This is a genomic window from Succinivibrio dextrinosolvens (assembly GCF_900116345.1).
Taxonomy (GTDB): Bacteria; Pseudomonadota; Gammaproteobacteria; order Enterobacterales; family Succinivibrionaceae; genus Succinivibrio; species Succinivibrio dextrinosolvens_B.
Genome location: NZ_FPAH01000017.1, coordinates 1 through 51,794, shown reverse-complemented (window position 1 = coordinate 51,794; position 51,794 = coordinate 1). Strand labels below are relative to the sequence as shown.

The window sequence follows — 51,794 nt, the reverse complement described above, 5'->3', positions numbered from 1 at the left end:
CACTTCCTGTCCTGCAGTATTCTCTGCATGTTAAGACATCGTATTCATACAGCTGAAACTAAAGGCATCAAGCTTCCATTTGACTCTGTACCAAAGATGCTGGCATCGTTATCGAATATTACTCAGACAATATTCCCAGATGGTGGTTACTTCTCTGAGATAGTGGGAAAGAAGAAAGAACTACTCGAAGGACTGGAAATTCCTTTCCCTGAGGCAGAGATGGATATCGAGTATGAAGAAGATATTGCAGCGGAAGCAGAAGAAAATCTAGATTAGAAACATAACAAAATCCCCAGCATGTGCTGAGGATTTATTGCCTTTCCCATAGTTACACAAAAATGTGCAAAGAATGGGAATCAAAATACTGATTATTCTTTATAGCAGTCTGGCAGAGGGATCTGAGAAACTCCACTCTTTACTGCAGCACGTGCAACAGCACCTGAAACCTGAGTTCTAAGTCTTGGATCCATTGGCTTTGGAATCAGATAATCACGACCGTACTCTAGGTGATCAACCAATGCTGCCTTTACAACCTCTGGTGGAACAGGCTGTTTTGCCAGATCTCTTAAGGCATTCATGGCTGCCTTCATCATTTCCTCGTTAATGCAGGTTGCACGAACATCTAAAGCACCACGGAATAGATATGGGAAACATAGAACGTTGTTAATCTGATTTGGATAATCAGAACGACCAGTACCCATGATGATGTCTGGACGAACTTTTGCAACCAGAGCAGGATCAACTTCTGGATCAGGATTTGAGCATGCAAAGATAACAGCCTTTGGAGCCATACTCTTAACATCTTCTTCTGTTACAAGTCCAGGACCAGACACACCAAGAAGAACGTCTGCATCCTTGATGGCCTCAGATAGGGTCTTAGGACCAGCGTCATTGATAAATCTTGGCTTTTCTCCATTGTTGTACTGTGGTCTGTCAGAACGAATTACGCCATGACGGTCAATCATGAAGAAGTTTGCTTTATTAGCACCACAGGCCAGAATAAGATCGGAACAAGCTACACCGGCAGCACCTGCTCCAACGCAAACAATCTTACAGTCCTCAATCTTCTTTCCCTGTAATTCAACAGCATTCAGAATACCGGCGGTTGTTACAATTGCGGTACCGTGCTGGTCGTCATGGAAAATAGGGATCTGGCAGCGTTTCTGAAGCTCGCGCTCGATGATAAAGCACTCTGGAGCCTTGATATCCTCAAGATTAATACCACCAAAGGTATCAGCTATACACTCTACGGTAGTAATAAAATCCTCAACAGTCTTATGCTTTACTTCAATATCAATAGCATCAATACCAGCAAAACGATTAAATAATAAAGCCTTTCCTTCCATAACAGGCTTTGATGCAAGAGGGCCTAAATTGCCTAAACCTAGAATAGCGGTTCCATTTGAAATGATAGCAACAGAATTACCTTTTCCGGTATAGCGGTAAGCATCATTAGGATTATCAGCAATGGCACGAACTGGTTCAGCAACACCAGGGCTATATGCCAGGGTCAGATCATCTGCTGTTTCAGCTGGTTTTGTAATAACTACCTTGATTTTTCCTGGAACAGGATTCTCATGATAGGCTAAGGCTCTTTCGCGTAATAATTTAGCATCATGTGACACAATAACCACCTCTTATTGTTTGTTTTGCTGAATGTAAAAACAAAAAGTTAATACATTAAAAATAAAAATGGAGAAAGCTGTAATCTTCCTTATAGAACTCTAATCATAATCAGAGGAAAAGGAGAGTGTTTGAATATTTTAATTTCCCCGACCGTTTCATTGAGTAGTCTAGCATGTACGATTTTTTTTACTAAAAGAAAATTCACATTTTGAATATTTTTTTCGTTTATTTTTAATATATTGATTGCAAACAAAAAAAATATGATTTGAATTTAGTTTGGAAGAATAGGATAAATAAGAGGTCTTTTAGTAAAAAGATTGAGAAAGGATAAAAAAAATAGCCCGAAGGCTATTTTTTTTAAATTGCTTGAACGTTCACTACTAGTGCTTAATAGCAAGTGATGAAATACCACCGAAACGCTTCTTGAATGCCTCAACTCTTCCGCCGGTATCAACGATCTTCTGCTTACCAGTGAAGAATGGGTGGCACTTAGAGCAAACATCTAAGCTTAAATCATGTCCTGCAGTAGTACGGATCTTAAAAGTGTTACCACATGAGCAACGTACATTTACTTCCTTGTACTCTGGATGAATATTCTCTTTCATTTGAACCTCATTGCGTGTCGCGCTTTCAACCGCGGTTGCGTCGAATACCACACGCCTATTAATAGAAACGGTGGCTTATGATAGACAATTAATATTTTTAATGCAAGTGTTATTTTCATTAATTTTCAGTGAATTATAAGCTCAAATCCGATATATACAGGCTTTTTATAGACGATCATCTTGAAAGGTATGGATTTTATACCTCAGACGTTTGCGTGGTAAAATATCCTCGTTATTATCAATTGAGATGCTAAATCCATTTATGAAAGACTCCGACTTCACACTTGTTAATGTAGTGATCAACAGACCATTGCATCAGAAATTCGCGTATAAAGTGGAAGGAACTATTGGCAATGAGTGTATCGGCTCGAGAGTCCAGGTGAATTTTGCGGGGTCTAACAGTATCGGAATCATCACAGATATTAATCCGGAAATTAACCTTTCACCGACAAAAGTAAAAAAAGCAAAGCTCTTAGACAAACACTCTTTTATTACAGAAGATATCAGAAAAATTCTGGAATTCGGTAGCGCCTTTTACCAGTACCCACTTGGACAGTGTTACAACGTTGCCCTGCCAAAATTACTCAGAGACGGTAAACCATATTCCTATGAAAGCATACCTGGAGTCGAGCTTAACGGAGAACCAGACAGTGTCACCTTATCTAAAATACGCTCTGATGAACAGTTAAAGCTGATAGATATTCTTAGAAACGGCCCTGTAAAAAGAAAAGAACTGAGAGAAAGAGGAATTTCCAGTCAGACAGAAAATGCCCTAGTCAAAAAAGGAATTGCAAAACTAACTGATCTTCAGATAGAACAACAAAAATTTACCGATACAGACTTACCGGTATTAAAAGAAACTCCTCCTGTTCCTAATATTGAACAGCAGAACGCCATCCTATCCATATCTAGCACAAAAGAATTCGGAGTATTTCTTTTAAACGGAATTACCGGTTCAGGAAAGACAGAAGTCTACCTCAGAGTTATTGAAGAAGTTTTAAGACAAGGCAAGGCTGCTTTGATTCTGGTTCCTGAAATTGCATTAACGCCTCAGACTTTCAACAGATTTTACAGAAGATTCAATGTTCCTGTATCTTCTATGCATTCTGCATTATCTGACAGAGAAAGACTTGATGCCTATATTGATATGGCAAGTGGAAAATCAGGTATTCTGATAGGAACCAGAACTGCCTTATTTACACCTATTCCTAATCTTGGAGTCATTATTATAGATGAAGAACATGATTCATCTTTTAAGCAGAATGATTCATTCAGGTATCATGCACGTTCGCTTGGAATTATCAGGGCAAAACAAAATAACTGTCCAATTATCCTTGGGTCTGCGACACCTAGTCTTGAAACAATCTTTAATGTTAAAAAAGGCATATACAAAAAATTAGATTTAACAATCAGAGCTGGCGGGGCATCTCTACCGGATTTTCAGGTTATTGATCTTCGTCAGGAACCATTAACGGATGGACTTAGAACAGGTGTAAGCGAAACACTCGAAAAGGAAATAGGCGAAGAAACAGCAAAAGGAAATCAGGTTATGCTGTTTCTTAACCGTAGGGGATATGCTCATCATCTGGTTTGCCATAATTGCGGACATGTATTCATGTGTCCTCACTGTGACAATCTTTTAACCGTACATAAAGGATTGAACAGATTAAAATGTCATATGTGTGAAAACAGCATTCCTGTTCCTAAAAACTGTCCTCAGTGTCAGAGCGATGCCTTATTTGAACAGGGATTCGGAACAGAACAGGTCAGTGAATATCTCAAAACAAGATACCCCGATATAGGGATAGAAAGGATCGATCGAGATGTTATCACCAGTAAAACTCAGCTTGAAACAAGATTAAACAGGATAACCTCAGGAAAGTCTCAGGTTGTGGTGGGAACTCAGATGCTTGCCAAAGGACACGATTTTCCTAATGTTACACTGGTCGGAATTCTAGACATTGACTCTTCCCTCTTCTCAGATGACTACAGATCACTTGAAAATGCTGCTCAGCTACTAACACAGGTTTCAGGTCGTTCTGGCAGAGGAAACAAGAAGGGAAGAGTAATCATTCAGACTCACCATAAAGACAATCTGCTTATAAACCAGTTAATTACTCCAGATTGTTCATACCTTAATATTGCGGATGAACTGTTAAAGACTAGAAAAAACCTGATGTTGCCCCCATATACATATCAGGCGTTTTTATTAAGCAACAGTTCAGAGAGGTTTATTGCATATTCATTTCTGAATCAGTTGTATTCAGAACTTACAGGAATTACTTATAAATATTCGAATTTAGCTATAACTCCTGTTATGTCTGATAAAATGGAAAAGCAGCAGAATCGCTATCATTTCCATATGCTGGTTACCTGTGTAAGCAGAAAAACTTTAAATATGTTTTTAACAGAAGTTAGAAATATAGTTTCCGGGAAAAGCCTGTCTCAGGATTTACGATTCGCAATTGAAGTTGATCCAATAATTATGTGCTAGGCGCATTTTATGGTATTCTTCTCAAAAATTTTTTCTTTATTCCGGCAAAAATTTTGTCATTGTGAATAAAAATCGTGGGATAGCTGTTAGGTTAAACATAATAATTTCATTATGTTAAGACTATTCATCAGGTAGAAAAGTGAAAGACTCCGCGGTCAGAGTCTGAATCCACACTGAATGAATATGAATAACTGCTGTAGCAGGAATTAATTTAATTGAAAGAAAACTCGAGGTGCGAATATTCTCCAACCATTATTAACTAGTGGTTGGCTTCATTTCGCAGATATTTATGAAGCAAATTATTGAAAATTTAATTAAAGAAAGCATTTCATCAATAAATAAAGACAATTCAATTAGCCCAGAGTTATTGAATAATATCCGGGTTGACCGCACAAAAGACAGAGCTCACGGTGATTTTGCAACAAATATTGCAATGATGCTGGCAAAGCCTCTAAAGAAGAATCCAAGACAGATTGCTCAGGAGATTATTGATAATATCCCTAGTGATTCTCACATTTCAAAAATTGAAATTGCCGGACCTGGATTTATTAATTTCTTTGCCAACAAGGCCTCAATAGCTGATGCTCTAGAAGAGATGAGCAAGGACTCAAGACTAGGCGTAAAGAAGATCAGCAATCCAGATACTATTGTGGTTGATTATTCAGCACCTAACGTAGCAAAGGAAATGGCTGTTCACCACATTCGTTCAACCGTTATTGGTGATGCCGTTGTAAGAGTTCTTGAGTTTTTAGGAAATAATGTTATCCGTGCAAACCATATCGGAGACTGGGGTACCCAGTTCGGAATGCTCATTGCTTACCTTGAGAAAAAAGAGAATGAGTCTGGTGAAGGCATGGATTTATCAGATTTTGAGGCATTCTACAGAGAAGCAAAGGAATGCTACGATACTGACGAAGAATTTGCTGTAAAAGCAAGAAGTTACGTTGTACAGCTTCAGGGTGGTGACGAATACTGCCGCAAAATGTGGAAGAAGCTGGTAACAATGACCATGGTACAGAACCAGAAACTGTACGACAGACTGGATGTTACCCTGTCAGATAAGGACATTATGGGTGAGAGCTTGTATAACGATATGCTGCCAGGTGTCGTTGAAGATCTGATGAACAAGGGAATTGCTCAGGAAGATCAGGGTGCAATCGTCGTTTATCTTCCTCAGTTTAAAAACAAGGAAGGAAATCCTTTAGGAAATATCGTAAGAAAGAATGACGGTGGCTATCTGTATACAACAACCGATATCGCCTGCATCAAATACAGAGTTGAGAATCTGAAGGCAACAAGAATTCTTTACTTCACAGATTCACGTCAGCAGCAGCATCTGGAAACTGTATGGGCCATCTGTGAAAAAGCTGGATATACCAATAGCAAAGTGTCTCTGGAACACTGTCCTTTCGGTATGATGCTTGGAAAGGATGGTAAGCCATTCAAGACCAGATCTGGTGGAACTGTAAAATTAAGAGACGTTCTTGATGAGGCAGAGGCAAGAGTTAAGAACCTGCTTGCAGACAGAAACTCAACCTTATCAGAGGCAGATAAAGAGACTGTTATTCATAATATTGCAATGGGTGCTGTTAAATACGCAGATCTATGCAAAAACAGAACAACAGACTACATTTTTGACTGGGATCAGATGTTATCTTTTGAAGGTAACACTGCACCTTATCTTCAGTATGCATATAGCCGAATCAGAGCTATATTCCGCAAGGCCGAAGATATCAAACCAGGAAAGATTATCATCGGCTGTGAGGCTGAAGAAGATCTTGCAAACAAACTGCTTGCTTTCTCAGAGGCAGTATACAGCGTAGGAAACAAGGCATTACCAAACCTACTATGTAATTATCTGTTTGAACTTTCAAATTTATTTATGCATTTCTACGAAGCCTGTCCTGTATTAAAAGACACAGTAGACATGGAAACCAAGCAGAGTCGTCTTGCTCTTTGTGAAGTTACAGCAAAAGTACTGAAACAGGGTCTTGGTCTTCTAGGAATTAATGTTATGGAGCAGATGTAAGAGTGGACAAATATAAACAGGCATTACTGGATTACTATAATAAAGCGAAAGATTTTCTGCTGAAAAAAAATGAGAATTCAAAAATTAAATATAAGAACCTGACTGTATGCAGCGTTGGACTGCTGGTTTTTATTTTAATTTGTCTAATGCTTGTTCCGTCCAAACAGAACAATAACACAATGATGCTTCATCCTAACGACAACGCCTCTGCAAATGAAGAGGTGTCGTTTGCTGATAATAATGCTGTAGCTGTAACCCCAACTGCAGATGATGAAACATCATTACAGATTCAGAACAAACCTCAGGCAGAAGATTCTATTCATACAGAGAGTCAGACAGTTCCAGACGTGAATCTGGCCATTCAGGAAAATGAGTCTGCAGATAATGAGTTATCAGAAACTGAAGTAAACAGTGAAATAACTCAGAATCAGAGTAACCACGGAACATTCCTTTTCTGTGGAAAATACTCCTCAACAAAAGAGGCTTCAGAACATAAAGCAAATCTAGCCTTTTCAGCAGGAATGATTTCATCCGTTGTTGAAAAGAGCGGCACTTATACCCTTAAATTAGGACCATTCAACTCCAGAGACGATGCTGTTAAGGCATTTGAAAAAATGGATAAACTGTCTTTAGTTGATGAGTGCCAGTTAGAAACAGAATAAGGATTATAAATGACTACTATCGTATCTATCAGAAGAAATGGAATTGTTGCCGTTGGTGGAGATGGTCAGGTTACCATGGGCCAGAGCACCATATTAAAAGGCAATGCCAGAAAAGTAAGAAAGATTTTTCACGGAAAGGTAATTGCAGGATTTGCAGGTTCAACCGCAGATGCATTTACGCTGCTTGATCTTTTTGAAAAGAAGCTTGAAGAACATCAGGGCATTCTGGAAAAGGCAAGTATTGAACTGGCAAAGCTATGGCGTTCAGATAGAGCCTTAAGAAAACTTGAAGCAATCCTTATCGTTGCAGATAAAAAAGATTCATTAATGATCACAGGAACCGGAGATGTTGTAAAAATGGACGACGATGTTCTGGCAACTGGTTCCGGTGGAAATTATGCATTAGCAGCAGCAAGAGCTCTTGTAGATAATACAGACTTATCTGCAGTTGAAATTGTGAAGAAGTCTCTTGATATTGCCTGCAATATCTGTGTATTCACTAACGAAAACCACATTATCGAAACTCTTGAGAATTAATAAAGATGTCAGAATTAACACCTCGCGAAATTGTTAGCGAACTAGACAAATACATTATTGGACAGAAAGAAGCAAAAAAAGCGGTTGCAATTGCCTTAAGAAATCGCTGGAGAAGAATGCAGATCGGTAAGGATTTAAGAACCGAAATCGTTCCTAAGAATATTCTTATGATTGGACCAACCGGCGTTGGTAAAACTGAAATTGCAAGAAGACTGGCTAAGCTTGCCAAGGCTCCTTTTGTTAAGGTGGAAGCCACAAAATATACCGAAGTTGGATACGTTGGAAAAGATGTTGAGTCCATCATCAGAGAACTTGCAGATGTAGCCATGAAAATGGTTAAGGAAGAGGCATTTAAGCACAACAAGGCTAAGGCAGAAGATGCCGCTGAAGAAAGAATTCTTGATGCCCTTCTACCTAATCCAAGTGCAACAGAGGAAGAGAAAAACAATTCCTCTGCAAGACAGATGTTCAGAAAGAAACTGAGAGAACATGAAATTGACGATAAAGAGATCGAAATTGAAGTCTCAGACAAGAGCCCAACCGTTAATGTAATCGGCGGAGCTCCTGGCATGGATGAGATTAACGATCAGCTTCAGTCACTCTTTGACTCAATGCACTCCAGAAAGAAAACCACAAAAAAAATGAAAATTAGTGATGCCTTCAAAATCCTACTAGAGGAAGAAGCAGCTAAACTAACTCAGAATGACGATTTAAGAACAAGAGCCATCGAACTTGCAGAAAACAACGGTATCGTTTTCATCGACGAAATCGACAAAATCTGCCAGGAAGGAGGCGTTGACAGAGGTGTTGTCTCACGTCAAGGGGTACAGCGTGATTTACTGCCACTGATTGAAGGTTCATCAGTAAATACTAAATATGGAATGCTTAAGACTGACCATGTTCTTTTTATTGCTTCAGGTGCATTCCAGATGTCCAAGCCTTCAGATCTGATCCCGGAACTGCAGGGAAGACTGCCTATCAGAGTTGAGCTGTCAGCTCTAACTTCTGATGACTTTGAAAGAATCTTAAAAGAGCCACATAACAGCTTAACCAAGCAGTATGAAATGCTTTTAGGAACAGAGAACATAACCGTTAAGTTTGAGGAATCAGCTATCAAACGTATCGCTGAGGATGCATTCAAAGTTAACGAAAGAACAGAGAATATCGGAGCCAGAAGACTTCATACCCTAATGGAGAAAATTCTGGAGGAAGTTTCATTCTCTGCTCCGGATAAATCAGGAAGCACTGTGATTATTGACGATAAATATGTTGATGAACACTTAGGTGATCTTGTTGAAAATGAAGATGTAAGCAGGTACATACTGTAGTGATTGAAAAAAAACTCACTCCAAAGGAAAAGCTTCTGCTTGAACAGCTAGATGAACTGTGTGCTTTATGCACACAGTTTTCTGAAAGGCTTTTGGATACTGAAAAAACACTCAATCAGAAAAATAAAGAGCTAGAGACTATTCGTCGGGAAATGGCTCTTCTTCAGGAAGAGAATCAGCATCAGAAAGAGCTCCTTCAGACCTGGAGACAAAGACTCGAAACCGCTTTATCATCTCTTAAATAAAAGCCTCTATCCCTAGGGACGAGGCCTTTTCTCAATCAAAAATCAAAAACTGAAAATCTAACTGTTTTCAGTATTCACTGTAACCTTAACTGAGGAATCATCTCCTGTTTTTAAGTGAATAATTGAGAACGCAAAAATTCCCACAACAATTCCTACCAGCATAGACATTATGTACTCAAGGGGATGGTCACTTAGAGGGATAATAAATATTCCTCCGTGAGGTGCACATATTGAGCATTTGAAGTACATTGATAAACCGCCTGTCAGAGCAGAACACCCAACACAAGCAGTTCTCATTACCACAGGATTCTTCTGAAGATAAGGAATAATACCTTCGGTAATGAATACAAGACCTTTACCTAACGTAATAAATCTTAAAGAATTTATTTTAGCTGAAAACGCCTGAGGTACAAGTATGCTTGCAAGTGCAGCTGCGATAGGTGGAACCATACCTCCAGCCATAATTGATGCCATCACAAGGCCACCAGGACCCTGCTCTGGAAGGCTGTCGGCCAGGAAAAGTACGCCTATGGCATACGCCATTTTATTAATCGGTCCGCCCATATCATAGGACATCATGCCCGCAAGTAATGCGCCAATCAGTACAAGTGTAAAGACAGACGTTTCTGCAAAGAAGGAGTTAATATAGACATCAATAAACTGAGCAGGAATATTAGTGAAGAACACGGCAATTGCAGCGGTGCCCAATGCGCCCATCAGAGGATACAGCAGGAGCGCAACCGTCGCATCGTGTCCCTTTAAGAACCTTCCGGCAAATAATGTTGTAAGTAAAGCAACTGCTCCGCCCACAAAACCGTTAACAACAGCACCAATAACACCGCTTCCACCTAAATCGGCCATAACACCACCGGTGAAACCTGCAACCAGGGCAGTTCGACCTCTTATTGAATATGCAATAAACGCGCTCAGAATAGGGAAAAGCAGTGTTCCAATACTGTATCCTACTCTATCAAAGAAGAAGCCGACTTGAGTATCGTTAACAATATCCAGTCTGGCAAAAGCAGAAAGAATACCGGCAGTAGCAGCCAAAGGCATCAGATAGGCCATACCAGACATCAGATGACGATATAGTCGCATTGAAACTGAGGTAGAACCTAAAAAACCAGACTGATATTTTGGGCACTTAGGATCTAAAGCTGATTTTATGAGCTTCTTAGGTTGTCTGATTCCCTCAACTACACCAACACGAATTAAAGGCTTACCAAGGAATCTGTCCATGTCGACGATTCTATCAGCAGCAACAATAACGGCTTTAGCTTTTGAAATCTCCTCAGGTAGCAGCTTATTTCTGTTACCTGCAGCACCGTCAGTTTCCACCTTTATGGAAATGCCCATTTCCTTGGCCTGTTTTTCTAGGGCTTCAGCAGCCATATAGGTGTGGGATAATCCGGCAGGACAGGCGGTTACAGCAACAATATCGTAATAACCTTTAGTTGAAGAAGAAACTTCAGCATTAGACTCAGAAGAAACCTTTGTCTCTTCGGCGGCTTTCTGTTTCTGTTTACGCTCATTCTCTTTTGCTATTTCAGCCTCATCCGCCTTGTTGATAATTTTTAGGAATTCATCAACACTCTGCGCAGAATTAAGAGAATTTCTGAAATCCTCAGAAATAAGCATGGTAGATAATCTGGCCAGAACATCCAGATGAGCATCTGAGGCCTGATGAGGAGAGGCGATCATAAAAAACAGCTTGGCAGGCTTTCCATCAAGACTGTCAAATTCTACGCCCTGAGGAACAACCATCGCAGCAAGGCCAGGTTTAGTTACACCTGCACTTTTTGCATGAGGTATGGCAACGCCTTCACCCAAACCAGTAGAAACTTTTGCTTCTCTATCAAATACAGCGGTTCTGAATCGCTCAGCGTCATTAAGACAACCGCTTTGAGCCACTAAATCTACAAGATTATTGATTGCCTGTTCTTTTGTCGATACCTCAACATTTAATCGAACAGACTGAGGATTTAGTAAATCGCAAATTCGCATGAGTTTTCCTTTTAACTGCCATGTATTTTAAGTTTAATCGACAGTCCTATAACGGCAAGTATTTATTCTTCAAAAGAGTATAAAAAGAAAACAAAATTCCAATTATTAAATCTGTTTTATGTGGATCCCCGGACATAAAGGCTCACTGCTTTCTGATTTACAGCCCTTAAAGGTCTGATCCATATCAAGTGAAGGCATTTCCATCTGAGGATGACCTATTACTCTTGCAGGGACACCAACTACAGTGGTATGAGGAGGAACATCTGCAAGGACTACAGAACCGGCTCCAACAATTGCACCCTCACCTATTCTGATGTTACCAAGGATTTTGGCACCAGCACCAATCATTACTCCTCGGCAGACCTTTGGATGTCTGTCTCCGCACTCTTTACCGGTTCCACCCAAAGTTACATCGTGTAAAAGAGAAACAGTATCTTCAATCACAGCAGTTTCACCAATTACAATATTGGTTGCATGATCGAGCATTAATCCTTTTCCGATTTTTGCTGCAGGGTGAATATCAACAGAGAATACGTCAGAAATTCTGCTTTGAATATAGCAGGCCAGATCTTTTCTGTCATGCTCCCATAACCAGTGAGAAATTCTCCAGGACTCAATAACATGTGGGCCTTTGAGAAACATTAGAATTCTGACAATTGAACTTGATGCAGGATCACGGGTTAGAACAGCATAAACATCAGCAACTGCATTTTCCAGAAGACATCGATTTTCCGAATAGGCCTGCATACAGACCTGAAACAGCTGCTGCTTATCAACCTCTCTAGTTGCAAGCTTTGAAGAGATAATTCTTGCAAGACACTGGTCAAAATTTGCACAGGTAAAGACCAGTTTGTTGAATAAGTCGGCTAATACAGGCTCACTGGCCATAATTGACTGTGACTGCTGTTTAAAATCGGTCCAGAATCTGTCAATCACCTGATTTTCGTAAGTACTGTTTGTCTGTGTATCCAATTGTTATCTCTATTAAAATTTAGTTACGCTGTAATTTGGAATCATCAAAATTTACAGTATCGTAGGTTTCTTTTTCATCAGGCTCCATATGAAGAATGATCTCTGCATCCGGAAAATCCTTTCTGATATTGTTTTCTGCTTCATTAACAACATTATGAGCCTTCTCCAGACTCATCTTACCGTCCATAACAATATGGCCCTGAATAAAAATTATAGGACCTGCACTGTGGGTTTTTAAATCATGAATAGACAAAACACCTTCGGTTTTAACAATAGCCTGCATAATTTTATTCATGGATAACTGATCTAAGGAACGATCCAGTAATGTCTGAACAGCCTCTACTCCTATCTGATAAGCCCCTTTCAGAATAAAAAGACCGATACAGCAGGCAAAAAATCCATCAGCCCATTCATAACCGTAATTACTCAGGAATAAGGCAATAATAACACCAATATTCAGAGAAACATCAGATAAGTAATGCAGTCTGTCAGCAGCAATCGCCTCTGATTGAGTCTTTCTGAACACATAAGTCTGAAAAATTACCAGAAGAACAGTAAAAATTATACAGATAATACTTACATAAAGAGCAAGATCGATATGTTCAATATGAACAGGATTAAAGCATCTCTCAATACCATGACTGATAAGCAGAACCGCCGAACCGCCGATAAAGGCAGCCTGCGCTAATGAAGCCAGAGACTGAGATTTATGATGACCAAAACGGTGCTCATCATCTGGAGGAGATAATGAGAACTTAAGAGCCAAAAGGTTCACTAAAGATGCAAGCAAATCAAAAATAGAATCCGTAAGAGAGGCAAAAATTACGGTAGATGAAGAAATCATCCATACGCCGAATTTGATCAAAATGAACAGAACTGCAGTGACAACAGAGGCCCCACCAGCAAGCAATACCAGTTTTCTGTACTGTTCAAGTTGTGTTTTTTCCATTTTAGATTCCCAATTTCCTACGAGGATAGTATATTACATGTCATATCTTTTCTAATACATAGATTTTTATGATAAAAATAATCTTTTTTCTCCATAACAAATGTTGAAATACTAGAGATAGTTCTGAAAAATTTGATCAGATTAAGACTAATTAAAAAACAGACACTAAAAACGTAATTTTTTGCACCGATATAAACTACACTTTAAGATGTATAGTCTTCTTTTGAAAAGCAAAAAAGATCTGGGAGGCTGAGCAGACAGAGTTCTGTTTAGGTAAGTTATGACAATAAATAAAATTCTAAGATTTTTTTTATACTGGCCGTTCAGAATAACCACGAATTGCGCAACAATTCCATTCGAGCCATTAAAAAATCTTAAAATTGATAAAGAAAAAGAAATAGTCTATCTCACCGTTTCTTCATCTGTCGGAAACGTCATGAGTATAGAAAGAGCTGTTCAGAAGTTAGACCTGCCTTCTCCTTTTGAAGATCTGAACCTGCTCGGCGAAAAAATCCCAAGAATCTGCGCCCTTAGGTCACCAGGCATATTTACTAAAGCCGGTTCTAAAGATCATGAAATGGAGCCCCTCTTTAGAAAGTGGTATGAGTATTATCAGAGAACCGGCAAAGATGTTCAGGTAATTCCAATCACCGTACTATGGTCAAGAAACCCTGGATACGAAACTCTCGGTATTCACGGCATGAATGCCGCCACACCATCCTTTAAAAAGTTCTTTAACCTGATTTTTGCAGGTAGAGATAACTGCACCATTTTCTGTGGCTCATTCAACATAAGTGAATCAAAAGAACGTTTTGAAAATTCAAAATTCTCAAAGAATCTGAACAGAACCTTCAAGCTGATCTTTATTCAGAAGGCACGTTCAGTTGTAGGAAAACCACTGCCTAACAGAAAGCAGGTAATAGAGGAAATCCTTGAAAAACCTGCTGTGCTGGAGCAGATCTCAATTGAGAGTGAGAAAACCGGTAAATCAGAACCAGAACTTAAGAACAAGGCAAGAGAAATCCTTGAGGTCATGGTTGCGGATACCCGTTATCCTCTTCTCAGATTCTTTAATTCCATTGTCTCCACAATCTGGTCAAAGATTTATCAGGGACAGACGATTATAGGAGTGGACAGAGTCAGACAGCTTGTGCAGACAGGACACGAGATTATTTATATTCCATGTCACCGCTCCCACATGGACTACATTCTTTTGACATTTGTACTTTTCCACGAGGGACTGCCACTGCCACAGATTGCGTCTGGAGATAACCTTAACTTCTTCCCTGTGGGACAGATTATCAGAAGATGCGGCTCCTACTTTATCCGCAGAAAGATGAAGGGTGATGATTTCTATATTACCCTCTTCAGAGAATACCTAAGTCTGCTCTTTGAAAACGGATATGCCACCGAGTTCTTCATCGAAGGCGGTCGTTCTAGAACAGGAAGAACCCTTCCTCCAAGAACAGGCATGGTGGCAATGACGGTTCAGTCTCAGCTCAGAGGATCTGATAAACCAATCGCCTTCGTGCCAACCTATCTTGGCTATGAGCACGTTACTGAGGTAGGATCTTACATGAGAGAACTTGGAGGTGAGGCCAAGAAAAAAGAAAGTGCAATGCAGCTTCTGGGAATCTTCAAGCGCTTCAGAAATTACGGCCGAGGTTATGTAACCTTTGGTGAACCTGTAGTTGTACATAAATTCCTTAACGAAAATGTTCCTAGCTGGAAAAACGATATTGATCCAAAGGGAACTGCAAGACCAGTATGGCTTAACGACATAGTTAATCAGCTCGCTCACAGAATTATTATCAATCTGAATGATTCAGCAACCATCAACGGAATCAATCTGTGTGCCCTGGCAATTATGAATGTGCCGGACCATACAATGAGTACCAGTCAACTGGAAAAGTGCATTTCCATGTACCTAAAGATCCTCCATGTTGATCCAAGAAGACGTCACACGATTCCAACAGCCACACCTATGACCCTGATAAGACAGGCCATGGAGTTGAAGAAATTCAGAATATATGACGTCGGTGACGATATGAAGTTTGTAAGACCAAGCTATGGTCAGTCACTTCAGCTGACATATTTCCAGAACAATATCGTACATTTGTTTGCTCTGCCGGCTCTACTTGCCAATATTATCTTCAGAAACGGACATATTATGCATGAGGATGTACGTTCCCATGCGCGCTCACTGTTCTATTTCCTGAGACACGAACTGTTTGCACCTGTTGATGAAAAGGATCTTGATAATCTGATTGATAAGCATATTGAGAATTTCCTCAATGAAGGCTATATCACTCGTGACAATGATATGCTCTTTGTATCAGGAGACGGACTTCAGGAATTCTATATTCTGACCAGATGTATTTACCACAATCTGGTTCGTTATCTGGTGGCAGTGACAGCACTGAAAGATACAGAGGATGGTAAATCAGACGTTAATGAGTTTATTGAAAAATGTTTAGCATACTCAAAGCGTCTGCCTGTTGAGGTTACAAACAACTCACCAGAATTCGCAGATCCTATTCTGTTCAAGATCATGTGTGCAACCTTTATCAGACACTCGTATTTCTATGTAAAGGAAGACGGAAAAATTTACGTGAACGAGCCAAAGGTTCAGAAACTGAACAGAGCCGCAAGCCCTCTTTTAGGTGCTCGAGATGTTAAGATTTTAAATGGTCAGACATTATCCAGAAAGGTGGATGATGTTCTGTAATAAGGCAACACTGTAAGGGATGGAAAATGTTAAAAAAACTTTTATTGGGACTAGTTTCTCTAATCTTTATTGCTGTTTCCTCATCTGCTTATGCCGGTCATGGTAAGAAAGAGGAGCCTGCAGAACCAGAGAATGTTGCACCAGAAATTGGTTATTATCAGATCTCTCCTGATATCACAACCAATGTAGCCACATTGAACCCTAGAGATAAGATTCATTATGTAAGAATCAAAATCAGTCTGATGCTCGAAGACAGCAGAGATTCATCTATTATCGCTGATGTTGAACCTCTGATTAAGGATGCCATTGTTACAATTTTAGGATCAAAGGAATTTGGTCAGGTTGCAACCAATGAGGCCAGAGAAAAAATCAGAATTGAATGCAGAGAGAAGGTTACCAGCATTCTCCAGGAGAAATTCGGTAAACCTCTGATTGTAGATCTGCTGTTCCTAAGCTATATGTATCAGTAAGAAAAACATATAACAATCTGCTCTTCGAGGTCACCCTCGAAGAGACCTCTAATCTCCGGACACGGTCATATCAGGAATGAGGATTGAGCCGGTCTGGATTTTGTATCTCTCATCAAAATCATCGGCCATAGCTTCCATATTCAGGAACATATCCTTAAGATTTCCGGCTATGGTGATACCATCCACCGCATGGACGAATTTTCCATCCTTAAAGTAATAGCCCTCAGCACCTCTTGAATAGTTGCCACTGACCAGATCAATACCCTGCCCCATAAGTCCGGTGACAACTACGCCTTCACCGGCCTTTGCCAGAAGCTCATCAAAAGAGCAGGTACCCTCCCTGAAGGAAATGTACCAGTTATGAATACCGCTGGCATGTCCATTGCTCTTGATTCCAAGTTTTCTGCCTGAATAGGTTGCCAGAAGATACTGCTCCAGCATGCCGTCCTTTACAATGTCGGAGGCAGTAACTCTTACGCCGTCACTATCAAAATTACGTGAACCGAGGCCTTTTAAGACAAACGGATCTTCATAGATGGAGATTCTGTCGGATAGAACCTGTTTTCCAAGATAGTTGCACAGGAAGGAACGGTTTCTGTATAAGGCTCCGCCGGAAATAGCCGAAGAGAAATTGCCCCACAGGGACTGAACTGCAGATCTGGTGAAAATAACGTTATATTTTCCGGTACTTATTTTTCTGGAATTAAGCTTCAGTAGAGTCTTTTCAAAGGCTTCATCAAGAATTCTCTGTGAAGAGTAAATATCCTCAATTGATCTGGCTATACTTGAACCAGAAGCTCTCTGCATTTTTCCTTCTGATTCACCAAGCATTGTGATATCCGCAGACACCGAGCTTGAAGAACGGGCTTTGGTAAAACCGTTGGAATTGGAGATTACAGTTGTGTAAAGATAGCTTGAGAAGCTTGAACCGTCTGATTTCTTAATGCCTTCAACCTTCTGCTCCTCGGCCATCTTATCAAGCTCAAGAGCCTTAGCGGCTGCAAAATCAGCATCAACATTGTTTTCAAACACCAGATTGAGATCTTTGAAGGAATCACAGATAAGATCTTTATCGCACAGACCTGAGCAAGGATCAGGATCAGAATACTTTGCAAGATTGATTGCAGAAAGAACAGCTTCATGAATTGAGTCTAATGACAGATCGTTAGTTGAAACCGCACCTGAACGTTTATCCTTATAAACGGTAATACTCATGCCATTGTCACGGTTGAATTCTATATTTTCAATATCCTGATCACGACAGGAAACGGATAAACCTTTGACAGCACCGATATTCACCTCACACTCATCGGCTCCATTTGCAAGAGCAAACTTAACCACATCGGCGGATACGTTTTCAAGGCGAGACTCTTCTGCCGCTAAATCTTTCTTAAAAGAACTCATTTATCTTAATCCCAATAGCGTTTTCTTTTATAATGTCGATGATATGTTATACCACAATTTAGGCCAACATCATGCAATTAGAAACAATAAAAAATAAGCTGAAAACAAACAGCCTTTTTATATCTATATTGATAGGATTTGTTGGATTTCTTGCTTTCAGATACATTCCACAGACTAAACCTTTAAGACCTGTGGCTTCTTTTATGGTCGAGTCTCTTCCGGTATGTCTTTTCTTTATTCTGTTTTTCTCCTTCTGCAAGCTTGAAGTAAGGGAGATGAAACCTCGCAGATGGCATCTTTATCTGGGAGTGGTCCAGATTATTTCTACCGGCATATTCGTGGCCATGATTTATTTCTTCGGTAACAAGCTATCTGATAAAACAGTTTTTCTTTTAGAAGGAATCATCATATGCACTATCGCTCCCACGGCTGCCTCAGCAGCTGTTATGACAGCAAAGCTTGGCGGTAATGAATCATCACAGACATCATATACAATTATCAGCAATATCATTGCTGCAGTTTTTATTCCACTGTACTTTCCTCTGATATGTACTACCATATCCGGAGTATTTTTTGATGATTTCCTTTTTATCTTAAGAAAGGTTTTTCCTGTTCTGGTTCTGCCACTGATTTTTTCAGTAATAATCAGAGTATTTTTTCCAAGACTTTTAAAACTGATTAACAGTGCCAAAGAGATCGGTTTTTATTTATGGCTGTTTACCCTATCCATTCAGTCTGCGAGAATTTTCCAGAACGTGGCTAATTCAACTACAGGAAATTCCTTCCTCTGTACCCTTTTTATTGTAGGATTTGCGGTAACACTGCTGCAGTTTGCAATCGGAAAATACTTTGGTCATATAGATCAGCAGCGTATCAGTGCAGGTCAGGGCTTAGGTCAGAAAAATACAGTATTTGCCATCTGGATTGCCATTATGTTCCTTTCACCAGAAGCGGCTATCGTTCCAAGCAGCTATCTTCTGTGGCAGAATCTTGTCAACGCTGTACAGATGAGACTCAGAGACAAGGACTCACAAATACGAAAGGAAAAGGGACTGGAACCTTATCAGGAATAACATGCTAAAAGATTTATTAAAGAAACTTAAACCCTACACTCTGTTAATTGCGGTTACACTTGGTTTTCTTGTATTCTGCTTTTTCAATTTTGCGCAATTCTCAAAACCGCTAAGGCCAGTAGCTCACGTTGTCGGCGAATCTTTACCGGTAATACTTTTCTTTATTCTGTTTTTTGCTTTCAGCAAAATAACTCTGCATCAGATGAAACCAAGAGCATGGCATTTCATACTTGTTATCTATCAGGTTACAGGAACTGCTCTTTTAGCCCTTTACCTTAAGTACTTTCCGGATTCATCGGATATAGTCATTCTTGAGGGTATACTCATCTGCGTTATTACCCCAACCGCAGCTTCAGCCTCGGTAATTACAGGCAAACTAGGAGGCAATGAATCAGCCCTTACCACCTATATTATTTTCAGTAATCTTGCTGCAGCTGTTGCTATTCCGCTGATATTTCCTCTGTTCTGCGATATGGGAAATAACTCCTTCTTTCATGACTGCATCTTAATCTTAAATCACATCTCCCCAATTCTGGTACTCCCAATCATCCTAACTGTAGTCATCAGAACCGTAAGCCCAAAGCTACATCAGTTCATTCTCAGAAATACTAAGGATATCGGCTTCTATATGTGGGCATTTATCATTGTGGTGGTATCCGCAAAGACCTTTTCCAATATTGCAGCCTCAGATAAAAGCGGTCTTGAAATAACGATTATGGCAGCAGTCGGCTTTATTATGACAATTCTGCAGTTTGTTCTGGCAAAGGGAATTGGTCAGTTTGGAGGTCAGAGAATCAGTGCAGGTCAGGCCTTAGGACAGAAAAACATGGTTTTTGGCCTATGGGTTACCCTTACCTATCTGAATCCTACCGTTGCCATTATTCCTGGCACCTATATTCTGTGGCAGAACGTAGTAAACGCCTGGCAGATGTGGTACAGAGAGAGAAATCTTCGAAGATGGGAAACTACTGGAGAAAAACCTTATCAGGAATAATCTCAAAGCTTCTGTCAGAGAAGAATCCTCATATAAGGATGCCGGTTAGATTTAACCGGCATTTACTTTTAAAGGGGGAAAGATTAAAGATGATTATTTATTACGCTCAGCATCAATCAGCTTAACGAACTCATCACCATTCTTATCGGTGTAGATAGAACGAACTGATAAGGTTGCCTTCATGAATGCATCTGCATCAACATTGTCGTTAACCTGGATACCGGTCTTCTTCATCTCCTCAACCATGGTAACTTCCTGCTTAGCATTAACTTCACGCTGATACTTAGCAGCATCACGGGCACATTCAACAAGAAGCTTCTGCTGATCAGCTGGCAGCCTGTCGAACTTCTTCTTGTTCATCATTACGGTAACAGCAGTATATGCATGATTGGTCATAGACAGATACTTCTGAATCTCATAGAACTTTCCTGCATATAGAGTTGAGATTGGGTGGTCCTGAGCCTCAATAGCACCGGTTTCCATTGCGGTATATAGCTCACCGTATGCCATTGGAACAGGGTTTGCCTTTAAAGCCTCAAAAGTTGCTACCAGCATATTGCTCTGAGGAACTCTGATCTTAAGTCCGGCACAGTCCTCTGGCTTAACAATAGGCTTGCGGCTGTTGGTCATGTTACGGAAACCATTCTCAAAATAGGCAAGACCTTTTAAGCCTAATGGCTCTAGAGTCTGATACAGTCTGTCACCGATTTCACCGTCCAGAACACGATATGCATGAGCCTTATCCTTGAAGATGAAAGGAATATCAAGTACAGCCATTACAGGAGATAGACCTGAAGCAATACCGCCACCAACCATGGCAATATCGATTGTTCCTGAACGTGCACCAGAAACAATAGCCTGAGAGTTACCTAAGGTACTGTCAAAGAAGGTCTTGATTTCAATCTCGCCCTTTGACTTTTCCTTTACCTGCTCAGCAAAGTAAACTGCGCCCTGACCCTGAGTATTATCCTTTGATACGTCAGTTGCAAAACGAAGGGTTGTCTTTGCCTCTGCCTGCATTGCAAAGCTGGCACCAATGATAGTTGCCAGAATAACTGCTAAGGTTTTCTTCATATGTGTCTCCTTAAAAAGAAAATTACAGTAAGCTAAATAAATCTGTTTAAACCATATTAATCCTTTAAAAAAAGCTGTGTGCCGATTTACTTTCCTATCATGAAATTCAATGGTCCAATGATTATCTCAGGGAATATCAGGAACAGAATCAGTAACAGCAGAAGAGATCCTGCATAAGGCAGAATACCAATTACCGAACGTTCAAAAGGTACACGGGTTACACTTGATACCACATTCAGAACATTACCAACAGGTGGAGTAATCAGACCAATTGAACAGCAGATAATGAACATTACACAGAAATAGATCTCGTTGATTCCGGCCTCATGAATTAAAGGCATCAGAACAGGTACAAGAATCAGAACGATAGGGATCAGATCCAGAACCATACCCATTACGGTAAGAAGAATCAGAATCAGAGCCAGCAGGATCTTTGGACTGTCAATCATTGGTCTTAACAGTTCAATAACAGTTCCTGGGAGATCGGCTACAGTCATAAGCCATGCTGAAACCTGAGCTGCAGCAACCATCATCATAATGACACCGGAAGTTTTTACGGTATTCAGCAGAGCACCGTAAATAGCTTTTAAGGACAGCTCACGATATACACAGATTGAAATGAAAAGAGCGTAAACAGAGGCTACTGCACCAGCTTCAGTTGGAGTAAAGACACCTGTCTTGAAACCGCCGATGATAATTACAGGGAGCATCAGAGCCCAGATACCACTCTTAAAGGAATCCCAGATCTCTTTTCCTGAAGCCTTTGGTGCTGACTCATACTTACGGGCTCTTAAACTCCATACAAAACATAGAGTTACACCCATCAGAACACCTGGAACGATACCGGCTAAGAACAGCTGAGAAATGGAAACAGAAGCGGTTACACCAATTACGATAAATGGAATTGATGGAGGAATAATAGGAGCAATAATACCACCGGATGCAATCAGGCCAACTGAACCTTCCTTAGGATAGTTTGCCTTTGTCATCATAGGAAACATAATTGCGGCAATAGCGGCAGTATCAGCAGCAGGAGAACCTGACAGAGAGGCCATGATTACAGCTGCAATAATAACCACATAGCCAAGACCGCCGGCTTTGTGACCGACAAGTTTCATAGGCAGGTCAACAAGTCGTTTTGCCAGACCGCCAACATTCATAATATCTCCGGCAAAGACGAAGAAAGGAATTGCCAAAAGAGTGAAATTGTCAGCACCATTGATGAGACTCTGTGCCACAATCTGAGGGTCGAGCATATCCATATACCACATCAGACCGAAACCGCACATCAGAAGGGAGAAGGCAATAGGAATTCCGATTGCGACGGAGCCTAGAAGAATAGCCAGAAATATTGCAACAGTCATCTTTATTCAGCCTCCTTCTGAGTATCTCTGTCATTTTTACGGAACAACCTTAATAGTCTGATACAGAGCATGACAATCATGCCGAAGCTTCCGACTAAACCTGCGGAGTAAACATAACCTAAGGAAATGCCGGCTACAGGGGAATGATCAGTGATATTTACCTCGGTCAGATCAATACTGCCCAAAAAGAACAGAGCACAGCCGATTATCATGGCAATTTCACATACAATCTTGAGGGTGAACTGTACCCACATAGGAAATTTCTTACGGATGAAATCCACATAGATATGACTGTCATCTCTTACTGCGATGATGGCACCGATGTAAACAACCCATATAAAAAGAAATCTTGAGATCTCCTCGGAGAAGACAATACTGGAATTAAAAATAAAGCGAAGTGCAACGTTGACAATTACCAGTACTGACATAACCACCAGAAGGATCACTGAAAAGATGTCAAGTGACTTGGAAATTACTTGACTTATTTTCTCCATTTTAGACTCCTTTTTAAACATAAGTTTTAGTCATGAACAAAAGTCTACTTAATTTTTATTAAAAAAAATGTCTAGATGTTCACAGATAGAACTTATGTATAGTTTATTAACACATAACCCTATTCTCCAATAGAGAACATCAAAAATAAATAGCTTATAAATCAATTTATAATATCTTTTATAAGGAAAACTATTAGGATTTGTTTTTTGTCTAAGTTTTCTATTTACAGTTGTGACATATGCTTTAGAAAACGTTCAATGATTACTTTACTATTATTTAGATATTAAAAAGTCACATTTCAATTTATAGGAAAAAAGTAAGATTCCGGACAAAATTATGATCATTAAATGCGTGATTATGGGAGTAAGCGGAAGTGGTAAGTCCACAGTAGGAAAAGCTATTGCCAATCACTTCAAAGCCAGTTTTATAGATGGAGATGATCTTCATCCTCGTGCCAATATCATCAAAATGAAATCAGGAATTCCTCTTGATGATGAAGATAGAAAACCCTGGCTTGAAAGAATCAATGATGTCTTTTTCTCTTTTGAAAACAGACACCAGTCAGGTGTTGTCGTATGTTCCGCTCTAAAAAAGAAATATAGGGATATGCTCAGAGAAGGCAATGAGGGGCTTATCTTTGTCCATCTTTATGGCAGTAAAGATCTGATTAGAGAACGTATGTCCAGAAGACAGGGGCATTTCATGAAGGAAGAAATGCTTAATTCACAGTTTGCCGCTCTGGAATTTCCTGATTCAGAGGCAGATGTCATCAATGTAGATATAAGCGGCAGTCCAGAGGAAATTGTAAAAAAGGCAGTATCTCAGATAGAAAAGAAGGTTGCTCATGAATAAAGTTATTGAAGAAGTTACCAAACGAATTGAAAGACGCTCAGAACAGACAAGAAAAGCCTATCTTGAAATGATTGAAGCTCAGGCAAAGGTTCTGCGTGACAGAGATACCCTCACCTGTTCTAACATCGCTCATGCCGCAGCAGCTGCTGAAGATGAGACCAAAGAGAATCTCATTACCGGTAAAGGGCCTAATCTGGGAATTGTTAGTGCCTACAATGACATGGTCAGTGCCCACTGTCCTTATAGAGACTACCCATCAAAGATATCCGCAAGTGCACTTGCAGCAGGAGCATCTAGTCAGGTGGCAGGCATGGTTCCTGCGATGTGTGACGGTATTACACAGGGACAGCCTGGTATGGATATATCTCTATTCTCAAGAGATCTGATAGCCCAGGGAGTTGCAGTAGCTCTATCTCACAACATTTTTGACGGTATTCTGCTTTTAGGTATCTGCGATAAAATCGCTCCGGGACTTCTGATGGGAGCTGCTGCTTTTGCCCATCTGCCGACATCATTTATTCCTTCAGGACCAATGGGAACAGGAATCTCCAATAAGGAAAAATCAGAAGTAAGACAGGATTTCGCAGCAGGAAAAATAGATAAGATTGCTCTGCAGAGAATGGAATGCAAATGCTATCACTCCAAGGGAACCTGTACTTTCTACGGAACTGCCAATACCAATCAGCTGGTACTTGAGGCGATGGGAATGATGCTTCCTGGTTCTGCATTTGTTCCACCAGATACTCCTCTTAGAGAAAAACTGACTGATTATGCTGTAAAACAGATGGTTGGCAATACCCGACTGGGTGGGCACTTCAAGCCTTTATTAAAGACTCTGACAGCAAAGAATCTGGTTAACGGACTGGTTGCACTTCTAGCCTCAGGAGGCTCTACCAATCATACGCTGCATATGCCGGCCATCGCCCGCAGCGCTGGCTATATCTTAACCTGGCAGGACATAAGCGATCTCTCTGAGGTAGTTCCGCTATTAGTTCAGGTATATCCTAATGCCTCATATGATATCAACGCGCTGCAGAATGCGGGAGGTGTACCGGTTTTACTAAAATCCTTATCCAGAAGAGGTCTTCTGCATGAGGATGTTGAGACTGTTTTCGGCAAATTCGAAGATCAGCTGAAAACACCAGTAATAAATGGAGACAAACTTGAGTTTGTAGATTGCGGAGAATCAAAAGATCCTAATGTAATTATCTCCGATACGGGCTGTTTCAGAGAACAGGGAGGACTTAAGGTTCTACATGGAAACCTAGGAGACAGTGTCATCAAGATCTCAGCAGTTGCCAAAGAGCATCAGCATGTAACAGCTCCAGCAAGAGTGTTTAATTCACAGTATGATGTCCAGAAAGCATATAAGGAAGGCAAACTGAATCAGGATGCTGTAATCGTGGTTCGCTATGCTGGTCCTGCCGCCTCAGGCATGCCAGAGCTGCACACGCTTATGCCGGTTCTGGGAAATCTGCAGAAAGCCGGATACCATGTTGCCCTGCTTACTGACGGAAGATTATCCGGAGCATCAGGAGGTATTCCTTCTGCCCTTCACTTATCACCAGAGGCTGCAAATGGAGGACTTATTTCTCTTCTGAAAGACGGTGATCTCATTGATTTTGATGCAGAAAAAGGAGAAATCAACTGCCTGACCTCACTTGAGAACAGACAGGCGATAACACCAGATCTCGAATCAGAGGAACAGACCTACGGCAGAATGCTATTCAGAGTCTGCCGTGAAAATGTATCGCCTGCGGATCAAGGTGCAAGTTTTATCTTCAAGGCTGTCTATGTAAGAGATTAGAAAGCTTTTAGGCTCTAGAACAAGAAATCGTCGATTGGGGGGCTGTCTGATGACTGCCCTCCTTTTAAATACGATAGGCTATTTCCTTTACTTTATGTGAACAGAGATAGAGATATAGAATTATCCAAATCAGTTTTGAAAGAATAGGCTCTTTTCCTGCAAATGGATAACTTTAATCTCCTACGCTCTAGGCGTTATTCTTCTCAAAGTAGAACTTGTTTTCAATTCCCAAAGGATAACCTTTTTCATCCACACCTTTGGTCATATCAATAGTTGTTTCATACTTAAAGCCAAATAAATGTACCTCTTCAGTTGTTCCTCCCAGATCATGGAAGGTATCATGAAGCTTCAGCATAGGTTTAACATTGATACTGATAACTATTTTATTATCTTTAATATCTACCACAGTCCCATTACTTAAGCTTAAATCAATGCCTTTAGATAAACTAGCCATTCTACTGAAATTAGGTATCAGTTCAGGTAATCCCATCGGGCCGAATGTTATTGCAGTGTATCTGGCACCTCCACCCTGCATGAGATGTGTCGTCACATAAGGGATAAATTTCTTGTCTATAGATCCAAGCAGTTCATGAACTTTTTTCACTTTCTCCTCATCATCCTTTATTTCAGTAATATCTGTATCATTGATTCTGGTAATAAAATTTCGTGTCACGTCTGTATCGAGATCTTTATGCCAGCCGTTCTGTGTCTCATCAAATTTATTATTATTTTTATTATCTACCTGACTGTAGAAAATTGCTTTCAATCCAAAAACTGGATGATTAGAGAATAGATCGGCATGGTTTTTTAAAACCTCATCACTGATATTATTCAGGTTAATGATCGACATCAGATCTCTGTCTTTTTTCATTGTTTTAACTATATTGTTAGCTATTCGCTGCAGCGATATCGGCTCATCATAATCATCCTTTAATCCATTTTTCCGAATATAGCCAATCACGAGACCTTTAAGAAGAGTGGTTACGGCTTTTCTTTTCTCCTCAGGGAAATCTGCCACAGCATTGTTAATCTCCGGAAGATTTTCAGTCTGTTTCAGTTTCAGAATCAGGTTCAGATTATTCTTATACTCTTCCTGTGACAGTTTCTGCGTCTGCTCAGTAATCTTTGAAATCGTACTTCCAGCTCTGGAGATTATAAACTGAGTCTTAATTTCCTTAAGGGTAGAAAGTGCAGTTAATAGAGCTTCCTTCTGATCTGCTCTCTCCTTGAGAGAGACTCTCTCCTGTTCGTTGACAATAATATTCTGTCCATCCGCATCTAAACTATCAGAATGCTCCTTTAAAACATTCTCAAAAACAGGAAGCATGATTCTGGTGATATTACCGAATTGGACGTTACTAGTCTCCTTTTCATCATCCTCTGTGGAATTGAGCATTGTATAGTTGACCATTACCCTCATATATTCAGATATCTGCTCAGAAGTCAGTTTTTCATTTCCGGTCAGCTCTCTGCATTTATTCATAATCTTCTCAGCCGCCTCAAGGACTGCGAGATAATGGCCATCTCCTGCCTGCATCATCAGAGTACGGATGTGACCTTGAATCGAACGGTTAGCATTAAGAGTTTTCACAATTTTTATATAATTGTCGACTTTCTCAGGATCATTGTCGGTAAAACCAATGATCTTTGGAATTTTATCCACAGGAAAATTATTAGGCAGCCCAGTGACGAGTTTTTCGGTATTTTGTTTTAACACCTTATCACTGTCATTTTTTAAATAGCGATCCTGTGGCTTATCTGTCTTTTGCAGATTGGAAGTGTTGTCCGCATGGAGTTCCCCATCCCCTCCAGCTCTTAAAAGACCACCTATGAGACTTGAGCCTTCACCATCCTTGTCTTTGATAATACTGTCAATGCCATTAATTACTTTGGCAGCAATACTTTCAGGAGTAAAACCATTTTCAAAAGACTTCTGGATGTATTCATTGAGTTTGCTTTTAACTGTGTGTATCAGTCTTCCTGTAAGCTCATTAAGCTGATCTCTTTCAAATGCTTTTAACGAGGGCATCGAGAGCAAACTTTTAAGTTTACGGGCAATCCCCCAATCTTCATTACTAAGAATCTCAAGCTGTGCAGGATTATTGACTGCCCCCTGAATAATTGCTTCAACGAATTTGATTTCCGAGAATTCCTTACCTTTTGCATACTTTGATATAAAAGAGCTTAAAGACATGCCTTCGCCATTCAATACGATGGAGTTTGGGCCGTAACCGTCCTTAAAAATTGTATTGGCATACTCTTTTAATGTTTCATTTGCACTTTTGGCAGTCTGAATCAGATTCCTGAGCTTTTCCATCTTTAAACTTGTATTATTTGAAAAATGATCATCAATGGAATCACGGATCACCTTTGCAGAATGAACAATAGGAGATTTTCCAATCTGTGACTCAGCATATTTTTTAACATGATCCTTGAGCATGTCTGTAAAGTAGATGTTCTGCCGCAGGATCTCCATTTTATCCAGTTCCTTCTGCTGCTGAGCATACCCTCTGACAAATATTCTCTTAATAAAGCTTACGAACATATTATCTCGGTGAGCAGGCGGATTAATAACCTTAAAGTTGCCCTGCGAGTCAAGAGTAATCTCTCCTTCCTTTTTTATGAGCTCATTAAACTGCTGATCCGTCAGCCTCATATTCTGGTGCTCTTGGAAGTTAAACTCTCTTAATTCATTTCTATTAAGATTAGAAAGATTAATATTGTCAGTCATAAAGCACCTCTCAGTTAAACAGGAAGGTTTGATAGCATTTCAGTAATGTCATAATTTACTTGTTCTACATGCTCAGGAACTGCTGAAAATCCCTTATTAAACTCTTCTATAAGCTTTCTCTGACGTTCCAGCGCCAGACCGAAATGTTCCGGATCGGTATTCTTAAGATCAACAGACTGTTCTATAAACAGACTTCCATCCAGATAATTAAACTGCAGTCCGAATTTCTGACTGGAATTAAAACTTAAAAGATTCAGTATATTCTCCTCATTAAGAGGGCTTTCCAGAACATTGATAAGCTTCAGCACTGCGGCAGCCGGATGAAATTCAAGCAGACACCCGAAGCCATCCTTCAAATCAAGACGGTTGAAATTGTGTCTTAAATCCTCAACAGAGATATTCATCGCTCCTAGAAGACTATGAAATTTCTCAGAACTCTCCTTAATCGTTGAATCATCATAGGACAGAGCGGTTTCACCACTGCCTTCAACAAAGATTATGGTTCTTGCTAGAAGATTCAGAATCCGGTTGAATTCCTGATGTTCAAGCCCATCACAGTTAATTCTGTGCATAAGTGCAATCTGATGCTCCTCAGGAAGGATAAAAAGACAGGCTCTTCCGGAAAAGGCAGTCAGATTGAGTCGACTGCTGAAATAGTCATATTTTTCGAGAAGCTCGCTCCTGTCCATCTCTCCTGCAGTCAGTACCACAGAGAATACAAATTCTGTAATCTCGTCCTTATGCTGTTCCTCGATACTGCATACAATTCTGGTATCAAAGAGCAGCATATACGAACCGTCATCCTGAGGACTAAGTTCATCAACATACTGGTTCTTTAAGCCCAGATCTAAAAAATAATTGCGGATGTACTGTTCCAGCACGGTTTTCTCCTTATGCGTAAACGCCTTATACTACATAGTTATTTCTCTACTGAGCCTGGTCATGATTTACCTTTTCTACAGATATTTTGGCTTCTATACCCAAAGGATATCCGTCCTTATCTACACCCTTAGTCATATCAATCGTGGTTTCAATCTTGTATGTGTAGAACTTTGTGGACTCCTTACTTACATCAAGATCCAGCTCATTGTATTGAGGGTTTATATAAAAACTGTGGTCTGTTATCGTAGTAACAACTATCTTGTTGTCTTTTATATCAACAAAATTTTCGCTTTTGGTATTTGTGTTCAAGCCATGTTGCTGTCCGTCAAGAATATTGAAATCAGGGAAAATACCAACAATTCCCTCATTAGGGTGTTTCAGATCATTTGACTGTAAAGTATTAACCACGTATTTTCCTGAGCTGCCTTGCATGAGGAATGTAGATAAGAAGCCTCTAAAGCTAGGGTCAATTTTGTTAAGCTCTTCCTTAACCGCATTAACTTTTTCTTCCTCATTTTCAATCTGGGTTATATCAACGTTATTAACTCTTGCAACAAAATTTCGTTTTATATCCCTATCAAGGGTTACATTCCAGTTATCAACAATATGTTTTTTCCCTTTTCTGTATAAATAGTCAGACTTAATGCCTATTTCAGGATGATTCAAGAACTGCTGAACCTGAGCTTGTAAAAACTGTTCAGTTGGCATTTGCATATTCAAGGTTTTCATCAGATAGCTGTCCTTACTCAAGAGCTGGGCATATTGATTTGCAATTGTCTGCAGAGTTAGTCGATTGCCCTTTGAATCATTGAGGCCGTGCTTTGCTACATGCTCTCTTACAATACCCTTAAACAGCTTGGAAATTCCAGATCTAACTCCCTCAGGGAAAGAGTTCAGAGCCTGTTTTATCTCAGGAGGAGTTGTTGGGCGGTTCAGCATTAAAACCATCTTGATATTATCTGCAAACTCTTTTTTGTCATGGTCAATCTGTTGCTCAGTAAGTTTAGAAACAGAACTACCGACACGTCCTGGAATAATCTGTTCTTTTGCTTCGACGAGTACAGCACGAATAGTCTGAAGAATATTCTGATGTCTCTCTATTGCATCACTGTCAGGTGAAGCCTCACCATTCTGGAATTTGTGCTGCAGATCCAGCCTCATCTCTTCGGAATGCTCCTCTATAGCCTGTTCAATAGCAGGAAGCGTAATGTTTTCAATTCCATCAAATGCATTATTGAGGAGCCTATCATTATTTTTAGCCAGCATACTGTAGTTGACTAAAATTTTTATGGTCTCGGAGAGCTTATCTTCAGTGATTTCCCCTTCTCCCAGAGCATTGGAAACATAATTAAGAATATCCTCTCCCTTCTTAATTAGCTCTGATATGTCAAAACGATCTCCGCTGAAAACTAGAGCATTTACAGAGTCAGCACCAGAATTGTTCGTATTAACTTTCTTGATAGTATTGATGTAATTGTCAATCTTTTGCGGATCGTTATTGTTAAAGGCAATAATTTTTGAAATATTCTCCGCAGGCACGGAAGGAAATGCTTTCACCAGTTTTTCTGTATTTTCCTTGAGGGTCTTATCTCCATTCTCCTGTACCAGAGGCCCAACAGGGGAGGTTGATTTTTCAAGGCCGGTGATATTAGCAGGAGCAAGACTGCCACCTTCGCCGAAGATACCAGATATTGATGAGGAGTTGGCGCCATTGTTATCATTGATAAGGCCGTTAATGCTGCTCATAACTTTTGCAGCGATACTCTCTGGAGAATAACCTCCAGAAATAGCTTTCTGAATATAATCATTAATTTTGTTTCTGATGGAGCCTGTCAGATTTCCAATTAAATTATTAACCTGTTTCTGATCAAATGACTTAGGAGATGGCTTTGAAAGAAGTGTTTTTAGTTTCTTGGCATTATCCTTCTGTGAAAGATCTTCAAACTGTTCAGGATTATTGACTGCATTCTGAATAATAGCTTCAATGAATTTTGTTTCAGAGAATCCTGACCCTTTTGCATATTTTTCCATAAAAGAGCTTAAAGACAAGCTCTCTCCATTTAGTCCGATAGATGAAAGTCCACAGTTGTCCTTCAAAACTGAATTGGTATACTGTTTTACAGTTTCATTTGCGGTTTTCGCAGTCTGAATCAGACCATTGAGCTGTTCCATCTTAAAGCTTGTATTTCTTTCAAAGTGAGCATCAATGGAGTTGCTGATGTTCTGTGCAGTCTGTACAACGGGAGCATTTCCTATCTGAGAGGCAGCATAGTTTTTGACATGCTCTCTGATCATTGCATTAAACTGGACATTCTGACGCAGCGCTTCCATTCTGTCCAGCTGCTTTTCTTTCTCTACATAACCTCTGACAAAAATCCTCTTGATGAAGCTTACAAGGAAATTATCTCGGCTTGCAGGTGGATTGACGACCTTGAAATTACCTTGGGAATCAAGAGTAATCTCTCCTTCTTTTTTTATGAGCTGAACAAACTGCTGCTCTGATAACAGATTCTTATGAGACTCAAAATCAAAGGTTCTTAATTGAGCATTATTAAGATTGGATAGATTAATGTTGTCACTCATAATTATCTCCTTTTCAGAGCGGAAGCCCCTATAACCAGCGTTTAGTTTCCCTATAGATAAAAACTGCAGAGAATCTTTTTAGAGTTAAGCCGCAGATACAGGCTAGAATCTAACAGCAATGACAGGATAATCATTTAGACATAATCACATTGACATAGCATTATCTGTCTGTTGTTAAACCGAGACTTTTTTAAACATCTAATAAACATAGTATGGGTCAAGTTCTCAAAAAAAATTGAGAATAAATTCACGTTTATATATTTTTGTAGCTACAAAATATATTTTTATTTAAAAAAGAAGGAGTTCTTTTTGAAAAAGAAATTGGGAAAATAAAACAGGAATCAAGAGAAGAACTGCAGAAAGCTGAAGGATTACATGGCAACCAAGAAGCAGAATTTAAAGTAAATATTACAAAAAACTAAATTCCGAAAATCTTCTTAGTCGCCTCCTGAGTTATAACTATTTGGTACCGCCAACGGTAATTGAGTCAATCTTAACAGTAGGCTGTCCAATTCCTACTGCAGCGCCCTGACCTGCCTTACCGCACATACCAATACCGCAGTCAAACTCAAGATTGTTACCAACCATTGAAACCTGCTGCATGGTCTTTGGACCATTACCAATCAGAGTAGCTCCCTTGATAGGAGAGGTTACCTTGCCATCTTCGATGAGATAGGCTTCTGAGGCAGAGAAAACAAATTCTCCTGAGGTGATATCCACCTGTCCTCCCCGGAAGTTGACCGCATAAATACCTTTCTTAACAGAGGAAATGATTTCATCTTTATCAAACTCACCATTCTGCAGGAAGGTATTGGTCATTCTTGGAATAGGCATGCAGTTATAGCTCTGACGTCTTCCGTTACCGGTTGGCTTCATCTTCATAAGCATAGCATTCTGCTTATCCTGCATATAGCCTTTGAGAATTCCCTTTTCTATCAGAACGTTACATGCAGTATCAGTACCTTCATCATCAAATGACAGGGAGCCACGGCGATTTGGAATAGTACCGTCATCAATAATAGTACAGGCGCTTGAGGCAACCTTCTGCCCGATTTTCCCTGAATAGGCTGAGGAGCCAGTTCTGTTGAAATCACCTTCAAGGCCATGACCTACAGCCTCATGAACCAACACACCTGGCCAGCCTGCACCTAATACCACAGGCATAGTTCCCGCAGGAGCAGGAATGGCTTCCATATTTACAGAGGCAATTCTTACAGCTTCTTTAGCAAGATTGTCTAAAGTATCATCCTTAAGCAGGGTATTGAACAGAACCGCTCCGCCGGTAGCAGCAAAGCCTTCTTCCTTACGGCCGTTATGTTCCATAACTACACTGATGGTGATATTGCAGATTGGTTTAATATCCGCTCTGGCAGGACCATCAGTTGGCATTACCATGGTGGTGGAATATGAGCAGTTCAGACTGCCCATAACCTGAACCACTCTAGGATCCAGAGCTCTGGCCTTCTTATCGAGAATCTCAAGAATTTCAGCTTTTCTAGCCTTATCCATAGCTGCAATCGGATCATCAGCAACATAAAGAGGTTTTGTTTCCTTAGTGCTTACAACAATCTTTTCGCGATTACAGCTGTGACCGTGACTGATGCAGTGAGCAGCGGTACAGGCCTCCATCAGAGACTTTTCATCGAGCACATCTGAATAGGCAAAACCTGATTTTGCACCTAATACAGCTCTGACACCTACACCCTGAGAGATACTGAAGGAACCGCCTTTGACGATACCTTCCTCCAGGAAAAATCCCTCGGCCACGCTTCTTTCAAAAAACAGATCACCGAAATCTATTTCTCTTGAATTCAGAAGATTAAGAGCCTTCTGAGCAACCTCAAGATTTATATCTGTGTTATTCCACAGGATTTTAGAGGCCTTTTCGTATGTATTCATGCACAAACCTTTGAGACTGGGATATTAAGACCAAATTCTCTTAAAAACTTAACAACTTCATTAATAGGTAAACCGACAACAGAACTGACCGAGCCCTTAACTTCGGAGATAAAAATGGAAGCTATTCCCTGAATAGCATAAGCACCGGCCTTGTCATCGCATTCGCCGGATGAGGAATAGTTCCTGATGAAATCATCATCCAGGGGATCAAAGCTTACTTCTGTTGAGACTACCTTGCTTCTCACAAGACTGCCCTTTTGTACCGTCACTCCAGTGTAAACAGTATGAGTCTGTCCCTGAAGCATTTTTATCATCCTAAAGGCATCATCTCGAGAGGAAGGTTTTCCAAGGATCATACCATTAAAACAGACTACTGTATCAGCTGCAACCACAACAGTATCGTCATGTTTCTTCGATATATAGTCAGCTTTTAATCTGGATAAACGTAATACAAGTTCGCTGGGAGTTTCTCCCTGTAGAGGAGATTCATCAATGTTGGGGATCTCCACCTCAAAAGGAATTCCAAGATAACTCATGAATTCTTTACGACGAGGAGAACCAGAGGCAAGAATAAGTTTAGTCATTTATCTAGTCTAATTTTTCTTTTTCGTCAGAAGCGACTGAGAAAGTCGAACAGAGAATCAGACAGATCCAGTAAACAATCGGCCAGAAAACTGCTGTAGATATTGAAGGGATCAGGAAATTGATCTCATAATAGCTTCTACCGATAATATGCTCAATCCAGTAACACAGAATGGTTACCAGAAAGTTGATGATTCCTACAATAATAATCTGCTGCCACAATTTATATTTATAGAAATTCTTAAACTGGGTTGTTATCAGATATATCTGAGCTGAAATAATCAGAGCATTAATTCCCAGCGGTGCACCTGTTGCCAGATCAAGAAAAATTCCCACAAGCCAGCTGGTTTCAATTTTCAGACTGAAATTACTGTATACAGAGAAAAACAGTATGATTAAAGTCAGAAAATCAGGTCTATTGAGAGAAACAACTTCAGGCAGATGAATGATCTGAAGAATCAGACCAACAAAAAGCATTGGTACCAAAAGCAACAGAAATGAGTTTCTATTTTCTTTTCCGCTAATCATTTGTACCACCTACATTGGTTTTCTTTTCATCAGTTTTTGCTGAATTTGTATTCTTATCGCCTTTCTTTACAGATAAGGTATCTATAAGCTCTTTAACCTTTTTCTGATGAAGAATAGTCTTGTCATCAGTCATCTGTTTTGCCTGAAGAGCGTATTCTTCGGCATCAGCCTTATCACTACTAGTTCCAAACATCAGAACATAACGCATCTTATCGGTTTCAACCAGAGGTCTGGCCTTAATTGCAGCAAATGGCTGAGAATCAGAAATACCGACTGAAGTTACAATAGCTACAGGATAACCTTTTGGATAGACTCCACCGATTCCAGAGGTAAGAAGCATATCCCCCTCTTTAATATCAGCAGTTCTAGGCACGTTATTGATAATAATCTCGGCATGAGAACCAGAGCCGACACATATAGCTCTTACAGATGATCTTGAATCAATAACAGGAATCTGACAGTTTGGATCAGTTAAAAGCAGTACTCTTGAGAAGGAGTAATTTGCTTCCATAACCTGTCCGACCAGACCACGGTCTGTAATAACAGGCATTCCCTCATAAACATCTGAACTTGTTCCACGATTTACGGTAACACGACTCAGATAAGGATCAGGATCGACATCCACAACCTCAGCAAAAAGTCTTTTGATATTCTGTCTTACAGGAGAATTTAACAGCTTGCGTAAAGCCTGATTCTCATCCTCAAGATCTTTTAGTCTCAGAGTATTGGCTCTTTGCATGAAGTTTTCTGTAGAAAGCTGTTCGTTCTCTTTAATAAGTTCAGAATGACTCTTGAACTGAGTAGACATCATCTTGCCAACAGAATGGGGAGAATCAGCAAAAACAAGTACAGGATATAAGGCAGATTCAACGTAATATCTGAAATCTGACAATAATTTGGAGCGGACATCCAGAGCCATAACTACGAGAGTTAACAGCAGGACAAATCCGAATCGGAAGTGAACTAGAGAATTCTGCTGATCTGAGCTTTTCAAATCAAATCCTTCATCAAAACAAAACGCCCATCAAGGATGATGGGAGTTCATTAAAACCTCTACTGCAGGACGACCTGAAAACTTAAAAGCTTATCTGCGTCATCCCGCATCAGTATTAATAATTATGTACTAATTAGTCAAAAATCTCGTTGTCCTGAGCATCGTACATCTCAAGAGCCTTACCGCCACCACGAGCAACGCAGGTTAGAGGATCCTCTGCAATAGTTACAGGAATACCAGTTTCCTCACGTAGCAGCTTATCAAGGTTGTGAAGTAATGCACCACCACCTGACAGCATCATACCGTGCTGAGCGATATCAGCAGCAAGCTCTGGAGGTGATTTCTCTAAAGCAGTACGAACTGCAGCAACGATACCCTTGATAGGATCAGATAGAGCCTCAAGGATTTCATTTGAGTTCAGAGTGAATGAACGAGGAACACCTTCAACAACAGATCTTCCGCGAACTTCCATCTCGTGCATTTCCTGCTCAGCATAAGCAGAACCGATTTCAATCTTAACCTGTTCAGCAGTTGCCTCACCGATTTCATAACGCTTGGTATTTCTTACGTAATCAATAATTGACTGATCGAAACGGTTACCGCCGATACGAACAGAACTTGAGTAAACAATACCGTTTAAGGAGATGATAGCAACCTCAGTGGTACCGCCACCGATGTCAACAATCATAGAACCTTTTGCCTCAGAAACAGGAAGACCTGCACCGATAGCAGCAGCCATAGGCTCAGTGATCAGGAATACCTCTGATGCACCTGCACCTTCAACAGACTCACGAATTGCCCTGCGCTCAACCTGAGTAGCACCGCAAGGTACACAAACCAGCACACGTGGGCTTGGCTTGAATGGCATAAAATGAGAGCCCTGCAGAACCTTTGAAATGAAGTACTGCAACATCTTTTCTGTGTACTGGAAGTCTGCAATCACGCCGTCCTTCATTGGGCGAATAACTTCCAGATTGTCAGGGCTACGACCTAACATTGTCTTTGCGGCCTTACCTACAGCATCAACTTTGCGCTGAGCTCCACCATTTCTATCCAGACGAACAGCCACAACAGAAGGCTCGTTTAATACGATACCTTTATTCTTGATATAAACTAGAGTATTTGCAGTTCCCAAATCGATTGATAAATCGTTAGAGAACATGCTACGTAATTTCTTAAACATTTATTAGGGTCCAAATGCCAGGATTATTAAGGCTATATTTCTTTTTTACTGTCCAACACAACAGTTTGGTAAAAAGTATATCACACGAACATAAATCTTTTGCTTAGATTTATCTGATATGTATTAAATTTTTCCTTTATGAATGCGTATTTTGTGATTAATGTGGAATTGAAAGTTGGAGTGATTATTCTTTTGTTTAGAATGTGGTTATTAATTTTTAAACGGTGATCACAAAGAAAGGATTCCGCAGAGGATCATATCCTCTGCAGAACTTAAAAATTTATGCAGAAACTCTCTTTGCAAAGATTCTTCGGAGTGCATCCTTGTATAAAGGAGATAACAGACCGATCAGAGCCAGAATCAGGAAGATAAAGCAGATCGGACTGGTTGCAAAAATTGATAGGGAGCCATCACTCATCATCAGCGAACCTGTAAAGTTCTGCTCTGCAAGCTTACCCAGAATAATACCGATAATTACTCCAGGAACTCCCATATCAAACTTATACATGAAGTAGCCGATTAAACCTGCTGCAAACATGATATAGACATCCTGCATGGAATTTGCGTATGAGTAGGTTCCGATTACAGCCATTACTGCAATGATAGGCAGCAGGAATACCATTGGAATCATGGTTACCTTGGAGAACAGTCTGATTAGAGAGAATCCGAAAAAGCCCATTACGAAATTGGCAATCATTAGTCCCAGAAAAACGGTATATACATCCACTGCATGATTTATAAAAAGCAGAGGACCAGGCTGAATACCGTGAACCATCAGCGCACCAAGGATAATGGCTGTGGCTCCATCACCAGGAATGCCCAGAGTTAAAACAGGAATAAAGGCTCCGCCTACAATGGAGTTGTTTCCTGACTCAGATGCGGCAATGCCACGAGGGTCTCCCTTGCCGAATTTTGATTTATCCTTGGCCCAGGTCTTGGCCTGGTTGTAGCAGATCCAGGAGCTGATATCTCCACCTGTTCCTGGTACACATCCTATGAAGGTTCCTATGGCAGATGATCTGACAAGGGTAGGAGAGATAAGTTTCATATCCTCACATTTTGGATAGACACTATCAATTGTAATTTTCTGTGCAGTCGTAGATTTATGGTACATTTCCTCTGCATTGATAAACACCTGTGTCAGAGCAAAGAGACCAATCAGAATAGGCATAAAGGAAATACCACCGGAAAGATACAGAGTTCCAAAGGTAAAACGCTCCATACCGCTCATCGGATCAAGACCTATAGTTGCAATCCACAGACCGACAAGACAGCCGATAATACCCTTCAGGATTGATCCCGGTGCAACCGAGGTAATCATGCTGATACCAAAAATTGCCAGTGCAAAATACTCCGGTTTTGAAAACTGAAGAGCAACCTTGGCAAGCATTGGAGCAAAAAGGACCAGACATACAGTTGAAAAAATACCGCCAAAGGTTGAGGCAGTTGTAGAGATAGCCAGAGCTCTTCCTGGCTGACCTCCCCTTGCCATAGGATAGCCATCTAGAGTCGTTGCAGCTGAGGCTGGAGTTCCTGGAGTCTTTAAAAGAATTGCTGTAATTGAACCACCGTAGATAGCGCCGCAGTAAATGCCTAAAAGCATTATAATACCGTGCCAGCCACCCACAGAAAATGTAATAGGAAACAGTAGAGCCAGGCCCATGTTTACAGATAAACCGGGCATTGCGCCCACAAAAATACCGACTGCTGTACCTACTGCCAGAAGACCAAGGTTTTCAAAGGTAACAAGAATACCTAAAGCTTGAATAATCGAATCCATCGTCTAGCTCCAGAAAATCGGTAAAGGTAAATTTATATGCAGCGATAAGGAAAAGATCACATAGATAAAAGCCAGAAATGCCAGAGCCACACTAATGATTGTAGAAGATCTGCGCATTCCCAGAAGATACATACAGGCACACATGAAGAGAAAAGCATCAAGATAAAAGCCCAGTATCTGTAAAAGAAGAACAAAGGCACCAAAGAGGACCATTAGCTTATAGGCCTGAAGATTAGCTTTTTCTCCGAGACGAACCTGAATTGCAGTGAATTCGTGTGAATGGTATAGGGTATCGGCAACAATCAGCACTGCTACAACAACCAATCCCACACCTAGAATAAAGGACCAGAAGCCGGCTCCTGGACCAAACATTGTCATACTGATTCCGTAACCATAGGATGTATACGCAATCATCGATCCTATAACAAGTGTAACTGCGGCTACAATCAGATTGCAGCTTTTCATGGTGATCATGAATTAAACCTCCTTATGTACGAAATCAGTATGTATCTTATTGTATTTAATTATTTTTTCTGAATCTGAGCTAAGAACTCAGCATACATTGCATCGTCATCCTTCATCATCTTGTTGGCTTCTTCGCCCACAATATTGGTTGGGTCGATACCCTGCTTTAAGAAGTACTCAACAAATTCAGGTGAGTTTGCAACCTTGGTTGCTGAAGCACGCAGAACATCCAGAACATCCTTAGGGGTATTCTTAGGTGCTACCAGTGTTGCCCATGCACGGATGGTCATGTCATGTCCAAGCTCACGGAAGGTTGGAACATTAGGGAACATCTTGGTACGCTCTGCAGACATCACAGCTAGAATCTTCAGTTTACCAGCTTCAATCTGGCTCTTGAAGGATGAAGGATCAGCCAGGGTACCCTGAATGTGATTTCCTGCCATTGCAGCTGCAATATCAGCAGTACCGTTTGGATAAGGAATATGCTTTACCTTAACACCGAACTCCTTTTCAAAAGCTAAGGTAGCAATATGCCAGATAGCTCCGACACCTGAATTACCCATCATAACCTCACCAGGGTGCTTCTTCAGATAATCCACAAAATCATCCAGTGAGTTATATGGAGAATCCTGAGCTACGATTAGAGCTGCAGGAGCTGCGATAGGAGCAATGATAGACTCGTAATCATTGTATGACAGCTTAGTCTTGCCCTGATGAGGGAAGATATCCAGCTCAACGGTAACCATACCTAAGGTGTATCCGTCAGGTTTTGCAGCAGCAACATCTGCCATACCGACAATACCGTTTCCATCAGGCTTGTTTACAGGTAAGAACTTTACACTGAAATCCTTCTGCATCATGTTGATAACACCACGTGCAGTGGTATCGGTACCGCCACCAGGATTCTTAGGGATCACAACTGTAATATCCTTTTCAGGATATGCAGCATAGGCTGCAGAAGATACAGATAACAGGCCTAAAGATACTGCGGCAGCAGCAATCAGAGTCTTAGTCTTTAGCATATATGCTCCTTATGTAGTTAAACAAAATTGTATTTGTGAATACGTATGTTCGTTCTCTTGCTGGTATAGCTTATATAAAGAGAATTATTAAAAACTGACAGACATGGGTAGGAAAACTCAGCTTTCAAAGTTTCCAGAACCACAGCTTCATTAAAATCGACACCATTTTCAGAGGTGAACAGAGTCATTGGACTTCGCTCACCCCAGTTGCCTTCAACCGGATTACAGGCCAGAAATAATGTACCTTTGTAATAGGCTGTGGCAATACCGCTATTATTGTTTGGCATGTTAACAGCATAGGGTTTAGACCAGGTCTGACCTTCATCCATAGAATCAGATCGCAGCACCCTGCCGAAAGTTGAACGCAGAAGCATATGAACACCACTTTCATCTTCCCATAAGGCAGGCTGAATAATACCCTGTCCCCCATAAGACTGTTCACTTACTGCAATCTTTTTCTCACGCTCTCTGTCCCTAAACGCGCTCAGAGCATGATCTGCATAGATATCATCGCTCTTTTTAAGAGTCTTAAGATTATCATCACTGATATCAACAAATGAATGCCATTCTCCCTGTTCACTTGATGCAGGACAGAGGATTCTTCCTGATTTCAATCTTAATGGAGGATTTCTGACCGGACCTCTTCCTCCCCTGTCACCTTCTATCAGAAGTACAGGTTCAGTCCAGCTCTCTCCGCCATCAGAGGAATAGCATATATAGGTAGACCACTGGGCAATGACATTTCCTGCTTTAAAGAACATAGCTATCCTGTCATCACTGATTCTGAACAGTACAGGATTCCAGTGAGCCTCATCATTTACCTTTATAAAGCTATGCTTTCTGTATACACCGTTCTCCAGGATACACAGGTATATTCCCACATCGGCCTCACCTTCATAGGAACCTCCGAAAAAAGCGCATAAAAGACGAGCCTCGGTAACAGGCAGCACAGCAGAGGCATGACACATTCTGCATGGAAGTGTATCTATTGCGTATGTACTGTACTGATGGTCTAATCTCATAGCATACTCTGTCCTATCTGAACTGCCACATTCTGAAGCTTTGAAGCATATTTCCTGTACGAGGATGATGGAAAACGAAGACTTGGTCCGGTGATACTTACTGCACCAAGCACCTGTCCCTGATGATTAAGTACAGGTACAGCCACACACTTTACACCATACTCGTGCTCCATGTTATCAACACTGTATCCATTGTTTCTGATTTTGTTAAGTTCATCTCTAAGCTTATGAGGATCTGTAATCGTATTGTCTGTGTATTTTTCTATAGGCTTAGATAACAGAACATCTATGTGGTCTTCAGGCATATAGGCCAGGATAGCCTTGCCTATTCCTGTACATACCAGCGGTGCAGTCATTCCCAGTACAGACTGATTTGCAACCGATGATTTAGGGAAAGCTCCGGAAAAATACATAACCTTAGAGCCATCAGGAACTCCATAGTAGGTTATTTCTCCAAGTTCATCAGTCAGATTCTGAAGTCTCTCTCTTATAAATTCCTGATTGGTAATTCTTGAACTGATCCTGTGAGCTATTTCCAGGAAATGAACTGATAGAGAATAACGATGACTGGATGGATCCTTCCTTACATAATTAAACTGTTCAAATGTATTTAAGATCTGATGAACATTACTCTTATATAAATCAAGGCTGTCTGCAATTTCTGAAATACCGTAGTCCTTCTGACCACTGGATAGTAATTCTAAAATCTGTAAAGCTTTAACTAGAGATTTCTGCATAATAGCCTCAGTTTAAAACACCCTTGTACAACATTAGATTAGCGTAAGGGGCACACTCTCCTGTAAGAATAATCAGCTGAGCCTTTGTGGATTCTTCATAGAAAGATGCTCTTGAATAACTGCCTAATAATTGACTGCGGTTATTATTATCTGCGCCCAATATCTCTGAATACTCCTGCCAGATAGGAGTTTTTACTCCCCGCCTTTCATCTTCGCTGTCAACTTCCATTACATATCCTGCATGCTCATGCAGATGATCAAGAGGAAAAACAGTCAGTAAAGCCTTAAGCATTTCACATATCGAGGTATCAGGTAAATGAATCAGGGTATGTCCAGAGGCAATTCTGTATGCAGGAAAATTTGCATCTGCCAGAACCAGACTGTCTCCATGTCCCATGGCACTAAGTGTATAGAGCATCTTTGGAGTGATAATCTTTGGAATACCCTTTAACATACTAAATTCCTTGTTGTTTCAGTAAGTTATATCTTATAAAGTACAGGCAGATCGTAAAGATCCACCTGTCAAAAGAGTCACATAACTACTTATACATTGGACCGTAGCACTGACATGCACGGTAATCCTGTCCTTCCTTGTCCATTCCGAATGAATTCCAGACTGTTGGTCTGAAAATCTTGTCATCAGGAACGTTGTGCATACATACAGGAATTCTCAGGATTGAACATAGGGTGATCAGATCAGCACCGATGTGACCGAAACTGATAGCACCATGGTTTGCGCCCCAGTTGTTCATAACATCATAGGCATTCTTGAATGGTCCTTTTTCACAGACTCTTGGAGTAAACCAGGTGCATGGCCAGGTATAATCGGTACGTTTCCAGATCTTGTCGGTTACGTCATCAGGAAGCTTTACTGTCCATCCTTCAACCAGCTGCAGTACAGGGCCTAAACCTTTGACAATATTAAGTCTTGCCATGGTTGCAGGCATTTCTGCCTTGGTCAGGAATCTTGAAGAATAACCGCCTCCACGGAAGTAGCCGTTATCAGCAGGACACCACTGGGTAGCTTTCAGACAGGCATCGATATCTTCCTGTGTCATTTCCCAGAAAGGCTTTACTGTAGGATTACCCTTTTCATCCTTAACCTCTCCGCAGTAATCAATAGCGCAGGCACCTGAGTTAATCAGATGGATAAAGCCACCAGCTTCCTTGGCATGACCTTCAACATCATAACCGGTGCAGCGTTTTACAGCCTCTGATGACCACATGGTTCTGACGTCAGCAAACATCTGAGCTCTGTTGGTCAGAAGCTTCTCCAAAAGCATAGTGGCACCGTTTAAGGTATCATTCTCTGTGGCAGTGATGAAAGTTTCACGGGCGCCTTCCCAGTCAAAGGATGTATTCAGCATAGCCTCTGCAAAGTCTGTATTTGGCCAGTGATCAGTCCACTGTCTCTGTCCCTGGAAACCACAGGCAATGGCATTAAAGCCCAGAGCCTCTTCACCAAACTTTTCAGGCAGGTTTGGATTGCCGCGCAGCAGATCCTTGATAATTACCATGGATTTAACCACGAACTCGAAGGATTTCTCGGCTTCTTCCTTTGACTTTCTTACAAACTCAGGATTCTTGTCAAAACCGATAGGACACTTTTCTTTTGCCCAGGCCAGAGCCTTCTGGTATTCCTTCTCATCATAGATACCCTCTTCCATGCGACGAAGCAGTTCCACCTCATCCACGGACTCGACTCTCATTCCCAGGTATTCCTCGAAGAAATCGATATTGACCATGGAGCCTGCAATACCCATGCAGGATGAACCAATCTGCAGATAGGCCTTGCCTCTCATGGTTGCAGCTGCAACTGCAGCACGGGCAAATCTTAAAATCTTTTCCTGTACATCTTCAGGAATATTCTTATCATCAGCTTCCTGAACGTGCTTTCCGTAAATACCGAATGCAGGTAAACCTTTCTGGGCATAGCCGGCTAAAACTGATGCCAGATAAACTGCACCAGGACGTTCGGTGGCATTAAGACCCCAGACACCTTTAATCGTCATAGGATCCATATCCATGGTTTCAGCGCCGTAACACCAGCAAGGGGTAACACTCAGAGTAATATCCACGCCTTCTTTCTTGAACTGGGCAGCACATTTTGCAGCTTCTGCGCCTCTACCGATACTTACCTCAGAAATAATGACCTTAACAGGCTCACCATTGGTATATCTTAAGTTGTCGCTAATCAGTTTCGCAGCAGCCTGAGCCATATTCATGGTCTGTTCTTCTAAAGACTGTCTTACGCCCAGAGGTCCTAAACGCGCATCGATAATGCGTCGGATACCTATGACAGGATATTTACCGATATAACGGTTTGTACTCATTGTTAACACTCCTTATAAAGCAACTCTATCTAAATAGATTTTGCATCGTTACAAAAGTAAACGTTAGTTAAAAATGCACAATGAATATAAGAATATTCACCATTTTTAAAAATATGATTAATTTTGTGAGGAAGTTCAGATTCTATAACACGGTTCAGTAATAAAGAATTTTTTGTGTTATGTTCAGTATTGAAAAACAGTTTTCTAAAAACTCAAGAATGATTATAAGGCAGTATTTACAGATACAGTCTTATTTAGTTATTTGAAATGTAAAGATAATTTTATTTTTACATTTTAAATCTTACTTAAAAATGCATTAAATTACCGGATAAAGAGTAAACAGTGAATAATGTTGGCGATTATCGGTAAAAACAGATATAAAAAAGACAATAAAAATTAAGAGATTGTCATATATTCACCATTTTTACGAGAATCTTTCATATGAATTCATGTAGCAATGCAATACAGGAAACCATTCTAAGAGGCTCTCCTGACTGTCCGTTTGAGTTCTATCATATTGATAAAACCCATCCTAAGTTTGCCATGACTTTTCATTATCATCTGGATTTTGAAATCATTCGTGTTTTAGCAGGAACATTCTCTCTATATATAAATGAGCGTCATTACGATTTAAAACCAGGTCAGTACATATTTATTGAAGGCGGAAAGGTTCACGGAGGAAAACCTGAGAACGAAGACTGTATTTATGAATGTGTGGTCTTTGATTTAAACCTGCTGTTTGATGACAGAACTCCAGGACACAGTTTCCTTAAGAAACTCTCTGAGCACAGTGTAGTTTTAAACGAAATATATTCAGAGCAGACCGACGAAGAAATTACCCGAGTCTTCGACAATGTGTTCGATTTCACCAATCCAAAACACAACAACGCAACCATAGCCTACGGCGCTCTGCTTTTAGCCTTTGGAAAAATCTACGACAAAGGACTTTACACCTCATATATAAGCCAGATCACCGGCAACTATACAAAACAGTTTGGAAGACTGCCAGTACTGTTCAGGTATCTTTATGACAACTTCCAGAGAGATATCTCATTAGATGAAATGGCTAACACTCTGGATCTCAGTCCCAAGTATTTCTGCAGATTCTTTAAACAGATAACAGGACTTCGACCTATTGAGTATCTGAACAATTTCAGACTGGAATGCGCCTCCATGAGACTGGCCACAGAAAATGAAAGCATCAATGAGATTGCCTACTCCTGCGGCTTTAAAGATCCTTGCTATTTTGCAAAGATCTTCAAGAACTTTAAGAAAATGAGTCCAAGTGAATACAGACGACTTTACTTCAGTCAGAATAAGATAGCAAATTAAGTTATATCAGTTTCAGATCCTGTGTCCAATCAAAAGCTTTGAACCTCTCCCAACGGAACAGGAGGTATCCAGTAAAACTTATTAAAAATTTCTTTTAGATCACAAATGTTTAATCAGCCTGCTCATAGGTGAATTTTAAACAATGTTTTGTGCAACAAATTCCTATCACCTGTTTCTCATTTCCGATTAGAGTTGATTCTGGATAGATAAAAAATGTTCTTTCCAGAAGAATCAGCTTTTATTCACAAGCCTTCTTCTTAACCATAAAAAAGAACAAAAACAACGAATTAAACAGACATACAATGGAGATTATTATCATGAAAAAAATCTTAACCCAAACAGTCCTTGCAGTCGCAGTCTGCGCCTTCTGTTCATCAGCAGCCTACAGTGCTGAATTCAAGGAAATGACCTTAAGACTAGCTCACACCGCAGCAACCTCTCATGCTCATCATAAAGCAGCAGAACAGTTTGCCAAGAATGTTAAGGAGAGAACCGGAGGAAAGGTTACTATTGAGGTTTATCCTGCAGGTGAACTTGGCGATCAGCCAGCTCTTGCAGAACAGATTACAATGAGTTCACTGGATATGGCCATCGTTTCTTTAGGAAATCTTGCCACCTACTCAAAGAAGCTGAATGCCATGACTGCTCCATTCCTGTTTGAAAACTATGATCATGCCCATAAGGTTATCGACAATTATGTAATGGACTGGATGAATGAAGGTCTATCCCAGCATGATGCTTATGGTTTATCCATGTTCGACTATGGTTTCAGACAGACTACCACCAAGGGTATCGTTGTTAACAGTGCAGAGGATCTTAAGGGTGTAAAGATCCGTGTTCCACCTTCAGCAGGTCTTCTGGCTGCCTTTGATGCAATCGGAGCCAATACCCAGAAGATTGCCTACTCAGAGCTTTATTCATCATTAAAGCAGGGTGTTGTTGACGGACAGGAGAATCCTGTTTTCACCATCTATGCCGATTCACTGTTTGAAACTCAGGACAATCTGGCTTTAACCAACCACTACTTTGACTGTCAGGCTCTGATTATCAACAAGGATGCCTATGATGCCCAGTCTGATGAGCTAAAACAGATCTTAAAGGAAGAAGCCATCAAGGCTCAGAATCTTACCCGTGAAGAAATCTCCGGAGGCGAAGCCAAGGTTATTGAAGAACTTAAGGGTAAGGGCATGAACGTTACTACTCCAAACAGACAGTCATTCATTGACAAGATGGCTCCTGCCTACAAGAAAATCGGCGAACTTGCCGGACAGGATGAAATGGACAAGCTGTTAAAGGCTGTTGCAGACAACAAATAAGATTATCTTTGTCTGTACAAACTGTTCGTAAATCTGTCATCACAGGGAAGGATGCTTTGTGATTACTTCACAGCTGACCTTCCCTGATTAAAAAGTCGGAACGTAATATGATCATGTTCTTTATCTTTGCAGGCGTACTGCTGCTTATGCTCATTGGTGTAAGTACAGCTGTTACCATGGGTTTTACCTCGCTTGCAACCTTTCTTCTGGCTGGAGGCGGAGTAGAAAAATTATTCCTCATTCCCCAGCGTATGTACGATCAGGTGTCCGGTATTACCCTGATGTCCATTCCTTTTTTCCTTTTAATGGGAAACTTCATGAATGTGGGCGGAGTATCCGGCAGTCTTTTTGGATTCGGAAGAGCCTGTCTTGGTCATAGATGGGGAGGCCTGTCCAATGCTGCGATTGCAGCCTGTATGGTAATGGCCGCAATGTCAGGTTCAGCCGCAGCCTGTGCCGCAGGCATCGGTATGATAGCCATAGGTGAGATGTCAAAGTGCGGTTATGGAAAACCATTCTGCTGTGCAACCATTGCCGCAGGTGGAGCTCTAGGTCCGATTATTCCGCCAAGCATCACCCTGATTCTGTATGCAGGACTGACTCAGACCTCTGTTAATTCCCTGTTTGCAGCAGGAATCATTCCTGGTCTGCTGCTGGGTATCGGCTTTATGTCCTGGTCATCATATGTAAGCTACAAAAACGGTTATGCCAAAGAAGATCCTGTACCATGGATTGAACGCTATGATGCCTTCAAGAAAGCCTTTCTGGCACTTATGACTCCGGTTATTGTAATAGGCGGTATGTTTGCAGGCCTGTTCACAGCAACAGAAGCTGCAGCCGTTGCCAGCTTCTATGTAATGGTTTTAGGCTTCTTTGTTTACCACACACTGCATATCAGAGATTTACCAAAGATATTCTGGGAAACAGTAGAACAGACCTCAAAGGTTATGTATATTATCGCAACTGCGGGCTTTTTCCAGTACGTACTGCTCTATACACGTATTCCTCAGCAGGCAATTGCCTTTATTTCCGAGAGCTTCACCTCCATTATTCCAGTGCTGCTGATTATCATTCTGGTACTTGTTCTAATGGGCTGCTTCATGGAAGGAACCGCAATTCTGCTGATTACCGTACCAATCTTTGTTCCTCTGGCAAAAGCATTCCATTATGACGTGGTTCAGATGGGTATCGTAATGTGCATTTCTCTTGCGGTAGGTGTTCTGACGCCTCCGGTGGGACTGAATCTGTATGTTATGGCTTCTATTACCGGAGAGAAGGTTATGGCGATTGCCAAGCAGGCGGTTGGCTATGTTCTGATCATGATTGCAGTGGCAATACTGGTAGCTTTCTGCGGACCTGTAACACTAGGTCTTGGACATCTAATCAACTGAGGATGAGATATGAACACAGTATTAAATCTGCTTAAGAGCATAGATGCTATAGTCAGCAAGGTAACACGCCTTATCTGCATAGTATCTATGATGATCATCTTTGTGATGTTCCTTCTGAACGTATTCGTTAGATTTGTGCCTATATACAACTTCACACAGACAGATGAATGGACACAGCTGTTCCTTGTATGGGTGATTTTCTTCGGAGCACAGGAACTGGTAAGAACCAGAGGTCATTTTATTGTGGATGTGATAACTGACAGGATAGTCGGCACCCCTGCCGGCAAGATCTGCAGAATCATCTCCACAATTATTGAATGCATAATGTACGCAACCATATGCTACTACGGCTTTGTTCTGGTCATGAGAGCTCAGTCATACATGCTCACCATCACCTGGCTGCAGAAGAAGTACTTTTACATGGTAATTCCTGTAAGTGCCTTCTTCATGACCTGTTATTCTCTAAGAGATATAGTACAGGCCTTTAAACTGCCTTGGAGAGCAGAGAAAAAGCCTGTTTTATAGATATTGATCTTCAATGTATATTGGTATTAACACAGCAAACGAGCTGGTTTGCTGTGTTTTTTTACCTTTTAGAATGGCAGATCGTCTGAGTCATCACCATCCACAACAATGGATGGTCCTGGATTTGATGAAACCGGATTCTGATTTATAAAGGCGGAATCATTCAGAAATGATGGCTGTGCAGAAGGATTTCCGTATGGAGAATTATCATTCTGAACAGGATTATTTCTAAAACTGTTATTCTGAGATGAGAAGGAATCACTCTCAGAGTGAGACTTTGATGGACCAAGCATCTGCAGTTCATCTGCAACAATCTCGGTAACACTCTTCTTTACATTCTGCTTATCGGTAAATGATCTGGTGCGAAGTTTACCTTCCACATACACCAGTGAACCTTTATGCAGCCATTTCTGTGCAATTTCGGCCAGTCTTCCCCATAAAACCACACGATGCCACTCGGCAATCTCTGTCATCTGGCCAGATTCAGCATTGCGACGAACTTCGTTTGTAACCATTGATACATTGGCAACTGCAGTACCTGAACCTGTTGTTCTAAATACAGGTTCATCTCCAAGATTACCAATCAGAATTACTTTATTAACTCCACGAGTCATATTAAATCCTTAACAAAAACACCGACCTTTGAGATGCAATCTTTCTGGTACGGATAAATGAAAATTATTAGCCTGTACATTATTGCATTGAAATTTTTTACCCTGCATTTAAGCGTATCCAAAAATACCATCTTACAGAGCACTGCGTTTAGCTTAAAACTTTTTTCTTTTTTATTTCAATAAGATTAGTGCAGATTTGTGCGGTAAATTTTTTTTATCTTTGCCACCTGAATTCACCTTTTTTAGCGAGAGCAAGTCAATAAACAATTCTGAGACTAGAAAATATTAGTCAGAAAATATTCTGATGGGGTGAATCGGTAAAAATCTACTATAATTATATTGAATCATATTTCATTGAAGTATAATTCAATGAAATGTAATTCAATGAAAGATAATTCAATAAATTGTAGTTTACAGAGAATCAGGTAGTTAATCATGAGTGAATTTATTGGCCGTAAACGCGAACTTGAAACCATGAACAATTTGTATAACCGATCTGGTTTTCAAATGACTGTTATGTATGGAAGGAGACGAGTCGGTAAGTCCACCCTTCTTCAACATTTTATTGAAGGTAAAAAAGCAATATTTTACACAGCAGTAAGAACTAGCCCGCAACGTAATCTTGAACTTCTTGGTGCTCGAGTTATTGAAGCGTTGGCTCCTGATTTAAAAGAGTTCTCTTTCAAATCCTATGACCAGTTATTTTCTTTCCTCGGAGAAAAGTGTAAGGACGAGCGTATCGTTTTTATTTTAGATGAATTCCCATATATGGCAGAGTCATATAAATCTCTTTTATCTGTTTTGCAAAAATATATTGATACCTCGTGGCTGAACGGAAATATGTATCTGTTTATCTGTGGTTCATCTGTCAGTTTTATGGAAGATGAAGTCCTCAGTGAAAAAAGTCCTCTTTTTGGACGACGTACTTCCCAGATAGCCCTTAAGCCTTTTGACTACAGAGAGTCTGCCTTATTTGTTCCAGATTATTCTTCAGAAGAAAAAGCCATTGTCTATGGAGTAACAGGAGGTATAGCCAAATATTTATCTTTGTTTGATAAAAAGCTTTCACTTGATGAAAATCTCATTGAGTTATTTTTCTCAAATCATGGATATATGTATGAAGAACCGGTTAATCTCCTAAGTCAGGAATTTAGAAATATCAGTTCATATTCGGCTGTAATTGAGGCAATTGCATCTGGAAGGACAAGATTAAATGAGATTGCAGATCTGACAAAGATTGATGCCTCTACAGTCTCACATGCTATTAAAAATCTGGTAGAAACTGGAATTTTAAAAAAGGAATTTGCTATTACTGAAGAAAATAATAAGAAAAAGATCAGATACAGTTTATCAGATCATATGTTTAGGTTCTGGTTTCAGTTCATAGCTCCATACATGGATGTTATATCCTTAGGCGAAGGTCGATTACATTATGAGAATATTGTAAAGCCTCGTATATCACAGTATATGGGAGAGGTGTTTGAAGACATGTGTCGCTATTATACTTTGCTTTTAGGGGTAAAAAATAAACTCCCTTGTCTTATAACCAAAACAGGTAAATGGTGGGGAACGAATCCAAATAAAAAGGAAGAAACTGATATCGATGTAGTTGGATTAGATCTTATAAACAAGAATGCGGTTTTAGGAGAATGTAAATTCAAAAACGAACTGCTTGATAAAAAGGTTTTTGAAAGCTTAAAAGAGCGACTTGGATTGATTGATTCCAGATACAAAACAGTCAAGTTTTTATTATTTTCTAAAAGCGGTTTTTCAGACTGGATTATAGAGAATAAAGATAAAGAGGATATTATTACTATAGATTTGAACAAAATGTATTCTAATGACCTTTCCTTATAACAAAACAAAATAGTAGAGAAAGGAAACCGTCAACCCTAACCTCCGTACACCCTAGTTTTAAACTAGGGTGATTATTCTCACAAATCTCCTAAATATTCTTTTTATTCCACTGTTTTTTAAGATTTTTTCTTTATCTATTTCTATTTTTGTTATATCATAGTCCATAATATATTTTAATGGACTATTTGTATGACAGACACTCCTGATATCAAATGGAATTACTCCAGCTATACCGACAAAATGGGTAGAACCTACATCATCTCTTATTACAATAAATGGGACCCTGTTAAGAAACAGTCTCGAGTT

43 protein-coding genes are annotated in these 51,794 nt (G+C 40.3%); 18 read left to right on the top strand and 25 right to left on the bottom strand.

Translation table 11 applies throughout. The features are described from left to right. Positions 1-276, top strand: a 276-nt coding sequence (locus BM308_RS07080; protein WP_218152540.1) for a hypothetical protein, incomplete at its 5' end; no start/stop codon positions are given. Positions 277-368: 92 nt separating this feature from the next. On the opposite strand, the gene BM308_RS07075 is transcribed toward BM308_RS07080, so the two are convergent. Together BM308_RS07075 and rpmE are read right to left on the bottom strand one after the other, a co-directional pair. Further along, positions 369-1,625 (bottom strand): malic enzyme-like NAD(P)-binding protein, encoded by a 1,257-nt coding sequence (locus tag BM308_RS07075; RefSeq protein WP_074944047.1) that lies wholly within the window; start codon positions 1,623-1,625, stop codon positions 369-371. Positions 1,626-2,006: 381 nt separating this feature from the next. Next, entirely contained in the window at positions 2,007-2,231 is a 225-nt protein-coding gene (gene rpmE / locus BM308_RS07070; RefSeq protein ID WP_031490912.1) for a 50S ribosomal protein L31, read from the bottom strand. Positions 2,232-2,493: 262 nt separating this feature from the next. Here rpmE and priA point away from each other — a divergent pair, with 262 nt between their 5' ends. The 6 genes from priA to BM308_RS07040 all read left to right on the top strand — a co-directional run bounded on the left by priA (position 2,494) and on the right by BM308_RS07040 (position 9,526). After that, entirely contained in the window at positions 2,494-4,725 is a 2,232-nt protein-coding gene (priA, locus tag BM308_RS07065; RefSeq protein ID WP_074944050.1) for a replication restart helicase PriA, read from the top strand. 289 nt (positions 4,726-5,014) lie between these two features. Continuing rightward, entirely contained in the window at positions 5,015-6,754 is a 1,740-nt protein-coding gene (gene argS, locus BM308_RS07060; protein WP_074944045.1) for an arginine--tRNA ligase, read from the top strand. Positions 6,755-6,756: 2 nt separating this feature from the next. Beyond that, positions 6,757-7,416 (top strand): SPOR domain-containing protein, encoded by a 660-nt coding sequence (locus BM308_RS07055; RefSeq protein WP_074944043.1) that lies wholly within the window; start codon positions 6,757-6,759, stop codon positions 7,414-7,416. A 9-nt stretch (positions 7,417-7,425) separates the two neighbouring features. Further along, the gene (gene hslV / locus BM308_RS07050) at positions 7,426-7,953 is read left to right on the top strand and encodes an ATP-dependent protease subunit HslV (protein WP_074944040.1); all 528 of its coding nucleotides are present in this window, start codon (positions 7,426-7,428) and stop codon (positions 7,951-7,953) included. A 5-nt stretch (positions 7,954-7,958) separates the two neighbouring features. After that, positions 7,959-9,281 carry an ATP-dependent protease ATPase subunit HslU gene (gene hslU, locus BM308_RS07045; protein WP_074944039.1) on the top strand — a complete coding sequence of 441 codons (1,323 nt, stop codon included), beginning with the start codon at positions 7,959-7,961 and terminating at the stop codon, positions 9,279-9,281. Further along, the gene (locus BM308_RS07040) at positions 9,281-9,526 is read left to right on the top strand and encodes a hypothetical protein (RefSeq protein ID WP_074944037.1); all 246 of its coding nucleotides are present in this window, start codon (positions 9,281-9,283) and stop codon (positions 9,524-9,526) included. The genes hslU and BM308_RS07040 overlap by 1 nt, the downstream gene beginning before the upstream one ends. 57 nt (positions 9,527-9,583) lie before the next feature. On the opposite strand, the gene BM308_RS07035 is transcribed toward BM308_RS07040, so the two are convergent. From BM308_RS07035 to BM308_RS07025, 3 genes are all read right to left on the bottom strand, one after another. After that, complete coding sequence (locus BM308_RS07035) at positions 9,584-11,530, bottom strand: fructose-specific PTS transporter subunit EIIC (RefSeq protein ID WP_074944035.1); 1,947 nt, start codon at positions 11,528-11,530, stop codon at positions 9,584-9,586. Positions 11,531-11,635: 105 nt separating this feature from the next. After that, positions 11,636-12,502 (bottom strand): serine O-acetyltransferase, encoded by an 867-nt coding sequence (cysE, locus tag BM308_RS07030; RefSeq protein WP_074944033.1) that lies wholly within the window; start codon positions 12,500-12,502, stop codon positions 11,636-11,638. A 19-nt stretch (positions 12,503-12,521) separates the two neighbouring features. After that, positions 12,522-13,451 carry a cation diffusion facilitator family transporter gene (locus BM308_RS07025; RefSeq protein ID WP_074944031.1) on the bottom strand — a complete coding sequence of 310 codons (930 nt, stop codon included), beginning with the start codon at positions 13,449-13,451 and terminating at the stop codon, positions 12,522-12,524. Between the two features lie 280 nt (positions 13,452-13,731). Between BM308_RS07025 and plsB the strand changes: the two genes are divergently transcribed. After that, the gene (plsB, locus tag BM308_RS07020; protein ID WP_074944029.1) at positions 13,732-16,179 is read left to right on the top strand and encodes a glycerol-3-phosphate 1-O-acyltransferase PlsB; all 2,448 of its coding nucleotides are present in this window, start codon (positions 13,732-13,734) and stop codon (positions 16,177-16,179) included. A 26-nt stretch (positions 16,180-16,205) separates the two neighbouring features. After that, entirely contained in the window at positions 16,206-16,649 is a 444-nt protein-coding gene (locus BM308_RS07015) for a flagellar basal body-associated FliL family protein (protein WP_074944028.1), read from the top strand. Between the two features lie 48 nt (positions 16,650-16,697). Here BM308_RS07015 and BM308_RS07010 read toward each other — a convergent pair whose 3' ends face one another. Beyond that, the gene (locus tag BM308_RS07010) at positions 16,698-18,053 is read right to left on the bottom strand and encodes a metallopeptidase TldD-related protein (protein ID WP_074944026.1); all 1,356 of its coding nucleotides are present in this window, start codon (positions 18,051-18,053) and stop codon (positions 16,698-16,700) included. 203 nt (positions 18,054-18,256) lie between these two features. On the opposite strand from BM308_RS07010, the gene BM308_RS07005 reads away from it, so the two are divergent. After that, entirely contained in the window at positions 18,257-19,126 is an 870-nt protein-coding gene (locus tag BM308_RS07005) for a bile acid:sodium symporter (protein WP_177214428.1), read from the top strand. Between the two features lies 1 nt (position 19,127). Next, the gene (locus BM308_RS07000) at positions 19,128-20,120 is read left to right on the top strand and encodes a bile acid:sodium symporter family protein (protein ID WP_074944023.1); all 993 of its coding nucleotides are present in this window, start codon (positions 19,128-19,130) and stop codon (positions 20,118-20,120) included. Positions 20,121-20,213: 93 nt separating this feature from the next. Here the strand turns inward: BM308_RS07000 and BM308_RS06995 are convergent, their stop codons facing one another. The 3 genes from BM308_RS06995 to BM308_RS06985 form a co-directional block, all read right to left on the bottom strand. Continuing rightward, positions 20,214-21,194: a DctP family TRAP transporter solute-binding subunit gene (locus tag BM308_RS06995; RefSeq protein ID WP_074944022.1), complete on the bottom strand. Its 981-nt coding sequence runs from the start codon at positions 21,192-21,194 to the stop codon at positions 20,214-20,216. A gap of 86 nt (positions 21,195-21,280) precedes the next feature. Then, positions 21,281-22,558 carry a TRAP transporter large permease subunit gene (locus tag BM308_RS06990; RefSeq protein ID WP_074944020.1) on the bottom strand — a complete coding sequence of 426 codons (1,278 nt, stop codon included), beginning with the start codon at positions 22,556-22,558 and terminating at the stop codon, positions 21,281-21,283. 2 nt (positions 22,559-22,560) lie between these two features. Then, positions 22,561-23,052 carry a TRAP transporter small permease gene (locus tag BM308_RS06985; RefSeq protein WP_074944019.1) on the bottom strand — a complete coding sequence of 164 codons (492 nt, stop codon included), beginning with the start codon at positions 23,050-23,052 and terminating at the stop codon, positions 22,561-22,563. 337 nt (positions 23,053-23,389) lie between these two features. Here BM308_RS06985 and BM308_RS06980 point away from each other — a divergent pair, with 337 nt between their 5' ends. After that, positions 23,390-23,905 (top strand): gluconokinase, encoded by a 516-nt coding sequence (locus tag BM308_RS06980; protein ID WP_074944017.1) that lies wholly within the window; start codon positions 23,390-23,392, stop codon positions 23,903-23,905. Then, positions 23,898-25,712: a phosphogluconate dehydratase gene (edd, locus tag BM308_RS06975; RefSeq protein ID WP_074944015.1), complete on the top strand. Its 1,815-nt coding sequence runs from the start codon at positions 23,898-23,900 to the stop codon at positions 25,710-25,712. Before BM308_RS06980 ends, edd begins: the two co-directional genes overlap by 8 nt. Before the next feature lie 187 nt (positions 25,713-25,899). On the opposite strand, the gene BM308_RS06970 is transcribed toward edd, so the two are convergent. From BM308_RS06970 to BM308_RS06900, 15 genes are all read right to left on the bottom strand, one after another. Next, positions 25,900-28,443, bottom strand: a complete 2,544-nt coding sequence (locus BM308_RS06970; protein WP_074944014.1) for a hypothetical protein — start codon at positions 28,441-28,443, stop codon at positions 25,900-25,902. 14 nt (positions 28,444-28,457) lie between these two features. Further along, complete coding sequence (locus BM308_RS06965; protein ID WP_074944013.1) at positions 28,458-29,324, bottom strand: type III secretion system chaperone; 867 nt, start codon at positions 29,322-29,324, stop codon at positions 28,458-28,460. 46 nt (positions 29,325-29,370) lie between these two features. Next, complete coding sequence (locus BM308_RS06960; RefSeq protein WP_074944011.1) at positions 29,371-31,908, bottom strand: hypothetical protein; 2,538 nt, start codon at positions 31,906-31,908, stop codon at positions 29,371-29,373. Between the two features lie 459 nt (positions 31,909-32,367). Continuing rightward, the gene (gene tldD, locus BM308_RS06955) at positions 32,368-33,807 is read right to left on the bottom strand and encodes a metalloprotease TldD (protein WP_074944009.1); all 1,440 of its coding nucleotides are present in this window, start codon (positions 33,805-33,807) and stop codon (positions 32,368-32,370) included. Beyond that, positions 33,804-34,391, bottom strand: a complete 588-nt coding sequence (locus BM308_RS06950) for a Maf family protein (protein ID WP_074944008.1) — start codon at positions 34,389-34,391, stop codon at positions 33,804-33,806. Before BM308_RS06950 ends, tldD begins: the two co-directional genes overlap by 4 nt. A 4-nt stretch (positions 34,392-34,395) precedes the next feature. Further along, a complete protein-coding gene (gene mreD / locus BM308_RS06945; RefSeq protein ID WP_074944006.1) occupies positions 34,396-34,917 on the bottom strand; it encodes a rod shape-determining protein MreD in 522 nt (173 codons plus the stop codon). Continuing rightward, positions 34,910-35,911, bottom strand: coding sequence for a rod shape-determining protein MreC (gene mreC, locus BM308_RS06940; RefSeq protein ID WP_074944005.1), 1,002 nt, complete (start codon positions 35,909-35,911; stop codon positions 34,910-34,912). Before mreC ends, mreD begins: the two co-directional genes overlap by 8 nt. A 133-nt stretch (positions 35,912-36,044) precedes the next feature. Further along, the gene (locus BM308_RS06935; RefSeq protein WP_074839047.1) at positions 36,045-37,094 is read right to left on the bottom strand and encodes a rod shape-determining protein; all 1,050 of its coding nucleotides are present in this window, start codon (positions 37,092-37,094) and stop codon (positions 36,045-36,047) included. 280 nt (positions 37,095-37,374) lie between these two features. Beyond that, on the bottom strand, positions 37,375-38,874 hold the full coding sequence (locus BM308_RS06930; RefSeq protein WP_074944003.1) for a tripartite tricarboxylate transporter permease: 1,500 nt from the start codon (positions 38,872-38,874) through the stop codon (positions 37,375-37,377). 3 nt (positions 38,875-38,877) lie between these two features. Then, positions 38,878-39,348 carry a tripartite tricarboxylate transporter TctB family protein gene (locus BM308_RS06925; RefSeq protein ID WP_074944002.1) on the bottom strand — a complete coding sequence of 157 codons (471 nt, stop codon included), beginning with the start codon at positions 39,346-39,348 and terminating at the stop codon, positions 38,878-38,880. A gap of 50 nt (positions 39,349-39,398) precedes the next feature. Then, positions 39,399-40,361 (bottom strand): Bug family tripartite tricarboxylate transporter substrate binding protein, encoded by a 963-nt coding sequence (locus BM308_RS06920; RefSeq protein WP_074944000.1) that lies wholly within the window; start codon positions 40,359-40,361, stop codon positions 39,399-39,401. 17 nt (positions 40,362-40,378) lie between these two features. Then, positions 40,379-41,383 carry an exo-alpha-sialidase gene (locus BM308_RS06915; RefSeq protein WP_074943998.1) on the bottom strand — a complete coding sequence of 335 codons (1,005 nt, stop codon included), beginning with the start codon at positions 41,381-41,383 and terminating at the stop codon, positions 40,379-40,381. Beyond that, positions 41,380-42,120 carry an IclR family transcriptional regulator gene (locus BM308_RS06910; RefSeq protein WP_074943997.1) on the bottom strand — a complete coding sequence of 247 codons (741 nt, stop codon included), beginning with the start codon at positions 42,118-42,120 and terminating at the stop codon, positions 41,380-41,382. Before BM308_RS06910 ends, BM308_RS06915 begins: the two co-directional genes overlap by 4 nt. A gap of 7 nt (positions 42,121-42,127) precedes the next feature. Continuing rightward, entirely contained in the window at positions 42,128-42,574 is a 447-nt protein-coding gene (locus BM308_RS06905) for an RbsD/FucU family protein (protein WP_074943995.1), read from the bottom strand. Positions 42,575-42,659: 85 nt separating this feature from the next. Then, positions 42,660-44,453 carry an L-fucose isomerase gene (locus BM308_RS06900; RefSeq protein ID WP_074943994.1) on the bottom strand — a complete coding sequence of 598 codons (1,794 nt, stop codon included), beginning with the start codon at positions 44,451-44,453 and terminating at the stop codon, positions 42,660-42,662. A 441-nt stretch (positions 44,454-44,894) separates the two neighbouring features. Here BM308_RS06900 and BM308_RS06895 point away from each other — a divergent pair, with 441 nt between their 5' ends. From BM308_RS06895 to BM308_RS06880, 4 genes are all read left to right on the top strand, one after another. Beyond that, positions 44,895-45,785 carry an AraC family transcriptional regulator gene (locus BM308_RS06895; RefSeq protein ID WP_074943992.1) on the top strand — a complete coding sequence of 297 codons (891 nt, stop codon included), beginning with the start codon at positions 44,895-44,897 and terminating at the stop codon, positions 45,783-45,785. A 317-nt stretch (positions 45,786-46,102) separates the two neighbouring features. Beyond that, positions 46,103-47,101, top strand: a complete 999-nt coding sequence (locus BM308_RS06890) for a TRAP transporter substrate-binding protein (RefSeq protein WP_074943991.1) — start codon at positions 46,103-46,105, stop codon at positions 47,099-47,101. 107 nt (positions 47,102-47,208) lie between these two features. After that, entirely contained in the window at positions 47,209-48,492 is a 1,284-nt protein-coding gene (locus tag BM308_RS06885) for a TRAP transporter large permease (protein WP_074943989.1), read from the top strand. 9 nt (positions 48,493-48,501) lie between these two features. Continuing rightward, entirely contained in the window at positions 48,502-49,017 is a 516-nt protein-coding gene (locus BM308_RS06880) for a TRAP transporter small permease (RefSeq protein WP_074943987.1), read from the top strand. Between the two features lie 68 nt (positions 49,018-49,085). Here BM308_RS06880 and BM308_RS06875 read toward each other — a convergent pair whose 3' ends face one another. Then, positions 49,086-49,631: a single-stranded DNA-binding protein gene (locus BM308_RS06875; RefSeq protein ID WP_074943986.1), complete on the bottom strand. Its 546-nt coding sequence runs from the start codon at positions 49,629-49,631 to the stop codon at positions 49,086-49,088. Positions 49,632-50,066: 435 nt separating this feature from the next. On the opposite strand from BM308_RS06875, the gene BM308_RS06870 reads away from it, so the two are divergent. Beyond that, a complete protein-coding gene (locus tag BM308_RS06870) occupies positions 50,067-51,488 on the top strand; it encodes an ATP-binding protein (protein WP_074943984.1) in 1,422 nt (473 codons plus the stop codon). Positions 51,489-51,794: the final 306 nt, after the last annotated feature.

Bases quoted from the DNA above. Each gene is read 5' to 3' on its own strand.
- rpmE (WP_031490912.1), bottom strand. From the start codon at position 2,231: ATGAAAGAGAATATTCATCCAGAGTACAAGGAAGTAAATGTACGTTGC.
- priA (WP_074944050.1), top strand. From the start codon at position 2,494: ATGAAAGACTCCGACTTCACACTTGTTAATGTAGTGATCAACAGACCA.
- argS (WP_074944045.1), top strand. From the start codon at position 5,015: ATGAAGCAAATTATTGAAAATTTAATTAAAGAAAGCATTTCATCAATA.
- hslV (WP_074944040.1), top strand. From the start codon at position 7,426: ATGACTACTATCGTATCTATCAGAAGAAATGGAATTGTTGCCGTTGGT.
- hslU (WP_074944039.1), top strand. From the start codon at position 7,959: ATGTCAGAATTAACACCTCGCGAAATTGTTAGCGAACTAGACAAATAC.
- BM308_RS07035 (WP_074944035.1), bottom strand. From the start codon at position 11,530: ATGCGAATTTGCGATTTACTAAATCCTCAGTCTGTTCGATTAAATGTT.
- BM308_RS07025 (WP_074944031.1), bottom strand. From the start codon at position 13,451: ATGGAAAAAACACAACTTGAACAGTACAGAAAACTGGTATTGCTTGCT.
- plsB (WP_074944029.1), top strand. From the start codon at position 13,732: ATGACAATAAATAAAATTCTAAGATTTTTTTTATACTGGCCGTTCAGA.
- BM308_RS07015 (WP_074944028.1), top strand. From the start codon at position 16,206: ATGTTAAAAAAACTTTTATTGGGACTAGTTTCTCTAATCTTTATTGCT.
- BM308_RS07010 (WP_074944026.1), bottom strand. From the start codon at position 18,053: ATGAGTTCTTTTAAGAAAGATTTAGCGGCAGAAGAGTCTCGCCTTGAA.
- BM308_RS07005 (WP_177214428.1), top strand. From the start codon at position 18,257: ATGGTCGAGTCTCTTCCGGTATGTCTTTTCTTTATTCTGTTTTTCTCC.
- BM308_RS07000 (WP_074944023.1), top strand. From the start codon at position 19,128: ATGCTAAAAGATTTATTAAAGAAACTTAAACCCTACACTCTGTTAATT.
- BM308_RS06995 (WP_074944022.1), bottom strand. From the start codon at position 21,194: ATGAAGAAAACCTTAGCAGTTATTCTGGCAACTATCATTGGTGCCAGC.
- BM308_RS06990 (WP_074944020.1), bottom strand. From the start codon at position 22,558: ATGACTGTTGCAATATTTCTGGCTATTCTTCTAGGCTCCGTCGCAATC.
- BM308_RS06985 (WP_074944019.1), bottom strand. From the start codon at position 23,052: ATGGAGAAAATAAGTCAAGTAATTTCCAAGTCACTTGACATCTTTTCA.
- BM308_RS06980 (WP_074944017.1), top strand. From the start codon at position 23,390: ATGATCATTAAATGCGTGATTATGGGAGTAAGCGGAAGTGGTAAGTCC.
- edd (WP_074944015.1), top strand. From the start codon at position 23,898: ATGAATAAAGTTATTGAAGAAGTTACCAAACGAATTGAAAGACGCTCA.
- BM308_RS06970 (WP_074944014.1), bottom strand. From the start codon at position 28,443: ATGACTGACAATATTAATCTTTCTAATCTTAATAGAAATGAATTAAGA.
- BM308_RS06960 (WP_074944011.1), bottom strand. From the start codon at position 31,908: ATGAGTGACAACATTAATCTATCCAATCTTAATAATGCTCAATTAAGA.
- tldD (WP_074944009.1), bottom strand. From the start codon at position 33,807: ATGAATACATACGAAAAGGCCTCTAAAATCCTGTGGAATAACACAGAT.
- BM308_RS06950 (WP_074944008.1), bottom strand. From the start codon at position 34,391: ATGACTAAACTTATTCTTGCCTCTGGTTCTCCTCGTCGTAAAGAATTC.
- mreD (WP_074944006.1), bottom strand. From the start codon at position 34,917: ATGATTAGCGGAAAAGAAAATAGAAACTCATTTCTGTTGCTTTTGGTA.
- BM308_RS06935 (WP_074839047.1), bottom strand. From the start codon at position 37,094: ATGTTTAAGAAATTACGTAGCATGTTCTCTAACGATTTATCAATCGAT.
- BM308_RS06930 (WP_074944003.1), bottom strand. From the start codon at position 38,874: ATGGATTCGATTATTCAAGCTTTAGGTATTCTTGTTACCTTTGAAAAC.
- BM308_RS06925 (WP_074944002.1), bottom strand. From the start codon at position 39,348: ATGATCACCATGAAAAGCTGCAATCTGATTGTAGCCGCAGTTACACTT.
- BM308_RS06920 (WP_074944000.1), bottom strand. From the start codon at position 40,361: ATGCTAAAGACTAAGACTCTGATTGCTGCTGCCGCAGTATCTTTAGGC.
- BM308_RS06915 (WP_074943998.1), bottom strand. From the start codon at position 41,383: ATGAGATTAGACCATCAGTACAGTACATACGCAATAGATACACTTCCA.
- BM308_RS06910 (WP_074943997.1), bottom strand. From the start codon at position 42,120: ATGCAGAAATCTCTAGTTAAAGCTTTACAGATTTTAGAATTACTATCC.
- BM308_RS06905 (WP_074943995.1), bottom strand. From the start codon at position 42,574: ATGTTAAAGGGTATTCCAAAGATTATCACTCCAAAGATGCTCTATACA.
- BM308_RS06900 (WP_074943994.1), bottom strand. From the start codon at position 44,453: ATGAGTACAAACCGTTATATCGGTAAATATCCTGTCATAGGTATCCGA.
- BM308_RS06895 (WP_074943992.1), top strand. From the start codon at position 44,895: ATGAATTCATGTAGCAATGCAATACAGGAAACCATTCTAAGAGGCTCT.
- BM308_RS06890 (WP_074943991.1), top strand. From the start codon at position 46,103: ATGAAAAAAATCTTAACCCAAACAGTCCTTGCAGTCGCAGTCTGCGCC.
- BM308_RS06885 (WP_074943989.1), top strand. From the start codon at position 47,209: ATGATCATGTTCTTTATCTTTGCAGGCGTACTGCTGCTTATGCTCATT.
- BM308_RS06880 (WP_074943987.1), top strand. From the start codon at position 48,502: ATGAACACAGTATTAAATCTGCTTAAGAGCATAGATGCTATAGTCAGC.
- BM308_RS06875 (WP_074943986.1), bottom strand. From the start codon at position 49,631: ATGACTCGTGGAGTTAATAAAGTAATTCTGATTGGTAATCTTGGAGAT.
- BM308_RS06870 (WP_074943984.1), top strand. From the start codon at position 50,067: ATGAGTGAATTTATTGGCCGTAAACGCGAACTTGAAACCATGAACAAT.